Here is a 57,671-nt window from a genome sequence, read left to right as displayed (position 1 = left end):
ACGACCGGGTCATCCCTCGAGTGCGGACCGGCGACGGTCCTCGGGGAAGATCGCTTCCTGGACGTACGCCGAAACCACCCAGTTGGGTGCGTTGACTACCTCGTTTATCTTCAGATCGACGGCCGCCGAACACAGCATGTAGGCCTGTTCGCGCGTCAACCCGCGTTCGTCGTGGAGGTGCTCGATCATCGCTCGGACAGCGGTTTTCGCTGCTTCCTGCAGGTCGTCGGCGACGCCCGACGTACAGAACGCGGGGCCCTCGCGGCCGGTCGGCGTGAACGGCCCGGTGGTCTCGAACTGAGGATACTCGATATCCAGGTCTGTCCGGACGTCGAACCGGCAGGTGACGGTCATCGGTGCTTCGATCGCCGAGCCACAGACCTCTCCGTCGCCCTGTGCGGCGTGACAGTCACCGATGCTAAACAGTGCGTCTTCGACTGCAACCGGGAGAGACACCGTCGACCCTGCCGTGAGGTGCCTGATATCCAGATTGCCGCCGACGGCTCGTGGCGGAAACGTTTCGTGGTCGCCCGGCTCGTCGGGGGCGACGCCGACGATGCCGGGAAATGGGTTCAGTGGGACCTCGATGCCGTTTACGAAGTGGCCGACGTCGTCCTCGAGTTCCCAGACGTGGAGTGCTGGATCCGAAAACTCCGCCGAGAGGAGACCGAGCTCCGCCGCGCCCGGAAGGACCAGCGTCCATCCCCAGCCGTGGTGCTCGACCTCGAGCAGTTCGACCTCGAGGACGTCACCCGGCTGTGCGCCGTCGATCGCGATCGGGCCCGTCAGCGGGTGAACGGGGCCGACGTCCAGGTCGACGACGTCGGTGACGCTCGAGTCGGGACCGATCTGTCCGTCGGTGGCGTCCCGGCACGTGAACTCGACGACGTCGCCGGACTCGACGGTCTCGACTGGCTCGAGGTCCCTGTTCCAGGTGCTGTGGACAGTCGCGTCGTCGGCTTCGACTCGACGTCTTCCCGGATTCGACTCGCTCGACATTCGATTACTGTAGAGGATCCAACGATAGATAAACACACACCTGCTCGGCACACCGGCCCCTCTCAGGCCCCGTCGGAACTCGCATCGACCGGGTCCAGACCGTCGGCCTCGTTTTCGCTCGCCTGGGCTGCGTCACTCACCCGCGTCCGCCACTGCTTGGCCGTCTGCAGTTCGGTTTCGATCACGGTGAAGTTCCGCTGGAGTGTCCCACGTGTCTGTTCGAGCACGTCTTCGAGTTCGGCCAACCGATCGCCGTCCGTCTCCCGATCGTCGACGACGCGTTCGAGGCGCTGCGCTACGCTCTCGAGTCGGTCGTTTAGCGTCTCGAGTTCGCCCTCGAGTGACTCGATCGCCGACCGGTGGTCCTCGAGTTCGTCGAGCGGTGTCTGGTTTCGGTCGAAAAAGTCCTCCATCGCCTCGATGTACGCTTCGAGATCGAGAAACCGGGACTTGAGGTGATTGAGCTGTACCTCGGTCCGTTTCTGGGACTCGAGTCCCAACGCTTCGCGGAGGGCTGCTCGCTGGGCCTGACTCACCTCGTCGCTCTCTAAGGCGTCGACGATCGCGTCGACGGCCTTCGATCGCGGCGTCGCTGTCGACTCTGCCGCTTCGTCATCCGCCCCGTCCGGTACGACCGCATCGTTCGGTAGCAGTTCGACGAGTTCGTCCAGCGTGACGTCGTCATCGGGCATCGTCAACTGCCCGATGCTCTCGAGGAAATCGATGTACGCCGGGTCCTCGAGCAGTTCCTCGAACTCGACTTCGTCGACTTCCGTCTGCACGTCGGCGAACTCGTGTGTCTCCACCGCTGTCGCTCCTCCGGCCGCTTCGGTTCCGCCGTCCGTTGCACGATCTACCGATTCGTCCGTGTCCCCATCGTTTTCCGTTGTCATCCAATCCAGAAGCTCGCGCTTCAACTGGCTGAAAATGAGATACGTACGGTATAAGCGTGCACCATCGTGTGGCGATAGCTATCGGTGCTGTCGACCGGTCAACCGGCCGTGACCAGTGAGTGGGCTGATTTAATACGTAATTATCTACGTTTTCAGCGCTGAGAACGCTCGAGACGGGGACGACTCACTCACTGATCTCGAGCCGGGCGTATCTGAATCGGATCGCCGAGGCGTCCCCTGGCTGTCCGCTCCGGGGAAACACGTTTGTCCGCCGAGCAGAAGTATCGACCATGTCCGATACGACTGCAGAGATCGTACTCTTCGACGGCTTCGATGAACTCGACGCGATTGGCCCCTTCGAGGTCCTCGAGAACGCTGCCGAGGCCGGTGGCGACCTCGAGACCCGGCTCGTCACGCTCGAGGGCGACACCGACGAGGACGGCCTCGTGACGGCGAGTCACGGACTTCGTGTCGAACCGGAGGGAACGCTCGGTCGACCGGACCTGTTGATCGTTCCCGGTGGTGGCTGGACGACTCCCGGCGGCGTCCGCGCCGTCGTCGAAGACGGGGCGCTCCCGGACGCTGTCGGGGAGTGTTACGAAAACGGTGCGACCGTCGCTTCGGTCTGTACCGGCGCGATGATCCTCTCACACGCTGGCTTGCTCGAGGGCCGTCCCGCGGCGACCCACCACGTCGCCGTCGACGACCTCGAGGCCGCAGCCGCGACCGTGGTCGACGAGCGGGTGGTCGACGACGGCGACGTGCTCTCGGCCGGTGGCGTCACGTCGGGAATCGACCTCGCCCTGTGGCTCGTCGAACGCGAGTTCGGCGAGGAGATCGCCAGCGATGTCTCCGAGCTGATGGTTCACGAGCGTCGAGGAGCGGTCTTTACCTCCAGTTCCGATTGAGCCGGTTTCGGGCCGATCCGGGGCGCCTTTAGGCCTTGAATCCGGGGGCCCGACCGTTCGAAAGCCGTGTGCTCACTCGACGTCGACGGTACGCCGGGAGTCAAACGGCACTAACGGCGTCTCCGGGAAGGCGACGCTGACGGTGAACTCGAGTTCGTCGGCATCAGCGCCGAAGACGGCGACGGGGACGGTGTCGGTATCGCGCAGATAGGTGCTCGTACTCGTCATTTCGACGCCGTTTACGGTCACGCGGATGCCGGCGCGGGCGGGCTCGCCGACGTTTTCGATCGTCACCTCACAGACGTCGTTTTCGCCGGTGGCGATCGTCTCGGGGAACGACCCCCAATCGATCTCGACGGCGGGCAGCGACTGGGCACCCTCGTAGACGCGCTCGGCGACCCCCTCGGAGAGACCGGCGTCGGTCAGTCCCGCGACGCGAGCCTCGACGATGTCTGCGGGAGTCGACAGTCCGTCACGCGAGAGCTTGCTCGCCCGACCGGGACCGATGCCGTCGATTGCGGTCAGCCCGACGGCGTCTTCGCTGACGCCGTTCTCGATGCGGGCTTCGACCCGTCGGGCGAGGTTCGCAGCGTGGGGGCCCGCGAGCCGATCGAGAAACGCTCCCTGTGCGGAGAGCAGTCGCGAGGCGTTGCGCTGGATCACCCAGGCGTCGCTTCGCAACTCGGCGGGCGGGCTGCCGTCGGCTGCACTCCGTAAGATGGCGAGAACTTTCCGCTGACCGGCGTCTAACGCCTCGGTGTCGACGCCGACCAGGACCGCGCTAATGGCGTCGCGTTCGTCCTGTCGGGCCGAGACGGAGTCGAACTCCTCGGCGGTCGCGACCGCCTCGAGGACGTCACCGGGCTCGAGCGTCGCTCCGTCGGCGACGGCGTCAGCCAGGTCGGCGAACGTCGCAGCCGTCTCGAGACGGAGGTAGTATTTCGAGGCGAGTACGCCTCGCGGAGTGGCTTCGATCGAGAGGTCGGCGTCGGTTTCGACGAAGCCCCGCTCGACTAAGTCCTCGAGACAGTTACGAACGCGTTCACGGAGGTTGGGAAAGTCATACTCCGCTGGCTTCGACTGGCCGCGAACGTAGAAGAACGTCGTCTCGAGCCAGTCCATCACGTCCTCTAGGTCGGTGATCGTCCCCATGGCGATCTCGGCGTTGAGGTGGGTCTCTAAGCTCTCGGCGAGCCGGGACTCGATCTCTTTGCCGTCGGTCAACAGCCGGCGGTACTTGTCCGCTTCCGCGGTGTCACAGACGACCCAGCCGTAGCCGACGTCGTCGTAGCCCGGCCGACCTGCACGCCCGAGCATCTGGAGAACGTCGAGCGGGCTCATGTCGACTTCGCCCTCGAGCGGGTCGTGGATTTTCGTATCGCGGATGACGACACAGCGAGCGGGGAGGTTCACACCCCAGGCGAGCGTCGAGGTCGAAAAGAGCAGTTCGACGTGGCCCGCCTTGAACCACTCTTCGACTAGATCGCGGTCGGTCTTCGAGAGGCCGGCGTGGTGGAAGGCCACGCCGTCGAGCATGGAGTGATACAGTGTCTCGTTCTCGATGGCGTCTTTCAACTCGGTGTGTGAGTCGTAGTCGCCGCGAACCCCGATCGGCACGTCGCGTTCGGCGATTTCGTCTCTGGCTTTCTTCGCCGCGCGGACGGTGTCCTGTCGGGAGGAGACGAACACGAGCGCCTGGCCGTCGTCTCTGAGGTGTGGCTCCGCGATATCGAGTGCCCGATAGAGACGGCGGTACTTGTCCGCAAACGAGTTTTCGCCGTGCGTGTACGTCTTTACGCCCGCGTGTAAGTCGACGGGACGGTACGCCTCGTCGAACTCGAACGTCGTCTCCTCGGATGCGTCGAGCCAGGCAGCCACGTCGTCGACGTTGGGCATCGTCGCCGAGAGCGCGACGACCCGCGGCGCACAGAGCCGTCGCAGCCGCGAGATGGCTACCTCGAGGACCGATCCTCGACGGTCCGCATCGAGGAGATGAACCTCGTCGATGACGCAGACGTCGACGTCGGTGACGAAGTCGTACCGCCGGGAGTCGTGTTTTCGGGTCGCCGAGTCGAGTTTCTCGGGCGTCATCACGAGGATGTCCGCCCGTCGGGCGCGACGGGGATTCAGGTCGCGTTCGCCCGTGACGACGTAGACCGAGTAGCCAAGCTCCTCGAAGCGGTCCCAGTCGTCTTCTTTCTCGTTGGTCAGCGCACGCAGTGGCGCGATAAACAGGGCCGTCCCATCGTCTGCCAGCGTCTTACAGATCGCGAGTTCCGCGAGTGCGGTCTTTCCCGACGCGGTCGGGGCGCTCGCGACGACGTTCTCCTCACGCTCGAGGAGCGCGGGCACGGCCTCGCGTTGCATTCGGTTGAACTCCTCGAACGCGAACGCATCGGCAAAGTCGGGGAGAACCTCGGCGACCTCCATCACTCGGACACGGGTAGCGGGTGATGAAAGGCGTTTCCTTCGAGGACCGACGACGGTGTGTCGTGTCGGTCACCGAGACTGCACGACGGCGGCGAGGATCGCGCCAGTCGTAGCGAAGACGAGTGGGAACAAGAGTCCACCCAGCAAGATCGCGGGAAGCACTTCGGGAGCCATCGATCCCGATGCCTCGATGCCGAGGAACTCGCTTTCGGTGCTCGTCTCGCTGACGACCGCCCCGACGGCTAGCACGACGAGATAGCCGAGCGTGATCGGCGCGCCGACGATGACTCCCTCACCGATATCGCGAGCACCGAAGTGCGAGGCGAGTAAGAGACCAGCTCCTAGCAGCACCACTGGCGGAACGGCGTACAGTAGCGTCACCCGCGTGGTGTCTGACTGTGCGATTAAGTCGACAGTCGTCGTGCCACCGAGACCCGCGATGTCACCGGTGGCTTCGATCTCGACCAGGTGAGCGTTGTAGAAGTACCACGCGACGCCTTTCCAGCTCTCGACGTCGTCTCCGAACGCCGACCGCACCTCACTCACTGCAAAGAGGTACGTGACGAGATAGCCGATGAGTGCCGCCACGACGCCGACTCCTGCACTCGCTGCGACGCTCGAGGCACGTGATACCGACTCCCCGGTGGACGTGGGTCGCTGCTGTGACATAGTAGCCACACCGGCGGCCGCTGGGGTCATGTGTTTTGTGTTTCGGCCGTCGGCTATCACCGAACCTGACCGCTCAGACGGACGACCCCTCCGTCGTCGTTGCCTCGAGCTGGTCGCTCAGGATGCTCGAGGCATGTTCGGGTCGGGGGACACGTTCGAAAGTGAGTTCGGGGTCGCCGGAGCCGGCGGTGTAGACGGTCAGATCGCCGTAGCCGAGCGCCCGGCCGAGCATGGTCTGGCTGAGGCTGGTGTTCTGGACGCGCTCGAGTCGAAACTGGGTGACGTCTCTCGAGATGACGCCGCGTTTTTTGTACAGTTCGCTCGAGGTGATCACGTAGCGGGTGTTCGTCCAGAAGAGATAGCGGACGCCGGCGAACGCGACACAGCTGACCAGGACGAGCGCTCCCAGGACCGACAGTATCGCCTCGCCGTCGGACAGCCCCCAGGCGAGGACGCCGAGGGCAACGACCGCGAACCCTATTGCGATGGGGACGCCGACGCCGAGTTCGATCGGGTGGGGCCGACTCTCCCAGACGAGTTCCTCGTCGTCGCTGATGTGGAACCAGTCCGGAGTCGTGCTGAACGCCATCGGCCGCCGCTATTCCGGTCGTCGTGGTAAAGCTACCGGGGGTACGGACGGGTTACCGGTTCCCCCGATCACGTAATCGCGACGATGGGTCGCTCGAGCCCGTGTGTTCGTACAACAGATACAGCAACAACGCGGCGATGAGCAAGTCGAACCCGTGTTCGATAATGTGGTGTGCGACCATCGGAACGAGTCCGAAGACGGTCCCGAGACCGACGAGCGACCGAGCCACGAGCAGTCCTAACGCGATAGCGATGATCCCGTGTCTGATCGTTCGCCGGCGGTGGTAGCCGACGATTCCGGCGAAAAAGAGAATCGCCGTTCCGAACGCGGCGAGCAGGATAATTCCGATTAGCACTGGTGCCATCGTCGGCGAGAGCCAGCCGTCAACGGCGAGCGAGCCCGGAACTGCTGTCGACTCCTCGAGGTGGTCAGCGTGCGAACAGGCGTCGAACGCTCGAGTCTCCATCGATGCCGTCATCCGTCGTTGCTATCCGACGCTCCAGCCGGTCGTTCTCGTGGCTCCGTAACTGAGTCGACCACGGAGACGTCGGTGCTGGTGGACTCTCATACAATACTGGTTCGTGCGAGCCTGTATACGCGGTTTGGTAGTGTTCTCGAAATCGATCACGACGGTGGCGGGCGACGACGCTCGAGCCCGCCTCCCCTCCGGGTGTGTGATGGCGACGCTTTTTCACCTTGCGCGCCTATAACTCCACGTATGAGCAGCGTGCGCAAGCCCGACTGGTTAAAATCCCGACCACCGTCGGGCCGTGAGTTCGCCGGCATCCGCGAGACGCTGCGCGAACACGACTTACACACCGTCTGTGAGGAAGCAAACTGCCCGAACTTAGGTGAGTGCTGGTCGGGCGGGGCCGGAACGGGACAGGGCGAAGGCGGCACGGCGACGTTCATGCTGATGGGCCATCGGTGCTCTCGAGGCTGTAACTTCTGTGACGTCGAAACCGGGGGAATGGAGCCACTCGATCCCGACGAACCCGCGAACGTCGCCGAGGCGGTCGCCGAGATCGGACTCGATTACGTCGTCCTCACGAGCGTCGACCGCGACGATCTGCCCGACCAGGGTGCGGGCCACTTCGCTGAGACCATTCGCGAGATCAAAGCGCGCCACCCCGGAATCGTCGTCGAGGTCCTTATTCCCGACTTCCAGGGCGAAGAGCGTCTCGTGCGAAAGATCATCGACGCCGAGCCGGACGTCATTGCACACAACGTCGAGACGGTTTCCCGCCTCCAGTTCCCCGTCCGCGACCGCCGCGCGGGATACGAACAGTCGCTCTCGGTCTTAGAGCAGGTCGATCGCGAATCGGACATCTACACCAAGACCTCGATCATGCTCGGCCATGGCGAGTACGACCACGAGGTCTATCAGACGCTGGCAGACTGTCGCGAACGCGGCGTCGATATCGTCACCCTCGGCCAGTACCTCCAGCCCTCGCGCAGTCACCTCGAGGTGAAACGATACGACCACCCCGACAAGTACGAGACCTGGCGTCGCGTCGCCGAAGCGGAGTTAGGCTTTCTCTACTGTGCCAGTGGGCCGATGGTGCGCTCATCGTACAAAGCCGGTGAACTGTTCGTCGACGCCGTGTTGCGAGAGGGCAAAAGCGTCGAGGAGGCTCGAACACAGGCGCGGGCCGAGCGCTCCGGCGTTTCGACGGCCGAGTGAGGAGTCGCGCTCGTTCTCACACTTCGTCCGGGTCTCGAGTGTCTAGTGCGTTACGTAGCAATATCACGAACGCGAGCGCGATACGACTCCGAAAAGCGAGGTCGTGGTATAGTAACAACTGCACCGAGTTGCACACTGATCGCCGATCCGTCTGGCGAGCAGGTGTGCACTGACGTGCAGTGGCTACTATAGGTCTCCAGTCCGACCCCCGCGAATCGGCATCGCTCACCGGCCCGTCGCGTCTCGGACGTCGTCTCCGGATTCGGATGGGACTGCGACGCGATCGCGCCCTTGTCTATCGTCATCGTCTGTGAATCGATGGGATACGTCTTCGAAACGAACGGTGGAACGAACGTCGGCCTTGGTTCCAGTACTGCCTCTATCTCGCCAAAGACGAGCAACGCTTTCGGGTCTTGCTCTTCGACGACCAACAGCGACGAATACCGGGCCACAATTACAGTCACCAGGACGATACCGCCGACGACGATGGATGCAACTGCCACGTGGTATCGTACGGAAGAATATCAATAAAATGACTCTCTGCTGTCGACTGTGTCGCTCGGGTCGACCCGAATGGGTGTCGGAAGTCATCTCATGTGGCTTGTCGGCGGTTATACGACCAGTTTCCGTGGTTTGGATTCGCTATCGCTTCGAAGTGTCGAGGATATGTGAACCAGCCCTGTGCATCGGCGACCAATGGTGTATTATTGGGTACTTTTGGTGCCCGCACTCACACACTCTGACGATTGACTGGCAAGAACCTCATCATTAGTAAACTATATGGGGAAAATCCTTTATCCTGAGCGATATATCATACTGGTATGTGCAGGTGGTTCTACCCGTGAGTACGATACAGCGCGACCCACGTGACCGAGTACAGGTACTCGACGAGGCTGGTCGGGTCGTAGAGGGTGCCGAGGTTCCTGACCTTACCGAAGACCAACTCATCGATATCTACGCACAGATGCGCCTGGTCCGGCACTTCGACGAGCGAGCCGTGAGCCTCCAGCGCCAGGGGCGAATGGGGACCTATCCGCCGCTGTCCGGCCAGGAAGCATCGCAGGTCGGGAGTGCCCACGCGATGGATGACGGAGACTGGGTGTTCCCGAGCTACCGCGAACACGCCGTCGGCCTGGTCCGAGGGGTAAGCCTAGAGCGAACGCTGTTGTACTGGATGGGCCACGAACAGGGCAATGCCATCCCAGACGACGTCAACATGTTCTCGGTCGCGGTACCGATCGCGACTCAGATCCCCCACGCGACGGGTGCCGCCTGGGCCTCGAAGCTCAAAGGTGAGCAGAAGGCGTTCGTCTGTTACTTCGGTGACGGTGCGACCTCGGAGGGTGACTTCCACGAGGGACTCAACTTCGCGGGCGTCTTCGACACCCCGACGGTCTTCTTCTGTAACAACAACCAGTGGGCGATCTCGGTCCCCCGCGAGCGACAGACGGCGAGTGCGACGCTCGCTCAGAAGGCGACCGCCTACGGCTTCGAAGGCGTTCAGGTCGACGGAATGGATCCCCTGGCGGTGTACAAGGTCACCCGTGAGGCGATCGAGAAGGCGAAAAATCCGGACGCAGTCGAGGACGATTCGCCCGGCCGAGCGACCCGCCCCACGCTCATCGAGGCGGTCCAGTACCGTTTTGGAGCTCATACGACTGCGGACGATCCATCGGTCTACCGAGACGACGACGAGGTCGAACGCTGGAAGCAAAAAGACCCCATTCCGCGACTCGAGGCGTATCTGCGCTCACAGGGGATGCTCGACGACGAGCGCGTCGACGCGATCGAAGACCAGGTTCAGGAGGCGGTCGCCGACGCGATCGATGCCGCCGAATCCTACGAGCGCCCCGATCCCGAGGAGATCTTCGCCCACGTCTACGAGGGGATGCCCAAACGGTTAGGACAGCAACTCGAGTACTTCGAATCGATTCGCGAGCGACACGGCGACGACGAACTCTTAGAGGGCTAAGCTATGGCTGTAGACTCCCCAACACAGACGGACGGCGAGACGGAGAACCTCACGCTGGTACAGGCGGTTCGAGACGGCCTGTACGCCGAGATGCAACGCGACGAGGACGTGATCGTCCTCGGCGAGGACGTCGGGAAAAACGGCGGCGTCTTCCGTGCAACCGAGGGGCTGTACGACGAGTTCGGCGAGAATCGAGTGATCGACACCCCACTCGCCGAGTCCGGCATCGTCGGCACGGCGGTCGGGATGGCCGCCTACGGGATGCGTCCCGTCCCAGAGATCCAGTTTTTGGGTTTCATCTATCCCGCGTTCGACCAGATCGTCTCACACGCCGCGCGCTTGCGAACGCGCTCGCGCGGGCGATTTACGTGTCCAATGGTCATCCGCGCCCCCTACGGCGGCGGCATTCGCGCGCCCGAACACCACTCCGAGTCGACCGAGGCGATGTTCGCCCACCAGCCCGGACTCAAAGTCGTCATCCCGTCGACGCCGTATGACACAAAGGGGCTGCTCACCAGTGCGATCCGGAGCCCCGACCCGGTGGTCTTCCTCGAGCCCAAACTCATCTACCGGGCGTTCCGCGAAGACGTCCCGACCGAGCCCTACGAGATACCGATCGGCGAGGCTGCTGTCCGCCGCGAGGGTGCCGATATCTCCGTGTTCACCTGGGGAGCGATGACCCGGCCGACGCTCGAGGCCGCCGACACCCTCGAGGGCGAAATCGACGTCGAGGTGGTCGACCTGCGAACGCTCTCGCCGCTCGATGAGGACGCCATCGTCGACTCGTTCACAAAGACCGGCCGCGCGGCTGTCGTCCACGAGGCGCCGAAGACGGGCGGACTCGCCGGTGAGATCATCGCGACGATTCAGGAACACGCGTTGCTCTATCAGGAGGCACCGGTCCAGCGCATCACCGGCTTCGACACGCCGTTCCCGCTGTACGCGCTCGAGGATTACTACCTACCCGAGGCTGCCCGAATCGAGGACGGCATTCGGGACGCAATGGAGTTCTGACATGGTTCATGAATTCACACTGCCGGATGTCGGCGAAGGGGTCGCCGAGGGCGAACTGGTCTCGTGGCTAGTCGAGGAGGGCGACGAGGTGACCGAAGACCAGCCCGTCGCGGAGGTCGAAACCGATAAAGCCCTCGTCGAAGTCCCATCGCCGGTCAACGCCACCGTCCAGGAACTTCACTGGGAAGAAGGCGACGTAGTCCCCGTCGGCGACCTGTTCGTCACCTACGCGGTCGACGGCGACGACGAAAGCGAGGGGGCAGCCGAACTCGAGGGCGAACCGGACGAGGCCGTCGACGCCGATGCGGCTGACGACGGCGCCGTGGGCAACTCCGGCGCCGAAACCACCGAGATAGAGACGCCGCAGGACCGCGTCTTCGCGCCTCCCCGCATCCGTCGACTGGCCCGCGAGGAGGATGTCGATCTCGCCGCCCTCGAGGGGAGTGGTCCCGGCGGCCGACTCACCGCGGCGGACGTTCGAGCGGCCGCCACCGGCGAACAACCGGTCGAGCCAGCACAGGCCGAAGCGCCTGCATCGGCCCAGCCGATTGATGGGACTGCCGAGGCGTCAGAGGACGTCTCGAGCGCCAGCGACTCCGAGCCGTCCAACACAGCGCCGGCAGACCTCGAGTCGGCAGACCTCGAGTCGGCGGATCGAGAGCGAACGCTCGCCGCACCCGCGACGCGTCGACTCGCCGAGGAGATGGGCGTCGACATCGATGCCGTCCCAGCCGTCGAGGAACGCGATGGCGAGGCGTTCGTCACGGCCGAAGCGGTCGAGCAGTACGCCGAGGCACAACGACACGCACAACAGGCAGATCGTGAGGCGGTCGCGTCGAGCGAATCGACGGCAACGAAAGGGACCGATTTCGCGCCGGGCGAACGCGAGCGCCGAGAGCCGTTCCGAGGCGTTCGCAAGACGATCGCCGACGCGATGGTCGAGTCGAAGTACACCGCCCCCCACGTCACCCACCACGACGAAGTGGACGTGACCGCGCTGGCTGAGACTCGAGAACGGCTCAAATCGCGAGCCGACGAGCAGGGCATTCGCCTGACGTACATGCCGTTTATCACGAAGGCCGTCGTCGCGGCGCTCAAGGAGTTCCCGGAGATGAACGCGGTCATCGACGACGAGAACGAGGAGATCGTTTACCGCGATTACTACAACGTCGGCGTCGCGACTGCGACCGACGTCGGGCTGATGGTTCCGGTGCTCGAGGACGCAGATCAGAAGGGTCTGTTACAGCTCTCTTCGGAAATGAACGAACTCGTCCAGAAAGCTCGCGAACGGACGATCAGCCCCGACGAACTGCGGGGATCGACGTTCACGATCACCAACGTCGGCGGTATCGGCGGCGAGTACGCGACGCCGATCCTGAACTACCCCGAAGCCGGTATTCTGGCGATCGGTGAGATGACGCGCAAACCACGCGTCGTCACCGACGAAGACGGCGAAGAATCGATCGAACCACGGTCCGTACTGCCGCTATCCCTGTCGTTCGATCACCGGCTGATCGACGGTGCCGTCGGCGCACAGTTTACGAACACCGTCATGGAGTATCTCGAGCACCCCGAACTGCTATTGCTCGAGTGACTGTATCCGGAGATACGACCGATGATATCTACGCTACCAAACGCGATCGAATCGAACGGAGGACCCGACTGATGGTCGTCGGAGACGTCACGACCGGAACCGACGTCGTCGTCATCGGCGCTGGACCGGGCGGCTACGTGGCCGCGATCCGTGCCGGCCAACTCGACCTCGACGTCACGCTGGTCGAGAAAGCTGCCTACGGCGGGACCTGCCTGAACCACGGCTGCATCCCCTCGAAAGCCCTCATTACGGCGACGGACGTCGCCCACGAGGCCCGCCACGCCGAGGAGCTGGGCATCCACGCTGACCCCGCCATCGACATGGCAGGGATGGTCGGCTGGAAAGACGGTGTCGTCGACCAGCTTACAAGCGGTGTCGAGAAACTCTGTAAAGCGAATCAGGTCAACTTACTCGAGGGAACGGCCACCTTCGCCGGCGAGAACACCGTCCGCATCTCACACAGCGGCGAGGGCCAGGGCTCTGAGACCCTCGAGTTCGAACACGCCATCATCGCGACCGGCTCGCGACCGATCGAGATCCCGAACTTCTCGTTCGACGACGAGCCCGTATTGAACTCACGACAGGCGCTCGCGCTCGAGTCGATCCCCGACTCGCTCGTCATCGTCGGCGCCGGCTACATCGGCATGGAGCTAGCGACCGTCTTCGCTAAACTCGGCACCGACGTCACCGTCGTCGAGATGCTCGAGTCGATCCTCCCCGGCTACGACGACGACCTCAAACGACCGGTGAAACAGCGAGCGAACGATCTCGGTATCGACTTCGAGTTCGGCTACACGGCCGCCAAGTGGCACGAACACGGTGACGGCATCCGCGTCGTCGCGGAACCCGCAGACCGGACCGAAGCTGACGAGTCGCTCGACCTCGACGCCGAAACGGTCCTCGTTGCCGTCGGTCGTGAACCCGTCTCCGACACGCTCGATCTCGAGGCGGTCGGCGTCGAGACCGACGAGCGCGGTTTCATCAAAACCGACTCACGCGCGCGAACGAACGTCGATCACGTCTTCGCGGTCGGCGACGTCGCCGGTGAGCCAATGTTGGCACACAAAGGCAGCGCGGAGGGGCAGGTCGCCGCCGAGGTGATCGCCGGCGAACCCGCAGCACTCGACCACCAGGCGATCCCCGCGGTCGTCTTCACCGACCCCGAGATTGCAACCGTCGGGATGACCGAACGCGAGGCCGAAGACGCCGGCTTCGAAACCGCTGTGGGCCAGTTCCCCTTCCGGGCCAGTGGCCGCGCACTGACTACCGGCGATACCGACGGCTTCGTCAAGATCGTCGCCGACGAGGACGAGGGCTACGTTCTCGGTGCCAGCATCGTCGGCCCCGAAGCCTCCGAACTCATCGCCGAACTCGGCCTCGCGGTCGAACTCGGCGCCACGCTCGAGGACGTCGCCTCGACGATCCACGCCCACCCAACGCTCGCCGAATCGGTGATGGAAGCTGCCGAGAACGCCCTCGGCCACGCGATCCACACCCTGAACCGCTGAGTCGGCCCACCGGTCCTCTCGCTACGTCACGAATACGGTTTCCCCCGAATGGAACACCAGTCGTTATCGGCGACGATCCGATAGCACTCGAGAACTCCGATACCATCTCAGAGAACACGAACTCAACTGCGCTATTGAGTGTACAACGAGTATGCGATCACGATGAACCCCGTGAGGACTAGTAGACTCTCGAGTAAGATCCCCATCTCGAGTGAGACCCCGAGAATTTCATAGAGCATTCCCGCGAGGACGAACCCGAGCGTGACCAGCCCGAACCCGACCGCGAGCATCCCGAGTGCCCGCTGTCTCGTTCGCCGGTAGGCTTTGAACGCGAAGTACGTGATGACGCTTCCGACGACCAGCATCAGCGTCTTCACGACGGCGAGCGCCATCGTCACCTCGACACCCCCTGTGTGCGGACTCATGTTTCCTTGCGCACCTCCGACCACAGCTCCGCGAGTCGCTCGTCGGCCGTCCGAGCCGGCCGATCGATCTGGACCGCTAGCGACCGGCTCTCGTCTAAGGTCAGCGTAATCTCGTCGAATGCGACCGCGTACTTGCTCGCGTGGTGCCCGTCGCGTCTGATCTCAGTCGACTCCTCGAGCAGCGTCGCCTCCGTCAGCAACTCGAGCTTTCGGTACAGCGTCGACTGTGGAATGTCACACTGGTCAGTCAACTCAGAGGCCGTCATTGGGTTCTCGAGATTCCGGATAATCTCTCGGCAATCGGGGTCGTCGAGCGCAGAGCAAATATCCTCCGCCGACGGCGTCGACTCCGAGGAGAGCGGGTCCCGGACCATTCGTGCGTCTATTACGACCCATCCCGTTTATCGCCATCGATACATTTCGTCCGGATTTTCCCTCTGTTGAACTTGTTCATCGTCTCCCGGTGACTGCCTGAAACGCGAAGCCTTCTTGCGCGTGCGCCCTCGAGTACGTGTACGCGGGTCTTACCCGGTCCGACCGCGCCTGCGAGGGTGGAATGACCGACCGACCTCCGCCCGCGTGACATTCTACACAGACCACGGCCTCGAGCCGCAGGCCCGTCCTCGCTAGCGCTCGTCCAGTGTAACCTCGCCTCATGCTATCGGCTTTCTATGCGGCCTCGAGGCGACGGCCTTATGTAATGACCCGGCACTCGGTTAGAATGCAAACGACGTGGCCCACGCGGCCACGTTCCCTCCGGCCGTGTTCCGGCACGGAGGCAGGAACCTATCCCCGCCTCGTTGGAACGTCGATCGAAGTCGGCGCTCACGGTGGGTAATGAATCGTGCTGCGTTCCGGTCGCTTCTGGCGACCACAGGACGACGCCCTTATATACATGGGCCAACTCCGATATGATACGCAGAATGCGTCGCCGGATGTGGTTTCCGGAGCGCGACCGATCCGTTGCCCTTAAGTGTACGAGGCTGTTCGGATACGGTTGCAAAGAACGCGTGATGGACGGGCCGTTGGATTCGGTCCGTCGTCTTGGGCCTGCTCGAAGTCGAAGGGGTTATGTACTCCTGGTGGCTTACGATTAGGTCCGAAGGAAATGAGGATTTCACCCCTGCGGTCCGCCGTACAGATGGGATCTGATGTTAGCCTTGGTAGTTCGGTGACGCCAGATCGGTCGTCGATCGCGGTCACCGAACGTGGACCCATTTAGTGTGAGTGCATTAGCATTCACCGCCAAACCCTCCCTTCACAGGGAGTTATAGCATTCCGGTTGATCCTGCCGGAGGTCATTGCTATTGGAGTCCGATTTAGCCATGCTAGTTGCACGAGTTCAGACTCGTAGCAGATAGCTCAGTAACACGTGGCCAAACTACCCTATGGATCCGGATACCCTCGGGAAACTGAGACTAATCCGGGATACGAGTCCCAGGCTGGAACTGCCGGGACTCCGAAATGCTCCGGCGCCATAGGATGTGGCTGCGGCCGATTAGGTAGACGGTGGGGTAACGGCCCACCGTGCCGATAATCGGTACGGGTTGTGAGAGCAAGAGCCCGGAGACGGTATCTGAGACAAGATACCGGGCCCTACGGGGCGCAGCAGGCGCGAAACCTTTACACTGCACGCGAGTGCGATAAGGGGACTCCAAGTGCGAGGGCATATCGTCCTCGCTTTTTGCGACCGTAAGGTGGTCGCGGAATAAGGGCTGGGCAAGACCGGTGCCAGCCGCCGCGGTAATACCGGCAGCCCAAGTGATGACCGCTATTATTGGGCCTAAAGCGTCCGTAGCTGGCCAGGCAAGTCCGTCGGGAAATCCGCGCGCTCAACGCGCGGGCGTCCGGTGGAAACTGCGTGGCTTGGGACCGGAAGACCTGAGGGGTACGTCTGGGGTAGGAGTGAAATCCCGTAATCCTGGACGGACCACCGGTGGCGAAAGCGCCTCAGGAAGACGGATCCGACGGTGAGGGACGAAAGCTCGGGTCACGAACCGGATTAGATACCCGGGTAGTCCGAGCTGTAAACGATGTCTGCTAGGTGTGCCACAGGCTACGAGCCTGTGGTGTGCCGTAGGGAAGCCGTGAAGCAGACCGCCTGGGAAGTACGTCCGCAAGGATGAAACTTAAAGGAATTGGCGGGGGAGCACTACAACCGGAGGAGCCTGCGGTTTAATTGGACTCAACGCCGGACATCTCACCAGCACCGACAGTATGCTGTGAAGGTCAGTATGATGAGCTTACTGGAGCTACTGAGAGGAGGTGCATGGCCGCCGTCAGCTCGTACCGTGAGGCGTCCTGTTAAGTCAGGCAACGAGCGAGACCCACGTCCCTAATTGCCAGCAATACCCTTGCGGTAGTTGGGTACATTAGGGAGACTGCCAGTGCCAAACTGGAGGAAGGAATGGGCAACGGTAGGTCAGTATGCCCCGAATGTGCTGGGCGACACGCGGGCTACAATGGTCGAGACAGTGGGATGCAACTCCGAGAGGAGACGCTAATCTCCGAAACTCGATCGTAGTTCGGATTGCGGGTTGAAACTCACCCGCATGAAGCTGGATTCGGTAGTAATCGCGCCTCAGAAGGGCGCGGTGAATACGTCCCTGCTCCTTGCACACACCGCCCGTCAAAGCACCCGAGTGAGGTCCGGATGAGGCCCCGTCAGGGGTCGAATCTGGGCTTCGCAAGGGGGCTTAAGTCGTAACAAGGTAGCCGTAGGGGAATCTGCGGCTGGATCACCTCCACAGATCGGGATCAGGCCGATGGCCTGACCCACCTTATGTAGCGTTTTACGCTACGGCGAACCGTGGCGCTTTGCGCCACACGGTCTACGTTCGATCGACCCATCGTCGGCCGATCGGGCACCTTTGAACTACCAAGGCTAACATAACACCCTGTCTCGCTGTCGTGAGACGTGAGACAGGGGTGGGCCCATAGCTCAGTGGGAGAGTGCCTCCTTTGCAAGGAGGATGCCCTGGGTTCGAATCCCAGTGGGTCCATACCTCGGATGGGATCGAGATCCGTGCCCTTAAGTGTGGCAAGGAACTTTGATCTGATCCGAACGAAACCGATGCACCACTCCGCGCAAGCGTGAGTGGGAAGGGTTGATGCAGGCCCGTTAGTCAGCGGGCGTGCAGATGAGACCGTGTGTACGTGTAGTCCAGGCGTCCACTGGACCCGTTCCCGGGTCACAATCGTCACACTTCGGTGTGACGACATTCCGTTGCGATTCTATCGCAACGTCGATCCGATGAACGTGGCTACTGTGCCAGCTGGTGGATCGCTCGGCTTGAGAGCTGAAGAAGGACGTGCCAAGCTGCGATAAGCCTGAGGGACCCGCACGGAGGGGAAGAACTCAGGATTTCCGAATGGGAATCCCCACCGCAATTGCTTCGCGCAATGGGGAACGCCGAGAACTGAAACATCTCAGTATCGGCAGGAAAAGAAAGCAAACGCGATGTCGTTAGTAACGGCGAGTGAACGCGACGCAGTCCAAACCGAAGCCTTCGGGCAATGTGGTGTTCGGACTGACGATCACTTCGCGAAAGGCGACAGGAAGTCTCTTGGAACAGAGCACGAGACAGGGTGACAGTCCCGTATTGTCGTCGAGTATCGAACGAGTCAGCTCCAGAGTATCGGGGGTTGGATATCCCTCGTGAAGATCGCGGGCATCGACCGCGAAGACTAAACACTCCTCAAGACCGATAGCGAACAAGTAGCGTGAGCGAACGCTGAAAAGCACCCCAAGAAGGGAGGTGCAATAGGGCGTGAAATCAGTTGGCGATAGAGCGACGGGGCTTAGAAGGCCCTGAGAGAAACGACCGCAACGCGAGTTGCCAGTAGAAATCTCGGGGAGCCGAAGTTCCGTCGTACGTTTTGAAAAACGGACCAGGGAGTGTGCCTGATTGGCGAGTCTAACCTGAGTATCAGGGAAGGCAGAGGGAAACCGACATGGCCGCAGCACTTTGTGTGAGGGCCGCCGTCTTCAAGGGCGGGGAGTCAATCGGGCACAACCCGAAACCGGATGATCTAGGCATGGGCAGGGTGAAGCGTGGCGAAAGCCACGTGGAGGCCCGTTAGCGTTGGTGTCCTACAATACCCTCGCGTGATCTATGTCTAGGGGTGAAAGGCCCATCGAATCCGGAAACAGCTGGTTCCAACCGAAACATGTCGAAGCATGACCTCCGCCGAGGTAGTTCGTGGGGTAGAGCGACGGATTGGGAGATCGCACTCCGAGAGGAGTGTGCCTCCCTGTCCAACTCCGAACCTACGAACGCTGTCGACGCGGGGAGTCCGGTGCGCGGGGTAAGCCTGTGTACCGTGAGGGAGACAACCCAGAGCTGGGTTAAGGTCCCCAAGTGTGGACTAAGTGCGATCGAAGGTGGTCGCAAGCCCTAGACAGCCGGGAGGTGAGCTTAGAAGCAGCTACCCTCTAAGAAAAGCGTAACAGCTTACCGGCCGAGGTTTGCGGCGCCGAAAATGATCGGGGCTCAAGTCCACCACCGAGACCTAGCGGCGCACTCAGTGAGTGCGATCCCGTAGGTTGGCGTTCCGTTCGGGTGGAAGCATGGGAGAGATCTCATGTGGACCGTGCGGTAACGAAAATCCTGGTCATAGTAGCAGCGTGAGTCGGGTGAGAACCCCGACGGCCGAACGAGTAAGGGTTCCTCAGCAATGCTGATCAGCTGAGGGTTAGCCGGTCCTAAGTCCTGCCGTAGATCGAGCAGGTCAAAAGGGAAATAGGTTAATATTCCTATGCCAGTGTGCACTCAAAGCCGACGCTTTGGGGCCGCCTCTACCGGGCTTTCGCCCGGTCGAACAGTCGAAATTCGTGGAAGCCGTAATGGCAGGAAGCGAACGAATGGCTGGATAGCGCAAGAGAGGTCAACCTAGAGCCCGTGAAAAGGCAAGCACACTGTCCGTACCGAGATCCGACACAGGTACTCGTGGCGGCGAAAGCCAAGGTCTGTCGGGAATAACCGACGTTAGGGAATTCGGCAAGTTAGTCCCGTACCTTCGGAAGAAGGGATGCCTGCCTCGGAAAGAGGCAGGTCGCAGTGACTCGGACGCTCCAACTGTCTAGTAACAACATAGGTGACCGCAAATCCGTAAGGACTCGTACGGTCACTGAATCCTGCCCAGTGCGGGTATCTGAACACCCAGTACAATGGGACGAAGGACCCGTTAACGGCGGGGGTAACTATGACCCTCTTAAGGTAGCGTAGTACCTTGCCGCTTCAGTAGCGGCTTGCATGAATGGATGAATGAGAGCGTCACTGTCCCAACGTTGGGCCCGGTGAACTGTACGTTCCAGTGCGGAGTCTGGAGACCCCCAAGGGGAAGCGAAGACCCTATAGAGCTTTACTGCAGGCTGTCGCTGAGACGTGGTCGCTACTGTGCAGCATAGGTAGGAGCCGTTACACAGGTACCCGCGCTAGCGGGCCACCGAGGCATCATTGAAATACTACCCGGTAGTGACTGCGACTCTCACTCCTGGCGGAGGACACCGGTAGCCGGGCAGTTTGACTGGGGCGGTACGCGCTTGAAAAGATATCGAGCGCGCCCCAAGGTTTCCTCACCCGAGTCGGAGACTCGGGAAAGAGCGCAAGAGCATACGGAAGCCTGACAGTGTCCGGCACAACAACGGACGCTGACGCGAAAGCGTGGTCTAGCGAACCAATTCGGCTGCTTGATGCGGCCAATTGCTGACAGAAAAGCTACCTTAGGGATAACAGAGTCGTCACCCGCAAGAGCACATATCGACCGGGTGGCTTGCTACCTCGATGTCGGTTCCCTCCATCCTGCCCGTGCAGAAGCGGGCAAGGGTGAGGTTGTTCGCCTATTAAAGGAGGTCGTGAGCTGGGTTTAGACCGTCGTGAGACAGGTCGGCTGCTATCTATTGGGGGTGTTATTGGTTCCTGACGGGAACGTTCGTATAGTACGAGAGGAACTACGAATGGGTGCCACTGGTGTACCGGTTGTTCGAGAGAGCACGTGCCGGGCAGCCACGCACCACGGGGTAACGGCTGAACGCATCTAAGCCGGAAACCCACCTGGAAAAGAGGAACCGCGGAGGCCACTCGTAGAAGACGAGTTCGATAGACTCGGGGTGTACGCGTCGAGGCAACGAGACGTTGAGCCCGCGAGCACTAATCGGCCAAGCCACACACTCATAACTACAACGCATTTGGATCGGACCCGAGAACGGGTCCAGACGCAAACTGGACTACACATACACACGGTATTAGACGTAATATACGACCGATGATGGTCTTGTGACGGTTCGACTCCGTCGATCGGCGTTACGGCGGCCAGAGCGGCGAGGGACCTCCCGTACCCATCCCGAACACGGAAGATAAGCTCGCCCGCGTATCGGCAAGTACTGGAGTGGGAGACCCTCTGGGAACGTGGATTCGCCGCCGACTACTCATACGGTATTCACTCGATAGCCACCGATGCTGGTGTTCTGGACGAAAGTTCAGCCGGGGAGTCGATTCTCGGTATCACAGCGGTTCGATTCCGCTGGTCGGCGTTAGAGCGGCCAGAGCGGCGAGGGACCTCCCGTACCCATCCCGAACACGGAAGATAAGCTCGCCCGCGTATCGGCAAGTACTGGAGTGGGAGACCCTCTGGGAACGTGGATTCGCCGCTTTCACTCATACAATAGTCTCGTAGTGACCACTCCGTCTTTTAATCAGGCAGTAGCCCAACGGCTAACGATACTAGTGTCCGACCGTTCTCGAGCATCGATTGCCTCAGTGTCGCCTCGAGAGAGGCCGAACGCTCTCGTACTCGAGCGAGAAGGCCTGTGGACCGATCAGCCGACTCTTGGTTCGTACGGCGACGTGAGCGATATCGTGCTAGACATTACGTTCAGGATGCACAACTCGGGTGGTCTCCTGGGAAGCGTCGGTACAGTCGCAGGTCTCACGTGACGGAAAACCCACCTACCAGTATAGAAACGACCGTGTTATCGAACCCGGTCTGTCACGGGTCAGTTGTTTCCGTCACTCACACGTTGTCGTCGGGCTCGAGTTCGAACTGTTCGTTTTCAGTGACGGTGTTGAGAACGATGCTCGTATTCGACTGGTTGATGTCGGGATCGGTGATCAGGCTTTTGATCTGATCGTTCATGTCGTCGGTATCTTTGAATTTGCCGATCGCGATCACGTCGTAGTCACCGGTGACCTCGTAGACGGAGATCATCTGTCGGTGATCTTTTAGCGTCTCCGTGATCTCTGGGAGGGCGCTGCCTTCAGCTTTGAGCTGCATTACGGCCGTTACGTCGAAACCAAGGGCGTCGTAGTTAACTCGGGGCGTGTACGCCTCGATCACTCCCTCTTCTTCGAGATCAGAGAGGTGGTTCGAGACCGTAGTGACAGAGACGTCGAGCTTTTCCGCGAGGCTTCGCAGACTTGCGCGGCCATCGCCAAGTAATTCATTCACTAAATCTTCGTCCAAGTTCTCGTAAGCCATTGCAACAGGCGATACTCTGCACGTAGAAAATATTTATGATGTCCAATTAGGTCTCCCGTGATGACCGTCCTTTTCGAGATTCGACTCAAGGCGACAGCCACTCCATGCACGAAGCGTTAGCGATCACGTCGTCGCTCATTGGCTCGTTCGTCGGTGGTCAGCTGCGCTGGCAAGCGGCGGTTCGCTGGTACGACACGTTGTAATACTCACGTTGGTCACGGTGGCCGCCACCGGCGGCCTGTACTGGTTGTTGTGTTGGTTCGTGGCTGCGGTGACCGACGGAACCGGCCGGTACGAGATCCCAAACCCTACGCGACACTCCCCACAGAGAGCCGCGGCGAGTGGGGAACTCGAGAGACAGCATGCACGTGACCAATCTCCACTGGTGAACGATCGATGATGCTCTCAAAAGCCGCTGACGTCGTGGTCGTCGGTGCGGGGGCTGCGGGCATCGGTACCGGTGTGGTGTTCTCGCTGTTCGATCTCGAGACCGTCGTCCTCGAGCGTGACGAGATCGGCGCCTCGTTTCGCGGGTGGCCGATGAGATGCGATTCATCACGCTGTCGTTCCCGAGTAACAGCTTTGGACTGACCGAAGTGAACGCGATCACACCGAACACCTCGCCCACGATCACACTCGAATGGGGGCATCCGAGCGGTGACGAGTACGCCGACTATCTCGAGGGAGTTGCGGACTTCTATGACCTCTCTGTCAAAACCGGCATCGAGGTGTCGGGAGCTCACCCACGAAGTACGATCGAAACGGAGCCGGCCACCGACCGACGGCACGATCAAGTGCCGTCCCGGCTGTCGACGGAGGAGCGGTGTCCGAGTTCGGCTCCGCGTGTTCTTACCAGTTCCCAGCGACGCTCGCGGTCTTTGCGGCTGTAGGGATGTGGTGGCTCGTCGGGCCGTACCTGCTGGTACTGGCAGTCACGACGCTCCTGTACGTCGCCGTGATCGCCCCACCGGCGGCCAGAGAGTCCCATACCGTGATCGATCGACGAACGGTTCTGAACTGCCCCGATCCGCGTGCCATCGCTCGTGCGGCCTGGAGTGCGCTTCGGGAGTTCGTCGTGACGGCGTTGCCCGTGTTCGTCGTCATCACATTCGTAGCTGCGTGCTGGCCTCGGTTCGGAAAGACGGGATCGTCCTGCTAACCGACGGTAGAACTGCGACGGCACTCTCTCCGCTCGAGGTGCTCGTGGCAGTGTCTCTCGCCGGCGTCCTGTTGCCTTGTCTCGTGACCGCACTTACCGTTGCTCGAGAGGTGTCGACACGCTGGGCGCTGAAAATGATGGCCCGTCAGGCAATCGCAGCCATCGGGTTTTCGGTCGTGATCGCCTGGCTCGGCTGGGGGCTGCTACGACTCGTCTAATCTCCGCCTTGTGCCAGCCGAGAGGACCGAAATAGCGAACCTGAGTGCCGTCACGTCGCCGTGGTCTCCTCGTTGGGACTGGCACTCGTATCTAGTGGCTTCGATCCGTCGATCGATCAGTCGTACTTTCGAAAGCCCATGTCGCGGGCCATCTCTCGGAACGACTGCCGACACAGCCAGATATCGTATTTGCCGATCAAGCCCTGTTCGCGACCGGTGTCTCTGCAGACGCGCTGGTTTCCGGTCCGGTCGCCGTTCGCGTTCGTGCCGTCGGTCGATTCGTCTGTCGATTCGGTCGACGCTTCAGTCGTCATGCCAGCTCCGCCGCTCTCTGTCTCAACGACGGTTCGATCGTCGTGTCTTCGGCGAGTTCGTCGAGAACCGTCCTGGCGTTGCAGTCGGCGAGTCCGTTGAGTGCGTGCCGACGGAACTCCCCGCGGAGGCCGCCCATTTGGACGAGAATTCCGAGGTTCGTCGTCTCGTCCGCTCGAGCGAGCGCATCGATCGCATCGTAGCGTTGCGTTTTTGATACGTTCTTCTTGACTGCCGTTTGGAATGTCGTAGACATTGGTTGAAGGGGTCCGTGGGTGATCGTGTCCTCGAGTGCACAGTACGAGCCGTTACGGTCCGAAACCCACGCCCTCACTGGCGAATCTTCAACTGAGGCCGGCGAGATTGGGCTCGCGGCTCTCGCGAAGTACGTGACCGAACGTGGTGTTCTTGGGAGATCATGGGTTTTAGAACGCACCGTCAGGGGATCGTCTGTCCACTCACCACTAACAACACGCACACTTGTGGTAATATAAGTTGTTATCTAATTTGTGTATTTTATTAACAACCAGAGGGTGTTTACGACCATCGACGCGACGTATCCCGCATGACGACACGCAACTCAACCAATAAATACGGCTGTACCATCGTTGGGGGTGGAATTCACGGCACGTACCTCGCCCAGCGACTCCTCGAGGACGGTCCGTTCGACAGATCCGACATATTATCCTCGACCCGCACGACCGACTGCTGGCATCGTTTCGCGAGAAGGCGGGTACCTGTGGAATGGAGTCGCTCAGATCGACGTTCGTCCACCACGTCGGCACCGAACCGTTCGGTTTCGAGAGTTTCGCCGAAGCGAACGATCGGGAAGATGAACTCGTCCGGACGGTCGATTATGAACGAACTGACGTGCGTTGGTTTCGGATGGGTTCGGTCGTGACACATTGCGTTGCTACGGCCGTGTCGGTTCGATGGCGACTTCGATGTCGAACAATGAGGCTAGCGTCAGGATGTCCTGTGAGTTCTGGGCTGATAGATCCACGTGAACGTGTGTCACTGCATCGATAGACTCCAATTTACTCAACAGCAGATGCAAGAACCGGAACGCTCCAAATCGGTCTTTGTACTGTAAGAGAATATTAAGCGAGTCGAGACAGACAGCAGTGCCGACGTCTACCGGTTGTGAACTCTCCCACTCGTCGACCAGTTTTGTCGTGAGGATTCCCACTCGTGTGACATCGTTCGGGTTCGATACCTCGAGGTACTCAACGCTATCGCGAATCTCTTCGGAAAACGGCTGGCGGTACCCGACGGCGATGAGTCCAACTCGGTTGGCGGATGCGACGAGCGTTTCGAGGTCACTCCGACGGATCGGAGTGTATCTGATTAGGAGGATATCGGTTGCCGGCTCGCAACAGTGACCGAGCAAATCCCTACAGCACGTCCCTCGTTGATTACTGTGGGTGTCTGACTCGAGGAGAACGCTCGTTCCGCCCTCGAGGTCGTGGTAGGTCGGGAGGGAAGGGGGCTCTACGTCCTGTGTGTCGGTTGCGCTTGAGCCAAGCGGACGCTTCGTATTACACGTTGCTGGAGTCGACGTGTCGCCGTTCGCGGTTTCTGAGTGTGGTGTGCCGTCCGCGTTCGAGGATGACTGGTCAGTAACGCTTTCCGACTCGGCTGTGAGTGACTGATCGTCTGTTTCGTCTCTTTGGTGGCGCTTCGAACCGATCGCCTTCGATAGACTAGCGAGTCGTTGTCGGATGGACCTACTCTCTTCGGTTTCCACAGCAGGACCGGGCCGAAGTTCGGAGTCCGTACCGGACCGTTTAGCCGCTTCTCGATCGCCACCCGGCCGTTCTACGTTGCCACTTTCGGGTGGTGTCCGCGTGCTCACGTCGTGACCGGTGGAAGAGGGTGTTGTGGCACCATCACTACTATCTCTTGCCACAACTGACGGCGGTTTTGCATCGCCGACCGCGTCAATAATCGCGGGTCCGTCCGTCGGTGACTCACCGGACCGACCGACGAGCTGGTCGATGCGGCCGCGGAGCAACGGACGTGTGTCTTCGAGCGATGACGTGATTACACAGTACTGGACGCCAGCGTCAAGAGCTGCGGCGACGGATTGGTCAGCTTCCGGTGGTGCAATGATGACTACTGGTGTCGTCTCATCAACCTCATGAAGGCGACGAACGGTATCGAACGCCTCCGACTCGAGCGTCTCGAGCGTGGCGATGAGACAGTCGACTGATGGTGCTGTTTCTTTCCAATCAACTGGACGGGACAATTGTACGACCTCGAGTTCGTCACCTGCAGCCAGTAGCTCTCTCCACCGCTCAAGAGATCTATCTCCGGCGAGGATTGCCACCGTCGTTGACGCCGTCGTCTCGGTTGTCATCTGTGTGTAACTTTCACCAAACTTTATACCGTACAGACCCAATCGGGCGGTAATAACTCTTCTTGCGCAGAGTTATACGTTCTCCGTTACTGTCTATACAAATGATCTGTGGTGTACAGGCACCTATTCGAACGCCGAGATGGATGTCCAAACCACTCGGGAGTGGCTGTGTCGTATTCCGTGGTGGTGAGCCGGCTCAGTCGGGCTGTATCAGTGCCGCGCGTACACAGCGTGGAGAGCGCTCTTTTGTTCGGTGTGTCCAACGAATAGCATCGAACCCGATCAAGCAATGACCGAACTGGATCGACCGGTCCGAACCAAAGCCCTCGTCAGGGACTGGTATGTCGTTTTTCTCGTCGTGGGGCTGCTTGCGGCAGTCGCCTGTGGCTGGTGGGCCTATCAGGTCAACGTCGTCCATGATGTCGAGACCGACGAGCACCCGGTCGACCAGTGGACGGAGACCACTGACTACGAACACAGCGTCGTTGTCGACCAAGAGACAATTCCTTTCGAAGCTGGTGAAACCCTTTCGAATCGTCCCATCTACTATACGAATCTCTCGGACGATCTATCGGGAACATACACATACGAGTACGACGCCAACCATGGGAATCTCTCGGTGACGACGGATACCTACTTGATCCTTAGGGCTGGCGAACTCGAGAACGGGGAGGTCGTCGAGACCTACTGGGAGGTCGTCGAACCGCTCGAGGCAGCGAGTACGTCGTCGCTTTCGCCGGCAGACGCCCACACCGTCGAATTCGACGTCCACATTCCGTTCGTTCTCGAGACGATCTCGACCGTCGAACAGCAGGTCGGCTCCGCGGAGGGCGTCGTCGATGCACGGGTAGTTTCGGCGAGTACAGTCGAGGGAACGGTCGACGGTGAGCCGGTCTCGAACAGCTACGACAGCGAGCTGTTGTTGCTCGTCGATCCGGCGACGTTCCGTGTTTCCGACACTATGACCGTCGAAGAGCGCCACCAAGAGTTCGAAACCGTCGAGGTTCTCTCAGAACCATCGCTGTTTGAATCTCTCGGCTCGATTATATTGTTTGGCCTCGCGTTCGTCGGGCTCGTCTCGCTGATCGTCGCCCGTGTCGGTGGGTACATCGAACTCACTGACGAGGAACGAGACCTGCTAAAACACGAGCAGCACCGCTCGCAGTACGACGATTGGATCACGGCTGGCACGTTCCCGTCTGAACGCGAGTACGAACAGACGGTCCTCGTCGACGATCTCGAGGGCCTAGTCGACGTTGCGATCGATACGAACAAGCGAGTAATCGAAGACCGTGAACTGGGGGTCAGCACGGTGCTCGACGACGAGTATATTTACCTGCACGTACGGGCCGACTCACCGGCACACGACTGGTTGGTCAGCTATGCGGACACCACTCTGGGGGAGTTCGATGAGCATACGTTTTGAGACTGACGGATTGAGCTGTGGAGACGGCCTCGCCTGGGTGCCCTGTCAGGAAGAACAGTTACAGATAGACTGCCTTGCTGGCGACTCTCGATCGGCATGAACCCGCGAGACCTCACGCAGTACGCTGTCGCCGCCGTTCTCGCCACGCTGATCGTCGTCTTACTCTTTGGGCAGTTGCTTGGCCAGCCGTTTCTCGTCTTCGTGGAGACTGGGAGCATGTCTCCGACGCTCGAGCCAAACGACGGCTTCGTGGCCATCCCGGCGCTGTTTGCTGGCGAGGTCGAACCGGGCGATGTCATCGTCTTCGACTCACGGGAACTCGGTGGCGGCGAGGTCACTACTCACCGAGTCGAGGCCGTCACGGGTGAGGGGTACTTGACAAAAGGGGATGCGAATCCGTTCCTCGACCAGGACGGCGACGAACCGCCGGTTGCGCACGGACAGGTTCGCTCGGTTGCACTCCAACTCGACGGTGATCTGGTGGTTATTCCGGGCCTCGGTGCGACGGTTACTGCGGTCAGCGGAACGGTCGAATCGGTCCAAGAGCGGGTGCTCACACCGTTTGGAATCGATCCGCCTGACATCAGAACGGTCTCGACGACTATCCTGGTCCTTGGGCTTGCCCTCTACATTATGAGTGCGATCCGATGGACTGCCGACCGGCGAGCACGCCGACGCTCAGATGATAGCCCGTTGCAAAACGCGCTCGTCTTGATCGCGATCCTTACGCTCGTCGTCATCGTTCCGGTGAACGCTTCGATGTTACTCCCCTCGGGCACCTACCAGTACGAACTTGTCAGTTCGACATCACCCACCGACGACGAGTGGGTTGCCGGTGTTGGTGACTCGACCGACGTCACCTACGTAATGCGAAACAGCGGTCATCTCCCCGTCATCACGGTACTCGAGCCCGCAAGTGATGGCGTCGACCCTCCAGATGGCTATACGTACATTCCAAGGGGGACAACAGTCGAGACGTCGGTAACGATGCACGCACCCGACGAGACTGGGGTTCACCTCCGCTTTGTCAGTGAATACCGATACCTCGTCGTGCTGCCGCCGTCGCTGATCGCTGCTTTACACGCTATCCATCCTGTGGTTGCACTCGCCGCAATCAACGCCACTGTAGCCGGAGCTGTAATCGCTGTTTCATTTACAACTCTCGGTACCGACCGGATCAAGGTCCGTTCGAAACGTCGGGAACTAACTCTTGTTGAACGGCTCAAGCGACGACTCCCGCCACCACCACGGTGGTGATGTGACAAAATAACATTTCAAAAACACAAACGGCCGACGAGGAAACTGTTAAGTCCGGACGAACTCTCTATCCGATGAGAAATACTGTTTAATCGATCAATATGAGCTTACGACCAGTTGCCACGTTAGATGCTCGAAAAGAAAAAGACGCGCTCTTTACTGCTCTCGGAAACCACCGACGCCGGTATGTGTTGTACGCTTGCAATCAGGCTGGCGGAGCAACGACACTTTCCGATGTCGCTGAACAGGTTGCTGCCTGGGAGTACGACAAACCCATCGAGGAGCTCACTTCTACCGAGCGCAAACGTGTCTACACATCGATCCAGCAACACCATCTCTCGAAACTCGAAGACGCTGATCTCCTTGACCGGGTCGGCAACGAGCTAGTCGCGACCGAGCGGGCGAAAAATTTGGATATTTATCTGGAGGTGGTGCCGTCGAAGACGATTCCCTGGCCGCTGTACTATCTCGGGTTAGCGATGGTCGGTGCGGCGTCGATCACGTTCGCCCACATCGGATGGTTCCCGGAGGCGCTCTCGGTAACTGTCGTTGGTATACTGTTTGCTATCGCGATCTCTCTATCGGCTGTCGTCCACCGATACGATTCACAGCGGCTGCACTTTGGGTCAACCGAGATACCGCCGGAGATTGGTGACTGAACCGTTTCCAGACCAGTGTGTCCTTCTTACTGATGGACTGCGCCGCTTCTGGCACCGCCTGCATCACGGACCAGTGAGCTTGAACGCCGGATCGCGTTGCCCGGTTCGTTGGCTGGCGTTGCCTGTTTTACTGGCTGGCGGATCAATACAAAGACCGGTGGGAACCAGGAGTCAGTATGGGAATTACACGACGAAACACGATCATTGGATTGGGCGTTTTGGCCGGCAGTGCGGGTCTCATCGGCGGTTCCGGTGCGTTCGACAGCGTCGAAGCACAGCGGAGTTTCGACGTGAGCGTCTCCGGCGACGCTGGCGGCCAGCTCGGAATCACCGTCACGAACGATGCTATCGCACGAACGGAAGAAAGTGGGGCCGGTGACAACGAGGTCATCGTCTTCAGTTTGGAAGCTGATGATAGTCTCAACGAGGACGCAGTCACGACGTTCTTCGAAGTCTTCGACCTGACGAACAACGGCTCACAAGACGTCGAAGCCCGGCTTGACCTCGAAGACGTCGAGGGACTGACGTTTACTGTCGCCGACGATGGGGATAACCTCACAGATGGTGTCGGAATCGATGTCGGTGAGACGATCAGTGTCGGCCTGGAAGTGAACACCCGCGAAGGTGGCTACACCGAACCCGAAGGGGGAGAGCCACACCAGATCACCATCATCGCAGAGTCCGACGCTGCAGCGGAGTAGAGACGCTTTTGGGGGATAGCAGAAGCGAACTCGACACCACTAGTACCCCGTTCGATTACCCCGCTAACCGACACAACTGGCCGCTCCTGAAAAACAGTTCGGTCACCAGACATGACGATGACATCACTTCGCCGACGTAACACACTGATAGGAATAGGCACTCTGGTCTTCGGAGCCAGCGGCTTTCTCGTCAGTGGAGCGTTTAGAGTCAGTTCCGAAGGAAGCAGTGGTGATGGGTGGGTCCGTGTTGCCGGCGTCGATAGTCCAGTGCTATCGACCGACCAGGATTCGAACGCTGGTGACGACCAGCCGACTGACAGCGATGAACCCGACTCTGATTCGAACTCCGATGACCTCGACAACGTGGGCGAGGGAGCCGGGTCCGATGACGACCCAGCCGACGGACCGACCGACGATCCAGCGGGAGACGAGTCGGGAAATGACGGCTCGGCCTCGAGTGACGACTCATCTGAGCCGACCGAAAGTCGCATCCAGGTCGTTGCTGACCCGACGAACGACGGGACTCTGCTCGCGCAGCTCGGCTGGGACGGCCGGATGACGGCCTCTGATCTGGTCGCTGCCGACGGTGACGGTTTCTTGGCGGGTTTCACCCTCGAGAACGTGAATCCGAACGCCGTCTCGAGGATCGGAACCGTCGGTGGAAACGGCGATAGAGACCGACCGGCGTTTCTCGTCGCGAACATCGACGACCCTAGCACACCGGGAACTAGCGGTCACACAGTCGAGGTATCAGTCACAGCAACCAATGCCGACGGTGAGACCGTCGATGTCGCCAGCCAGCTCCGGCTTCCGTTTCGCATTACGGTCGGTACCGACCAGTTCGACCGCGGCATCGACCTGTACTCGAGGACCATCGAACTACCGGTCGGCGCGGTCACAGAGGTCGGTATCGAGGTTGACACCCGCGGTGAGACGACGGCGCTTGAACAACTCGCTAACATCGAGTTCGTAACAGAAATACTGACCTAGGATGAGTCGAGAAAAACGACGCACTCGAGGTGGGTCTGGCGGTGTGAGCCGACGCACTGCGTTGGCTATGCTCGCCGGTGGTGGGTTGTTGAGCGTCGGTGTGTCGGGAGCATTCGATACGGTACGGATGACTCGTCCCTTCGATCTAGCCGTGCGACGAGACGACGAAGCGCTGCTCAGAATCCAGCTGTTCGACTCGACGGTCGAAAGCGGAACGACGATCTCGATGATCGAGCTAACGAACGGGTTTTCATCAGCGTTCGAAACGGTCACCGTCGACGTTGTCTCGTCAGGTGGTCTCGACGTCGATGTTGAGACGCCGCTACCTACTGGTACGTTTAGTCCTAGACAGCGGTTACCTGTTATCGCGACCGTAAGCTGCAACGGTGACCGAACGGAAACAGTCGTTCTAGATATCGTTGCGGAGGGAGAAACCGAACGGGTCGAAGCTCGTCGATCGGTTGAGATCACGTGCCTGGGCACGCCTGGGCAAACTATCTCTGCCTGCAGTCTCGAGCCGACGGGTGACGAAACGACGGCAAGCGTCTTCGGCAGTCAGTCCACTGATACGATAGCCGGTACGTACAACGTCTCGCTATCGGGCGCTGGCCGTGTCCTCGGCGATGTTGACGTGAGTGGATCGGTCGACGCTACTGGCGGCTCCCGGATTGACGGCGACGTTACCGCTGGTGGCGTAGTTACACTCAGTGGCGGCGCGAACGTCGGTGGTTCGATTACGACCGGGAACTCACTGGAGATAGCTAACGGCGGTACTCTCGGTGGCTCGCCTGCCTCCCTCGAGGTCTGTGCCGACCTGCTACTCGGCGGTGGATCGAATCTTGAAACAACGAGTGTTATCGTCGGTGGAACGCTCTCAAACACTGCCCTTTCCGGACAGGGTCGCGGGCTTTCCACGACTGAATCGGGAATCACTGTGGGCGGAGACCTCGAGTTCGGTGGCGGTGCAGTCGTCGAAAGCGTAGCAGACGTCCGTGTCGGCGGGTCTGTCGTCTGGAACGCAGATGTGCTTCGAACGAGCGGCGATCTTCTCGTCACCGGTGACCTCGTAGTTGGACAGGGTGCTCGACTGGACATCAACGGCGATATCATCGTCGACGGTTCAGTTACGATCAACGGCAACCAGTTCGTGGCCACTGGCGACCTCACTGTCGGTGGGGATCTCACGGTTGGTCCAGGGTCGGCTGTCGATGTCGACGGAACTGTCACCGTAGACGGATCTTCAAGTAGCTACTGACGACAATGCTGCCAATTCCCATCCGATCTTGAAGATCCATTTACTCTCGTATGAACAGACCATCCGTTAACCGTAGGTATTGGCAGCTAGGAGTACTGTCTAGTTTAGCACCTCCGTTGGCTTCTATCCGTTGAGTGATTGGTGCGGTCGTTGGCCGCCGTCCAGCTCGAACCGTCAGAGATCATTCCGCGACCCTCGCGAACTGTCCGGCTCGCTCTATGGGCCCTGACGGATTCGTAACTACGCCGACGGCTCGCTTCGCTCGCCGTCGTCTAGTTCGAACCGTCAGAGATCATTCCGCGACCCTCGCGAACTGTCCGGCTCGCTCTATGGGCCCTGACGGGGAACGTCCAAAATCTTCCGGGGTCTCAGCCAGCTGTTAGTGCACGCAAGGAGCGCTCAAGCGGCCGTTTAGAACTCGCTGTCTTCGGCCTTCAGTGAGAGACCATGACAGACACCCTCGAACCACTCGCACCAGGAGAGGCCATGCAGATGTACCTCGACGAACGGAGTCACGAACTCGCGGAGGCGACGATCCAGTCTCACCGGTATCGTCTCAAGCAGTTCGTCCAGTGGTGTGAACAGGACGGTATCGACAATCTCAACGACTTTAGCGGGCGAGACATCCACCGGTTCCGCGTCAAACGACGAAACGAGGACGAACTCGCAACAGCCAGCATGAAGGGACAGCTGGCGACCCTGCGAATGTTCCTCCGCTTCTGTGCGACGATTGATGCGGTAGAACCAGGACTCGATGAGAAGATCATCCTCCCGACTACGACCGAAGCTGATGCTCGCACCGAATTACTGAATCCAGATCGTGCTCGACAAATCTTAGACTTTCTCAATCAATATCGATACGCGCGCTTAGAACACGCGCTGATGGAGGTCCTCTGGCACACGGGGCTCCGAATCGGCGCAGCGATCGGGCTCGATAGGGAGGACTACAGCTCCGAGGAGCAGTATCTCACTCTTGTACATCGGCCTGAGGAGGGGACCTCACTCAAAAATGGGCGGAAGAGTGAGCGGCTCGTTGCACTGAGTGAGACGGTCTGTGAGATTCTTGATGACTGGCTCTCGGTTAACCACCCCGGAGTCCGTGATCAGTACGAACGCGAGCCACTGTTTGCGACGAAAATCGATCGGTTGAGCCGAACCCGCGGCCGGACGATCGTCTACCAGTACACGCGTCCGTGCGTGTATGCCGATTGCTGCCCCCACGACAGAGAACTTGATGAGTGTGATGCGGTACCTACTGAGCGTTCACATGCGTGCCCTTCCTCGTTGAGCCCACACCCCGTCCGACGTGGTGCGATCACTTATTTTCTGAAATCTGACGTTCCCGAAAACGTCGTGAGCGATCGGATGGACGCCAGCGAGGCGGTTCTTGATAGGCACTATGACCAGCGATCAGAGCGAGAGAAGCTTCGGCAACGACGACAATATCTTCCAAGTAATTAAGTCTGTCAACCGAGCCGATTCAATGCCTGCTCTCAAATTTCACCAATTTGCAACCTTACCAATCGGGATGGCGACATTTGAAGTTGGTGTGTTTGGCCTTACTAGCAGCGTCTCGACACAGACGGAGTTGATGCTCCTAATCCTCACTGCCGTATCGCTGGCACCGTTTTATACAGGTCAAATTTCCGCACCCCAATGCCGGAAGTAATCAGAACCATTCATTACGTGCAGACTGAGGCGTTACCGTTGAACCGCGAGCAAACGAAGTGGGCGAGCGGGCCAAGGAGCCCCTCGAAGCCGCAGCTGAGGGGGACGAGGCCGTGCTTTTCATCGATGTTTTGCCGAGGGCCAGCAAAGCTGGCCCGCAGCGCAAAAGCTCGTTCCTCTTGTTGATCGCACGGAAGCAAGGGTGGCCGCGTTAGAGCTGGTAAGACAGTTTCTGGTGTTCAATTGGCCCCACTCTCGTCTTCTTGGTCGCCTATAACCGAGACGTCGTATTCGGTAGATTGGGCGGTTTTGAATGGGTTGACACTGACTTTTCTCGTGGTGGCTTCGTTACATCCGAGTGGGTCCTTCAGAACCACCACTTTGTACGAGTCGCGGTCCGCGGTACTCTCGTAGGCCCTGTACAGGAAGTATCGGTTTCGGTGCTCTTCCGCAGCTCGCAGAGCATTCCCCGAGAGAGTAATACTTCCTTTTTTGCTGCTTCTGGCTTTCACCTCTATGTATCTGTCAATTAGTGTCGGATCACTTTCGTCACAGAATTGGGCTCGCTTGGCTTCTGTCTTGAACGAGATAATGTCACAGCGATAGGAGTCGTACCCCTGTATGTGTCCCACGGGTATTGGGAACCGGCCCTGCTCCTCCTCAAACTTCGTGCAGAGTGTCTCCGCCCGAGGACCGTCAGCTTGCCTGTACGATTGTTCACGTGTGGGAGGACCTGTCGGAGTTGGAGTTTGTCGAACTGAAATGGTTCGCGATTCTATTAGTTCGACACTCCCTCGTTCGGTGCGGACACTACCGACATCAGTGGGCGTCAGGTCCTCGGCACTCTGCGGCTCTTTCTCATCACGGTTTTCCCTGTCCGGAGAAGGGTTATCTCCGCTCAGTTCGCCTGACAGCGTACTATTTTCTCGCCGGTTGATCTCGGGTGGAGTGATGTCTCCGAGGTCAGAGGGGCCAGAACTCATTCGACGTCTCGCATCGTCCAAGACAGTACTGTCTCTTCCGGTGAGGATTCCAAATACCCGCTCGCGGTCGCCCGCCGTTGCTAACATGTAGACCTCGTTCCTGATGTTGACGTCCAAAGCGGAGGAGAATACATCCCCGACTAAGGCAGCGAAGTCCTCGTTGGTGAGGAGGGGGCCCGCGAAGTTCAACTCCATCGGAAGCACATAGGCTACCGAGTTCCAGAGTACGAAGTCCCCCCGTTTGAGTTCGATGGGTATCGTGGTATCGTCTACGATTGCCTTAGCCTGAAACGCTTCACAGATTCGGATATCCAACTGCTTGATCGTAGCCCGATCTCGGGACTCGTTCTGCTGATCAAGACGAAGGCCATACACGTACTGCTTGAGCTGCTTGAACTCTTGTTTGTCGCGCCCGTTCAGGGGGTATTCAGTCGGTTCGATCTCTGTTAGTTCAACTGAATCCATTGAGAGAGTTTTTACCCCGAGAACGTCGGCAACTTTGGAACTCCCGAAGCTGGTGTTTACTACTAACTCCGGGTACGAATCACGGATAGCTTCTGGAAGCGACTCTGTTCTCGAGTATCGAACGTTTTTTATGCGATGGTACGACGTCTCGCCATCGTGTTCAGCGAGAACCTTCCCGTCCCGTGTGAAGGAGTCTACGTGCTCGTTAGGAGGAGAACCATCCTTGGACAGTATCAGGCTGTAGAGCTTTTTGACGCGACTGTCACTCGGATTAATTTCCGGAAGAGCCGACAGTAGAGAGTACAGCGAGTCCCACGATAGTTCGGCCAGGTCTATTACGACACCGACATCTTGCAGCACCGATCGGAAGGTGTGTCTGTCTACATCAAACTCGTCGAACAGTTCGTGTTCGAGATCCGCGGATGGAAAGCCGATTGCAGGGGAGTATCTCTTTGCTTCGGAATCGATTGAGCACTGTGTTGGAGCCATCACCTCACCTCCCTCCACAGGAACCCACTCGGTATTCTGGATGAGCCAGTACGGGTACGACGGGATTGACTGCGTCTTCAGGTACCGCCAGTTTCGTTTTCTGTGGGGCTTGAAAGCGAACGTCGCCGATGTATCGCCCTCTCTTCGCCAGGATTCAAGATCCGATCGGACCCATGAGAGTAAAGTTAGTATTGCATGGGGATCTGCTTGCTCCAGAATTCTGTCCAACCGATCGATAGTCTCGAAGTCCTTTAGCTTGTACCTTCCAGACCTCGAGTTGGCATCCTTGACAGAGTCGAAATACACGTCTCTGCCAAACCGTGCTGGATAGTCCAGTTGGTTCAAAACGTAGTTACGAAACTCGCGGTTCGGTTGAGTTTTGATTCGCTTCGGCTTGTCGTTCACACCCATCCAGCAGAGGAATGATTCAAGTTGGGAAGGTATCGCATCGATTCTCAGACTGTCCCCAGAGACGACGAACGAATCGTCGTCAAGCGGTGCGTATAGGGCTTCGAGGAGTGATCCGTTTGGATACTCTTCGCCAAGATACAGTTCAGTAGCTCGTTTCGAATTCCCGCCTCTGGTCGGCAGACGAATAGAGGCACCCTCAGGAATCCTGGGTTTATCGTCCGGGAGTCGATACAACTCCCAGAGTGCCCGGACCATCTTGTTCGACCACTCGATTTCGTCGTTCGGCGAGTCCTTTGCTCGACGGTTTGTCTCAGCGACGATCGCTTGGACCAGACTCCCTAAATTATACTCTGAGATCGAAAACGGGGCCAGTTCGTCTATCAGCTTACGGTTGGTCGTGACACTGAGCTCGTTTTTAAGCGCAACTGTGAGTTCTTGACTGAGAATCTTTTGAGGAACCCAGTCTGGTAGTGAGATCGTGTCATCCTCTGGGGGTAGAAATACTCTCGCCTCCTTGGGAATTACGTGTTCGTTCGTATCGATGAGCAGTTCGGGCGGGTCCTCTGGCTGGAGCAGGTCGTATCTCAGCAGTTCCCGTACGATGCTTGCCCTCTCTTCCACCGAAAGCTTCTCTGAGATCTCCTCCAGTCGGTCTCTGAACACTTCGTACTCTAATTCAGGGATCCCGAACAACTTCAACTGCTTTTCGATTACATCAGATGGTGGACTCAGGGCAACGTCGATGAACTGTTTGTAACTCAACAGTCCGTCGAAATCCCCTCGGATTCGAGTGGCTTGATTGGGTGCGATGTAACCGTTGCCGTGAACAGGAAGAATGGCCTTGTCAGCAGCCTCTGTTCGAAGGATGTCCTCGAACCCAGTTTCCTTGTCTTTCGACCCTAGCTTCTTGAATTGGGAATCGAGATCGCGAATTGACGACACCGCTGCGAACGCGCTCCAGGAATTCCCATTGCGCTCACTTAGTTCGATAGCGGTGTCAGCCATCACCTCTGCAAGTTTCTGCGCGACGTAATGATTAGTGTCACTAGTGACTAGATGGTTGCGACTGTCGTCTAGTTCGAACGTCGCGTGTGCTAGTAACGGATATGGGAAATTGACCTCTGTCGGAAAAAACACAAACAGATCGGCGTCGACGATGGCGTCGGGGACATCTGTGGATGGGAATGCTACTTTGATTTCGTACTCGTCTTGAGTCTGGCCTTCCGATTTGTACTCTTCAGGAATGGTTCCCTCATCTTCGAGGACAGTCCATCTCTCGGGTTTCCCATTACCGATTTGAATCGAGACGGAATCTTCACCACGGTCTATAGACCACTTTTCGACCTCTCCGTGTCGGTCGATTCTCAGAGTGGAGAGGTTTCGCAGGAAGAGTGTCGTTTCCGGAACGAGGTTATCCAACTGAGCGGACACCTCGTCATTTTCCCCTCGAGGAATTCCGACGACAGTTTCGTAGCCTTCTCCCTGAATTTCGGTCGCCTCTTGGTAAACCTGTTTGAGGGCTTCTGGTTCGATGTCACCTTCGTTGAGCCACTTTGGAACACTCAACTTGGCGATGGGAGGGTACGTTCCCGCGGCTTCGAATTCACTGACGCGCCGTTCGATGTCCCGACTCTCAGTTTGAAGCTCCTCCAAAAACTCAACTGCAAACTCGTCGGAGAACCCTAGGGACAACTCGCCACTCAGAATGAGAACGTCGGAGCCCCAGTTGAGGATAGATCGGAATCCCAGGCCTTTGTAGCCGATACTGTCGTTTCGGAACTCCTTGGGGCTGTTGTCACTAATGAGGAGAGATTCGACTCCCCCTTTGGTGAACGGATCGCCAGTGTTCGCGACATAGATGCCTGCATCAGTGACCCGGATCAACCCCCTGACCGGCTCCGAGGCATCTATACCTGCGTCGTCGGCGTTCTGTAGCAACTCTAAAAGGACACGGTCCGAGTAGCCTTTCAGCTGAGACACTTCTCGTTTGTAGTCGGAGACGAGCCGGGGTGGTCGTCGTTTGTACTCCTGTTTCAGATCGGTTCGCTGGTCGCGTATCCATTCCTTCCACTCTTGAGGACTAGGAACGTCTCCACTCATCTACTGTCACTCCCATTCATCGTTCGATATGCTTGGAAAGTAGAGTAGTCTTAAAGTCGTTTTCGAGGGAGTCAAAGAGTAACATGCTATCTAGCATTTATACAAATAATGTCTGTATTCAGTCAACTGCGACTGGCAGGCGTCTGAACACGCATTCTCTTGGATATACCTTTTCAAGGTATACAGAGTACGCAATATACGCCCTGTATCAGGTACGCTTTGTTCAACCTTTCCAGTAGTTGGTAGAAAGCGCGTGTTAACTATAGAGGTGGATGAAGCACGATTATTCCACGCTGAATCTGGCGAATCATCCGCACACCACACACGGCTTCTGAACGACTGGTGCACTGCATTTCTCGTGAAATAAACGATGATGTCGTGCTGTACTAATGCTCTGTAACGGCCACGCTATTCCTGACAAGGTTTGAGTAATTCGGACTCTTCGTATTGAACTCACAGCGCATATCTGTCAAACAGGCTCACGCTGAAACCGCCAGCAATGGGGGTGAAGAAGCTGACAAATAATCCGTGTCCTCTATTCGGAACCCAGTGGTCATTAACGACAGTATTGCTTTCTCTTAATTGGCTATCTCTACTACCCAGGCATCACGCTTAGATCCCTCTCCGTTACTCACGTAATGTACAAATCATTACGCGAAAAACGCATTAGGTATGGGCGACACATTCATCAGGGAAGATGAAGGCACACCATCACAACCCCGATCTGTACCCGTTCTTTGGGGATTAGCCGTCGGATTTTTTCTTATCGCTTTGGTGGGTGCTATCCTAATCGGATATCTCCTCACCACCCCAACTTCATCAACTGCAGCATCCCTTATCGAACTGTTTCAAACCGCCGAGGAAGTGCCTCCAGACCAAACCGCGGTGGGGGGTGTGATAGATCTCCTCGTCAACGGGGTTGGTGTTGCAGGAAGTCTCGCGGTCTCACTCGCCTTGGCAGCAATCTATCTAAGTCAAAATCGCATTCTTGATCAGCAGACTACTATCCAAGATCAACAGGCATGGATTATGAAACGGCAGCATGTTCCCTTTCTGGCTTCCCATCCAGACGGAGTTCAACTTCATGCTGGACGACCCAGTCTCGAAGCCAACTCAACCGCAAAGACATTAGAGATAACCGAAGGCGAATCCGGAACCTGGGTCAGTGTTGGTGTTGAAAACCACGGTGATGAAGCAGCAGAGCAAATCCAGCTCGCCTGTCTAATTGACTTTCCAGATCTTGAGGAGGATCCACCCCTATATCCGCATGTTTGTGAGTTAGAGGCGGATGGTATGATTACGAAACCTCCTCAAAGCGAGGGGGCATTACTACCACCGAGTCAAGGAATTACTCTTCTTAGAGGTCACCCCCGATTTTCACTCGGCCCTGACCAAGACGCTGACTTTGCGATGTTCTGTGGAGATCTTCAAAAACAGCTGCTCAGGGAGAAGAACCGCGTCAGATTTGGATTCGTTCTGATCTACGCAAATGCTATGGGACAACTGTTCAGAGTCCCACTTGACGACGCTTACACGGCATCACCGGACAGTTTCGCCGACTTGGAGGAGTTAGAGGTAAAGCACCTCACTGAGCGAACTGGCTCGTATGAAATTGAACAGTTGATGGATGACCTCAACTGGGAAATCCCAGCTCACGCGTTCAAATCGTGGAACGATGCTTAAATCACAGAAATAGAGTATGCCACATTTAATCAATTGATTTATCAGTTATACCCTCAGGATCAAGATCACGGACAGGGGTCTGGGGACCGTTTTCGACGGTGCCTGCGGTCATTTGATTCATATCGACACCAAGATTGAACGTGTACCGAAGGAACAAAATTGCTTGATGTGCAGCCATTCGGACCTGTTCGATAACATCGTTCAATTCACGTGGGCCAAACTGGTCGTCATAGGGAAATATCTTATACATAACCGTAAATCCATGTGGTGCACCAGTTTCGCTAGGTGAATCAATGACGTGTTTGACTTTTGCGTTAGTGAAGATCTCCGATAAACGGTATACAATCTCTTTCCGGACTTCTGTGTCGGCTTCAATGAGAATTTCGAAGGCTGCGAGGATCAGTATCCGCCTTTCATCATCCTCTTCTAAAACTTCGGGAGGAACACTCGCATGAATCGGATGATCTTCTGGAATTCCTTTGTCAAACTCCTCTGAAACAAGTTTTTCTGCTCGTTCGACAGACAGTGCCTCCGCAATTTCTTGCCACAACGGATAACTCGTTTGAACTTGGAAGAATGCTTCACCTTCTTCGGCACTAATTACAAAATCGGGCCCTGAATCTGCCTTGACTAGGATTATCCTCCGCTCCGGAGGCAGCTCTTGCGTGTTTGTCTGCTCTTGCTCGGTTGCCGTTTCTGAATGGGGTGGAGGAAGCTCTATAATATCGGTCTCAGTGTAACCAGTCTTCTGAACCGTCTGTTCAATGTCAGCAACCATATCATCAAATATTTCGTCGCTCATTACTAGGCTGCACAGCTGTTTGTTGCTGCCATCTCCTGTGTTGCGGAGTGCAATTGATGCTTGAGATCTTTATCATCTGGAAGATTCTCAGAATCGATCGCTCTGATAGCCCGCAAATCTGTTGGCTCTGAGTCCGTCTCAGAGTCGCCAGTTACCCCCTCAAGTCTCTCAGCCTGACGTTGAACGGAATACCTCTCAATCCAGTTTTCATCTGGACGGCTCTCATCAGGGCGATCCCCGGAAAGCGTTGGGATCAGTTCTTCGAATTGGTCTTTGATCTCGCCAATCGTCTCACTGTTGTTGTCTGGGAACTGCTTACTCTCCTTGTCAGCCGGCGCTGACGGAGTGTCTTCTACCTCTCGTTGGAGCCCATCAATAGCCCCGAGGAAGCCTTCTGCCGCTGGATGTTCTCTATTCAGTGAGTATCGGGGGTCAGTTGCCCACTGCGGCATCTCAGCTGTTATGAGCCCAATCCGACATAGCACGTTGATATTATCCGAGACTGTTGATTTGTCCACCTCTGCTGCTCGTGCAACGTCAGCTGCTCGCATCCCTACGTCCGGATTGGCTAGCATCGCTGCTAACAACTTTACATTCGTCGGATAGCGGAATAGCTCCACAAACGGCGATCCAGTGTGGAACAACTCACTCTTGGGATCAAACTCATCACTTGCAGCCTGAATCTCCTCAACATGTTCATGCAGGTGGTGATGAGCTTCCAACAATCCCTCGGCTGCAGGGTGATCCATATTCAGACGGTAGAGGTAAGGCGAGCCCTCCTCGGATCGCTCAATGATCCCGTAGTCGCGCAGCTCTCTGACCCCGCGTGAGACCGTACTCTGGCTGAGTCCAGAGAAGTCCTCCAGGTCACTTGCGGTCACGGGGATTGTTTCGTTACTCAGGAAGACATCCATGAGTTGCACAAGCCCCTTCTTTCCCAGCAGACGCTCAAGATCCGTGATTGCAGCATCAGTACTGACACGATCTGCTGGCATCATAGTTGGTCTATTGATGCGGGAGATCATAAGCCTGTTGGAATTGTGCATATGCTGTTGATCTTGTGGATAGCTATTTAGTCCAAATACTATAAAAGGTCAAACAACGAGAGTTAAACTAGGTGTCGTTCACAGGTCGTCCTCTCGAAGAGGATAATCCAAAAGACGTGAGAAAGCTCGCTCAGAAACTTCTCAAAAAGCTCCAAACCGTTTCCGGCCAAGAAGCTACGATAGACGACTTATATGGGCGGTTTTGCGGATCTCAAGAACCAAAGGCCCTCGTCAGAAAAACGTGTATGGCACTCGTAGCTCATGAAAGCTCTCCTGTTTCTCGCAGAGATGGCGAGACTCTCTACTTGAAGCATCCAAACACGGTGGTTGAGTACTGCGATCTTATTGAGGCTGAACAAACCGACTTACTTGCTAAACTCAAAGAGAGTGACAACAGCTCGTAGGACTACTTAATCGGCGTTAATCTCGAAAATGGTTGAATGTTTTACTGAGCTGCCTGTAATAGAATCCGCTAACGTGTCAGATTGAGTCAGTTGCGCCAATGGCGTCAGTCACGGACATCTTGCGACACAAGGGAGGTCAAATCTGGCGTATATCCTAATTCGGCCGTTAGAAGTTAATTCCTACCGGGAATCGATATCGAGTTCTCCCTTCCTGCTGAACCCCTCATTGATATTTCCCACACCTTGCTTAACAAGGAATGAGCATTCATGTTCTGCCACATTACATTATTCGGCTCTGGTGAATCGCCAGGCTGCGCCGACTTGATCCGTTACAACTAGGGAGTTGAAGCGGGAAACGGTGGATGGTTCATGTCCAAAATTTCCCGCTTCACTGGGAAGGTCGTGACGTTGGCTAAAAGTGCCGTTGGTGGCCGAGGCGAATCCGCCGCCCCGCAGGGTAGCGGCGGATTCGCTGACTATGCCGTTGTTTCGCTGCATTGTCTCCGGATTTACCTGGAGAAATCCTACCGCGAAGTGCTCGATCTCTTGAGCGAGATGCCGCAAATACTGGCGGAGATCGGCCTTGAGAAGACCGATCTCCCAGACCACTCGACGCTACTGCAAGCGTTTGACAGGATCAAGATGGCGGTCTGGCGGTGACAAGCTCAGGGAAGAGTTCATAAGACCGCTGATCAAGCATCGAGAGTTCCGTCCCATCGATCACGCGTATAACGCGCGAATCGATGGGACTCTCTACGGGCAGAGAGCGTTGTCTGAGACCGTCTTCTCGGTGGTCAAGCACACGCTCGGCAACGCCGTGCGTGCGCGTAGCTGGTATCGTGAGTTCCGTGAAATCGTCCTGCTGTGTGTCGTCTACAACATCAAGCGTGCCGTCAACTAACGAAATCAAGCGCCGTATGGCGATTCACCACGGCCCATTATTCTACTCTACTGACTGATCACAGCGCGTTTAATCGGCTCTGTTTAATCGCTAGACTGCGTCAAGTTGAGTCGTTAGAATCACGGTGTTGAAGCGGAAGACGGGAAGTTGTGCCAACCCAAATCTTCCGCTTCACCGAACGCTGTGTCTGGACTGCTAAAAGAGTTGCTGACGACACGGACGAACCCGCCGCCCCGGAAGGCGGCGGCGGGTTCGCCGATTATGCGATGATTCCGCTTCACTGCTTGCGAATTTACCTCGGGACGTCCTATCGGATGACCATCGACATCCTCACGGAGATGCCACGAATAATCCGGAAGATCGGCCTTGAACCGGCCGATCTCCCTCATCCATCCACACTATGTCTAGCGTTCGATAGACTTGAGATGAGTGTGTGCCGAGTGCTGCTGCGCTATTCAGCGCAGCTGCACGAGACTGGTGAGATCGGCACGATCGACGCGACGTACTTCGACCGCTCTCGTGCAAGTCGCCACTACTGCCGACGAACAAACTACCACGTTCAGACGATGAAAGTGACGAAACTCGTCGATACAGAGACGCAAGCGATTCTCGATCTTCACTGTACTACGACGTGGGAAGGAAGTGATGCAGAAATCTGTGAGCAACTCGCCCGCAAGCACGCGGGCGAGTTGCGCGTCCTCACAGCGGACAAGGGCTACGACTGTAACTGGCTTCGAGAAGACCTCCGAGAACTCGACATTCGGCCGTTGATCAAGCACTGCGTCCATGCACCGTACGATCACGCGCATAACGCGCGGATTGATGACGAACTCTACGGTCAACGAGCCATGTCGGAAACCGTCTTCTCGTCTGTCAAGCGCTCGCTGGGCGTCGCCCTGCGAGCGCGGACATGGTACCGAGAATTTCGTGAGATTGCGCTGATGTGTGCGGTTTACAACATCAAGAAGGCCGCAAAACAGGAAATTCCGCTCCCGTCATGCGATTAAACACGGCCGTTTAATCTGATTGGCGCTCAGTTCAAGATACACGCCTAATCTTTCATGAAGTTGCGAGCATCTTCTATATGGTAGAAGTCTCCAATCAGCTCTCAATTCCACGACTGCTTGACTGCTTCCCGCCGATCGTTGAGACGATCCTGCTCCGTGCGTGGGTCGTAGTGCTTCTTGATCACCTTCACAGAGACATCAAATCGCTCACTTGCTCGCTCTCTCCGAAGGCCACCGCTGAGATGGTTGACAATCGATCCTCGACGGATCGCATGTGGGTAATAAGACTCCGGACATACGTTCGAATCAGGATTACAGCTACCATCGCACGAGCAATCATCCGCATCTCTTGGACTCCAGCGGCAGCTCGTAGCTTCGTACACCCATCGGCGAAGTGTCGACCGAGATGCCCGTCCGTATTCTGTCGCAAATAGCGGCTCTCGGCCGTACTCGTCAGTAACGTCAGGCCGTTCTGTCTCGATATACAATTGTATTGCGCTTATGACCTCGTCTTTTAACACGATGTTCCGCTCACCATCACCAGCCGTGTTCGAGTTTTCGTTTCCATTCTTTAGCCTCGTTCCTGTTGCCGGTCTGTGACGGAAGCGGAGTTCTTCCATTTCGGGATCAAAATCAGGGACATCGAGAGAGTGTACGCCACCAATACGTGGTCCACCGTTCCAGAGAAGCTCTGTGAGAGCATGCATACCTGAACCTCGTCGGCGTCGCCGGAGTCGATGAAGGAGACCTGTGGCTTCAGATTTCGGAATGGCCTCGTCACGTGCTCTCGGAGTCAGACCCAGTTCCTCCTTATTGAGGATCCTGTAAATTGATTCGTCGCATAGTTCCCGTTGGCTGAGCCACCGAAGCCATGTGCGTGCGTTCTTCGTATACGTAAGGATCGTTGCGTCGGAGTCATATTCTGACTGTAAGTGGTCGACGTACGCATCAACCAACGGTGAAGAAATCTCTACTGGGTTCGTAATGTCGTTGTCTTCTGCGAATTCAACGAATCGAGGAATAGTTCGCTTGTACTGGGCCCGCGTTGACGGGCTCCGATTCTGCCTGCGCGAAAGAAATCGTTTGTAGAGATCAGAGAGGGTGGCTCTAGCAAATCTATTCCGAGAAGAATTCCCTTGGGACGTGTCGTTCACGTCCATTTGCTTCAGCACTTTTTCGATGGTCTCAGGATCATCGATCTCCGACAGCAGACAGACAATATTCTCGTTCATTGTCTTTCCAGGAACTGCAAAATGGAACACTGCCAGATTTCACTGGGGACGATACAACTAGTTTGGTGTCGTGTGAGGGGTGACGCTACAACAGGATATTCCTCTGCGCTCTCACTGGCTTGTTTCACTTCCCGTCGAAGCGTCGATTCACTCGCCCTCCCATGGGAAGTCGTCAATAGTGGGTTATCAGAGATTTCTGTAGGCTCTTTCCGTTCATAGGCTATGAACTCTTCAAGAGCTTCAGAAGTTTCTGGAGAAATATTTGCAACTCTCTGTGTTACGAGACCAGCCTTGCTTACAAGGTGCGTTTCTGGGATCGAGATTACGACCGTATCGTTATCCAAATTGATGTCTTCAAGCTCAAGATCGCGTACATACCCTGGTTGGCTACATGTGTCAAGTATGAGTTCTACATATACGTGAACTCGAGTACCAAATTGGTACTGACGGAGGTATGCTACTAATGTTAAAACCCGTTCAGAATACCCTTGGATATCGCTTCCAAGTGTATCCTTAAAGAGATATTCAGTAATCACCCTACCATCCAATATTTCTGACTCTTCTAACTCTGATAGCAGGCGTTTCTTGAGAATAGTAGGATCTTGGTGATGAATATATGCTTGAAGACTAATCAAATCATTAACCCACCCACAGATTGTGCTGACCTCAGCGGTAGTGTTCTCTAATACCTGATTGATAAAAGTACAAATTTGATGACTTTCTAAGCAGTCCTCTGAAGAATGAAGAGTACTAACCTCTTCTCTAAATCTCGTGATTGTAGTTTGCTGGGACCAAAAGGTAGAATCGGGAACACTACCAGATAATTCATCTAGATAGGACTCAATTGCATCGTCAAGAGAATCGAAAGAGTTCTTGTCCCTCTCAACCACAGAATTGAATCTCTCTTTTTGTTGAACAGCAGATCCGTGAGTCCGAGGTGGCATCTCTATGAGAGCAAAGGGTGATAACCCATGCGTAGCTGCCTCAGAAAGGGGGTTTCAGAAGGAGCATATAAGTGGTTAGAATAGGAATCAGACAAATACATCACAGATAAGCCAGACAATACTGTTGAATCGCGAAACGAGATTGCAATTCATTGGCACTGGTGAATCGCCAGACTGCGGCGACTTGAATCGTCAGAACTAGGAAGATGAAGCGGGAAACCGCCGATGTCCATGTCGAAGATTTCCCGCTTCACGAAGAAAGCAGTGCGATTAGCTAAAAATGCTGTTGGTGGTCGAGGCGAATCTGCCGCCCCGCAGGGTGGCGGCGGATTCGCCGACTACGCCGTTGTTTCGCTACATTGTCTGCGGGTTTACTTGGAGAAGTCCTACCGCGAAGCGCTCGATCTCTTGAGCGAGATGCCACAAATACTGGCGGAGATCGGCCTTGAGAAGGCCGATCTCCCTGACCACTCGACGTTAGTAAAAGCGTTTGATAGGATCAAGATGGCGGTCTGGCGAGTGCTGCTGCGCCTGTCGGCGCAGTTGCACGAGCCATCTGGTCATGCAGCGATGGACGCGACGTTTTTCGACCGCGAAAACGCCAGCAAACACTACTGCCGCCGGACGAATTACCGGGTTCAGAGGCTCAAAACAACCGCTCTCGTCGATGCAGCATCACGGGCTGTCCTCGACGTTCATTGCACAACCGAGAAACGTCACGACACGAAGATCGGCTGGCAACTCGCCCGCCGACAAAGGCTACGACTGGCAACGATTACGTGATAAACTCCAGGAAGAGGACGTACGACCGCTGATCAAGCATCGAGAGTTCCGTCCCATTGATCACGCACACAACGCGCGGATCGATGGGACTCTCTACGGCCAGAGAGCGTTGTCTGAGACCGTCTTCTCGGTGATCAAGCGCACGCTCGGCCACGTCGTGCGTGCGCGAAGCTGGTGTCGTGAGTTCCGTGAGATCGTTCTGATATGTGTCGTCTACAACATCAAGCGTGCTGTGAGCTAGGCAAATCAATCGCCGTATGGTGATTCACCACGGCCGATTCATTCGATAGTAGATTTCTTCATACCCCGTTCTAAGATCACATATGGATCTGATGGGTCTCGATCGGGCGGATCTCCCTGAAGATCAATTTGAGATATAGACTGTTGGATCCACTCCGAATCCATACTTCTCTCAAAAACAAAGAAACAAAGCAGGTCACCCCAACTAGTCAGCCTCCAACTGTTATTTCTCCAACAGATCAGTTCATCGTGTTCATACGTGGTTTGGAGGCTTTCTGCTGGATTTTTCCCATCTTCGGATAACCTGTTCAGTGAATTGGTAACTTGTTTTTTGTATCCCCATTCATTTCCTAGACTGCTGGCTATATCAGCAGAGCTAAGAGATATTTCTCTGTTTTCCCAAACAATATTAAGGATATCTTTCACATCTACTCCAGGAACTGATGCCTGATCAATTGTATTCCACTCATCAACCAGATTGGATCTTACTTTTGCAGATTTTACAAGCAGCGGATTGACCCCCTGTTCAACTACTTTTTCAGCTGCTTCTTGGATATTTATCTCGTTTTTATAAGTCTGGTTTCTGACTAGATTGCTATAACTTCGGAGAAGGTGTGGTGTAGGTTCCACACCATATCTCTCTAGATTTTCAATTATTTCATCTTCTGCGTATACTTTTGATGCGATTTCGAAATCCGATACTGAATTTGGATCCGTGTCTGGTTCAGGATGAGAGCAAGAGCTTTCAACTGTATTTTCAAGTCTTAGTTCTAATTCATCTAATATTTCGTAGATCTTTTTCACTTCTACTTCCTTATCACCCGTTGCTGTAGCAGATTGTGATAAGATTATACCCCAAAGGAATTCAATACCACGCTGACCGTCTTTTTCACTACATATCAATTCGTTAATCCCCAATCCCAAATCATACCCAAGTCTCGTCGCCGGATGAGCCGCTGTTGAGACCGTTTTCTGTGCCGAAAGTTCAGCAGCGTACCCTTTTATATTGAGAATTTCGTCCCACTGACGGCTGGTATCGCCTAAGTATCAACCGAACGAAAGAATAGCTAGATCATTTATTAGACGTTGAATCCGAATCGGAATATCTGATACTCTATTACTGATCCGATTTTCTAAGTCTCCCTCTTCGTATGATCCAGATTTACCAGTCAGAATGTATTCAGTTGACGCCTTGGATAGGTATTTTGAATCGCTGCTGGGCCTATTCTTTGCAAGCCCGATTAATTCTGGGCCCAGATGTGCTGCTCGTTTCTCTTCTAACCTTTTTGCTATCTTATCGTTCATAATCACTAACTCAAACAACCCCTTATAAACGTAGGGGGAAAAGGGGTGTCCAGCGCGGCATTCGGCTGGGTTTCACCAGTAGAGTTGGTGCGGATGCCCTCAGGAAACACAACTTCGGCAGATCTGTATAGAGTCTATATAAGAAAGATGGACAGCACAGGTATAGGTGAGCTGTCCATCCTAAAGTCATCAAGTGCATATGCGCGAAAATATGCACAGTCCATCCCTACTAATAGTGATGCAGATGTATTTTTACCGTTCATCAGGGACACAGATAATTCCAGATGTTTGGTTCGTTGATCTGTGAGATTCCTCTCGCTAGATGTTGTTTCAGCCTCGGGAGATCTGGGATCAACCGATGTTTGAACCACTCGTTTAGCTGATCCCAGCAACCTTCGACAGGGTTCAGCTCGGGGAGTTTCGACGGAAAGTACCACACTTCGAGGCCGTCTCCACGCACGCAGGCGACCGAACTGTCTCCGACAGTTTCGGTCGCCCGCTCACCACTAACGTGTTCCCACAGATCCCGTGCATAGAAGTACCCTGCCCGGTCAAGAAATACCACTAACTCCTCCCCAAACTTCTCTTTCAACGCTTCTAACAGCCGAATCCCGTGAAATCTGTTCAGGTTTTCTTCCGTCCAGAAGTAGAAGCTGTCACCGTCGTCGGTGACAGCGCCGAGCACTGTCACCTTCTTCCAAGAGTTCGAGGTCTCTATTGTTGGATTCGAGCCAATCGGATACCACCCACGTCGTTGAACCGTCCCGACTCGCTTGGTGAACTGATCAACGACAACGACAGTCTTCTCGCTCAGTTCGGGCCGTTTTTTTCGACTGTCTCTTTAAATTCGGCTTCTTCTTCGGGATCGGCTTCGTGATTGCGAGGCCGCGCTGTCCGCCAGGACAGCCCGGCCTCGTGCAAGAGATATCGCGCGTGGCTTTCGGTGTACTCAACGTCGAACTCTTCTTTGACGTAGTGAAGCAGAAGCTTTGGCGACCACGCTTGGTGCTCGTAGCCAAGTTCGGTCGGTGGCTGCTGGAGAGCTTCTTCCAACTGCTCGCGTTCGTCAGCGGTGAGTTTCGATGGTCCACCCGGTCGAGGGTCGTCGTAGGGTGCCTGCTCGATCGGTTCTTCCTCGAACCGATCGAGCCAGTTACGGATGGTTTTCTCGACAACCCCGTGACGTTCAGCCAGCGTCGCGATCTTGTCGCCCTGCTTGCGGCCGATCGCCGCAAGCACTCGCTCCCGTGGAATCTCTCCCTCTGTCTGCTCTCGAAGCTCGTGAAGCTCTTCTATAGAGATATCGTCCAGACGACCCATCACATCTCGTTGCATTCAGACCGGTAAATCACTTTGGACATCACTATAAGACGGGGATAATCATCCTTACAGCAGGAGCGACTATTCTGCTTCAATTCCTGCTCATGGAGAGTGCCATTTTCTTTCCTCTATTGCTAGGTCTCTTGCGACGTGATAAGGTGGATGGCGACCGGTGGGCGCTCCTTTCGCGCGTAAGCACTGGTCCCCAAATGGCCGGACAGAGCACCGAGAGGCAACTCAACAACCTTGAGAATGAAGTCAAAAGAGTTGACGGAGATGTTCGGAAAGAAGTGGAAGTCGCCGAGTCAGCAGCTACCGTAAAAAGGGAATCGTTAGAAGAAATTGCAGCTCTTGCAGAGAAAGGCGAGATTGATATTGTTGGCGTCTCGAAACTTGATCGTCTTACTCGGGCGGATCCATGGGAGAGTTTCGAATATCTGAAACGGTTGAAGGAAGCCGACGTCATCCTCTACGCAGGCACACACGGCTACTTCGACTGGGATGATCTTTACGACTTCCAGATGTTAGTTCGCCAGGTCGTTTTCTCACGGGAATGGTATCAGCGAATCCGTGACAATGCGCGTGACGGCCAGATTGGAAAACTTGAGCAAGGAAAGTGGCCTTTCGGACAGCCGCCTTTCGGTTACTACAAAGATGATAATGATTACGTTTTGTTAACCGAGCAGGGTGAAGAGATCATTCCTGAAATCTTCGAGTTGTATCGGCAAAAGCAAAACCGGGCGGAAGTAAAACGGATAATTAATGACCGATATGAACGTACAGTAAGTGACTCTCAACTGAAAACACTCCTTCAAAGCCGTCTGTGTCTGGGCCAACTAACACTCGAAGGCGAGGTTATCAAGGAGAACCCACAGCTTGCAGTCATTGGTCTAGATGTCTTCAATGCAGTCCAAGAAATCCTTGATAGACGGAGTTCAGTTTCAACAGGTACTCGAGCGGTTCCTAAACCTGTAGAGCGAGCTGCAAAGCAATATGGCGAAGAGTACGTCCTGACTCTGATCGACAGCATAGACACACAGTGCAGAAAATGCGGCGGTGATCTACAGCATAATGGAGATATTGAGCGCTGGGAAACGAAGTTGAAAAACTACGTCTGCCAAGACTGTGACCACCAAGGCCCCCTTCTCACGCAGGAAGAGTTCAATGAACTACACGACACGCTCCCATTGCGGTGTCCCTCTTGTCCCGAGACTGAACACTTTGAGATTGACCAGAACGAGGGCGGAGACTGGGATTACTCGTACACGTGCTTGAGGTGCGGTAACGTGTTTGGAACCGATTTGCTTCCCGACAAATATCGGCGTGGATTTGAACGGCCAGATCTCAAGTTCACGTGGACAGGAGATACACCCACCGATCAAGCCCGTGAAGATCAAATTAGCGATGAGGATGGATCAGGTCTGAATCAGGTAGCTCTCACAGACTTCTAATTTCCGGAGATCGTTGACTTTTCTCCAGACTGTTTCTTTAGCTACGCCAGCCGCTTTTCCGGCTTCAGCTAGTGTTATCTCGTGCCCATGAGCGCTGGCAGTGAGGTAAAGTGCTCCAACAGCGATAGCAGCTGGATTCCCGCTTATATCAGTCTCACAGTCTAGAAATTCTTCAACTTTCCGAACGAGGCCAACCTGAATTCCTAACTCTTCTCCTAAATACTGAGTGTAGGCCTCTGGTCCGGTAACGGGTACCTCAATTTCTAACGTCTTGATCAGTTCCCGATATGAATTATTGATCAGTCCCTCCTTCTCACCGACGACCTTTGCTATAATACTGACGGGTACAGGCCGTTCACTTTCTCGGGATGCCAAATAAACGGATGCACCTACGAGGGCATCCTTACTGCGGCCTTGTAGGAGACGGTTTTCCCATCCAGAGATCACCAGTTCGGCCGCACGAATTCGATTATCTCTGCAAAACCTCAGCTGGTGAGCGGCTCTGTCAAGCAATAAGAGTAGCTCTACTATATTTTCGTCAGACGAATCCCTGACGTTGACGTCGCTTACCCACGTCACGTTTAGCGATGAGGTTTCTGTTTGTACAGGGGTATTCGATCCATCTTCTTTATTATCCACCTCTGACTGCTCGGTTTCCGTTTCTGGATCGACTAATCCACAACTCTGGCAAACCGAGCTACCAACCTTCGGATCCATCTCTTTTATTTGCCCACCACATTGTGGGCAGGTTGTTTCGGCCACTATCCATCACCTCTCTTGACCATTGTCTTGAAGTGACTCAGTATCTCCTCGCTTTTCGATTTCTTTCGCTGTGGATCCATCTCGTCACTCGCATTTTGAAACCGATACCGAGTCTCGACGACTGCTTCGAACAAGTCTTCGCTTACAATTTGATATTCTTCTACATATTCATTAAAATCTGCCAGCTCGTAATTCCCGACGTACAACTCGTTACTAAGTACCGTTCTTACCGATTGTCGACACCATTTCTCACCTTTCTTCGTCGTGAGATCCTTCTCATTCAGTAGATAGGCCACCTGGGGCATGGAGCGCTCCTCAAGGTAGACTCGGAAAATCCTCCGAACGAGACCCGCTTCCTCGTCGTTAATCTCCAATCGTCCATCGCTGGTTTTCTCGTAACCGAGCGGTGGATGGTCGTTCGGCCACTTGTGATCTTTGGCCAGTCCATACATGCCGATTTGGACTCGTTGGCTCGTGAGATCGCTTTCCAGTTCTGCAGCCGATGCAAGATTCCGGAAGTTGAACCGGCCAACTGGAGATGTCGTGTCGATATATTCCGTTACACTCTGTAGCGCAACATCCCAGGAGCGCAACTTGTCTTCTATTCGAACCAGATCCGCAAGCGACCGACAAAACCGATCTAATTTCCAGAAGACGACGACATCGATCCGACCTGCTTCGGCTTGCTCCAGCATCTTCTGAAACTGTGGCCTATCGACGTCTCGACCCGATTCTGCTTTATCGAAGAACACATACTCAACCGACCAACCAGCTGCCTCGCACTGTTCCCAGCAACGGTTGATCTGTTCATCTATGGAGTATTTTGAATTTTGAGACGGAGAAGAAGTTCTCGCATAGATCCCAGCTTCGAGTTCTGACTCATCTTCAGAGCCGCTTTGAGCAATCGAACCCTCCCGTTTCGGAATGTGGGGCCCGTCCATTTCATTCACCCTCTTTCCCCTGTGAGAGGATGGAGTCTCCACGCAGTGTAGCTGGCACACCGCAATCGCAACAGGAGGGACAGAGAGGTGGCTCCGAAAGATCTCCGGTCCATTCAACTGAATCGTGTGGATAGGTCGCATCGCAACGTTCACATCGCCAATCGTGGACCTCGAATCTGCTCGCTAATTCTGGATACCGATTTGATAGGGTCGGTGTAAGTTTTGCATTCCCATGACTCTCCAGGTGACGTATAGCCTCTTCTCGGGGGTATTCATGGAGCGGGAGCAATCCTACAGGGCCTATGCTCTCGTAGCTTGCACTCCCTCGACCGCACCGGTCTCTAAAAGAACAAAAGTTACACTCCCAGCCGTACTCGGGATTTGCTGGTGGCAACTCCTCGTCAAGCCGATACGACGTATGTGTCTCCGCCCAAGCTAGGACCGTGTTGCGCCAGAACCACGGATCGAATTCGATGTGGAACGATTTGACATCAAGGGTTTTTCGACTTCCGTACAGGACGACTGCGTCCGTCACTTTCCGGTCGTGTTTCTCGCTCAGCCCCTTCATGTAGGCATGCGCCTGTGCCCGGTGATGTCTGTTCGGCGATTGAACGTTGTCTACGGCTTGCTTGGTCTTGATCTCTGTCAGAAGCAATGGATTGCCGTCTGAGTCTACGATTACGGGGTCCGTTTCACCTTTGATCTGGATCTCACCAGCGTCTGTCTGGACCGTGAAATCGACCCAGAGTGAGTTTGTAACGTATTCGTGATCATCGATCACAGCTTCTTTGAGAAAGGCCTGCACAAGCTCTTCTTCAAATCGGGACCCGAACCAGAAGATTCCCACTGGGTCCGATTTTTCTGCTGGTGCGTTGTGCTGTCGGTACGCGATTTTCCGGTGACACTGCAGTAGTTGGCTTGGACTGTGTTTTCTGGGGGAGGGGACCGACGAGGGACCGTTAAAATACGGGTTTCCGTCTTCGATGTTCTTTCTGAACTCCCTTTTCCGATACCAGTCTCGAAATCGCTCTCCAGAAATCTCGTCGACCAGGTTGGCCTCGGGCATCTGGGACTCCTCTTCGCTACTACCTACTTCGCTCATCGTGGTCCTCCTCGCTGATGGTTTGATCGTTAGCCATGCAGGTGAGAACCACACGAAGAGGTCACTTGATCAACAGGCGATTGTGTTCACGAGTCGGATTCATCGGGATTTACGTACTCGAGATTCTGTAATGTCCGGAGAGCGGCTTGATTAAGATTACTCAGAAGAAGGGCGATCGCTAGGTTCGGCCCTGCGGCTACGGTCTGGCGCTCGGAGTCATAGATGATGACGTCAGCATCCGATAGGGTCGATAGATGCGTCTGAGAAAGTGCATTGTACACGTTTCGATACGGTTCACCGGTCGCGCGTTCCAACGGGACATCTTGCTCTCGAGCAGCGATCTCTCGAGCGAGAGTTCGAACCGAGAGGTCCTCATCGCTATCAGCAACCAATTCGATCACGTAACGGCGTCGTGGCGCTCTGAGGGAGTGATATACCCTCGAGAGGTAGTCGCCACCGCAGTTGTTACGGCCCATAGTGGATTCGTTGGTCGTGCGCGAGCGAGTGGCTCGTCAGTGCTCGGAAGGAGATTCTCCAGGTGAGTTCCTGCATAGACGTTTGCAAACCCTTGGGTCAAATTAGTTCTTTTGAAAGAACTATTAAAGATTAATTCTCTCAAGAGAATAAATGGCTAACTACGGTCTGACCAGGGATTTTCATAATGGGCGATGGACCTGGTCGGAAACCGACGGTCACTAATGACGACATCCTCGACGTCTTTCGTTCGAGTTCTGATCCCGTTTTGACTACGTCAGAAGTTGCGTCTAATTTTGATATCACGCATCGTGGTGTTCGAGATCGACTGGAGAAACTCGAGCAAGAGGGAGTACTTGAATGTAAGAAAGTTGGTGCTCGAGGAATGGTGTGGTGGTATCCCGGTCACACATCGAATTCTGATCCGCTGTGAAATTCGCAATCCAGATTGTGTATAAAATAGTTCCCGACACCTATCCAGAATCAACTTTAACGGATAATCCAAAACAGCACCACATTTATTTACCAATATATTCTATCAATTTAGATTAAAGTCCGTAGCGCTGTACTGAATACTGGGCGCGATGTCCTACGAGATCTGGATTGTTCTACGACGGTGGAGACCACCTAACTGAGGTAAGCTACTGAGCATCTTCAACTGGTACTAAATCATGGTGACGAAATGATATTGGGAGTTCCTCGTCTGTTTCCACATCCCAGAGAGTGTACAAGCATGCATCTGTGGTTCGACCGGTTTCCGAATCCAAATCATCGGTAAGAACTTCAACTACCTCGCAGACTACACCGTGAAACCGAGAATCTGGATCATCAGAGCCGACGTAAATTATCACTCGGTCGCCGGCTGAGTATGAATCACGAGATGGTTGCGGGATGTTTTCCATTAATTCGTTTTGAGTTTACAAGCTGCATTAGTCCACCGCTACGTTTACATTTCTATTGCCGGTAATTCATCATAAATCGATTGAAAATCGTGTCCATTTACTGCGTTCATGCTCTGGATGTCGCACGCTGTTTTCACCAATTGATACATAAATGAGGCACCATAGTTTAATTGGCTTTGGTGAATCGCCATACTGCGTCGGGGTGAAGGGGCTTGAAGTCGTCCTGAGATCGGTTAATCGGTTCGTCGTCGCTAGAATTCTCAAAAGTACAGTCGCGATTGTACCATCGTGACGCCTTAAGCGGTAGGATGGTACACGGTAAGCCGCCGCCGTCTAGTGATTCACCAGAGCCGTTTAATTCGATAATCTGTGCTACGACCAGCCAGCCTCTCGGCGCATCACGTCGTCACGCAGGTCCTCTATTGTCTCCACAATGTCGTCTTCCTCCATCATCTCCACACGTCGAACCGTCAGTTCTTCCCGGAGTAGTGTCGTCGTTCGGCTCACAATGTTACTGTTTGACGGTGGATTGTTGTACGTACCCTCCTCCTTAATCTCGTTCAGCGTGTCGTGGCAGAGGAGATCACCGCAGGCGTGCGTAACGGGGATGTACCGTGCAAAGTCGTGGTCCAGAATATCATTGGCGAGTTCCTGGAAACCGAGGACTCGTTTTGTTCTACTGTAGTCCCGATCCTTGATATCTCCCGATTCAGCTTTCTCATAGGTGAGCTCTGCACCCCACCAGATTCGGTGCAATGCGTTGGAGTAGGCGTCCGTTCCGGCTTTTAAGAACTTCTCTTCCATATTACCTGGACTCTCCGGATCATAGACGTGATCCCACCGGTAATGAACGAACTCCGGGAATCGAACGACACAGAGGTAATGCCACAACCCGGCATCTGCCGCCTCATTGCGCGTCAGGTCGAGAGCACGGTGTAGTGTCGGCGCTAACTCAGCGTCAATTAGTGAGGACTGGGCACCTATCTCGCTATCAGCACGGATCTCCTCAATCCGCTCGTCTATCGGACTTAGGTCTATGGAACGACCTAGCGGTTGTAAGTACGGACGAAGATCCTCTTCCGTGAGCTCACGATCTCCCGCAAGGAATCGATTGTCAATCATCGGATGGGCCGCACTCTGGAGGTGGTAAAGCTCAGTCGTCACTTTGGATCGCCTCCTCAATCAGATTCGTCGTGTCGGATGGGATGTTGTACTGCTGATGTACCGCACGTTCGATTCGTTGTACAAGATCCGGGAGATCAGCGTGACTCCGAACGTCCTCAGCAAGTTGGATCGCTGCCTCGTCGTCGCCGAGATTAGGGTACAAATCGTCCAAAAAGATGTCCAATACGTCTTCCTGCCAGCCGTACTCCGGCTCACCGGTGTCGGGGCTTGTGTCGTGTGCCGTCTGTATCAGTAGCTGCGTCCAGACGGAGTGTTCAATGTAGTCGTAGAGTACGTCACGCAGCCGTGGTGGGCCACCTGTGGACCCCGTGTTGTTCAGAACCTCGACCACCTGTGGGTGTTCCCTGTTCAGGTAGAGCTGTGGGTTCCGAGGTGCCTCCAGGCTGAGATGGTGGATGTGGTTCTCGTCAGGGAAGCTGTCGTAGTCGCTGAAATCCTCTATGATCGGCATGAGAAGACTTCCCCCATCCTCCCTCTCGTCGAGTCGGATGACCCACGAGAGCCCGTCAGCGACTCGTGCACCAACCTTGGACGCGTGTTTCGACCCACCAGAGCCGCCTTTCTTCGTTCT

Annotated in this window: 44 protein-coding genes, 1 tRNA gene, 4 rRNA genes and 5 pseudogenes (1 of these 54 cut by a window edge); 27 read left to right on the top strand and 27 right to left on the bottom strand. The window is 56.3% G+C overall.

Annotation, left to right across the window (positions count from 1 at the left end; all coding sequences use genetic code 11):
• Nucleotides 1–9 precede the first annotated feature (9 nt).
• Together AArc1_RS17735 and AArc1_RS17730 are read right to left on the bottom strand one after the other, a co-directional pair.
• Nucleotides 10–999, bottom strand: a complete 990-nt coding sequence (locus AArc1_RS17735; RefSeq protein WP_117365591.1) for an acetamidase/formamidase family protein — start codon at nt 997–999, stop codon at nt 10–12.
• 62 nt (nt 1,000–1,061) lie between these two features.
• The gene (locus AArc1_RS17730) at nt 1,062–1,892 is read right to left on the bottom strand and encodes a hypothetical protein (RefSeq protein WP_117365590.1); all 831 of its coding nucleotides are present in this window, start codon (nt 1,890–1,892) and stop codon (nt 1,062–1,064) included.
• Between the two features lie 290 nt (nt 1,893–2,182).
• On the opposite strand from AArc1_RS17730, the gene AArc1_RS17725 reads away from it, so the two are divergent.
• Entirely contained in the window at nt 2,183–2,800 is a 618-nt protein-coding gene (locus AArc1_RS17725; protein WP_117365589.1) for a DJ-1/PfpI family protein, read from the top strand.
• Between the two features lie 72 nt (nt 2,801–2,872).
• Here the strand turns inward: AArc1_RS17725 and AArc1_RS17720 are convergent, their stop codons facing one another.
• From AArc1_RS17720 to AArc1_RS17705, 4 genes are all read right to left on the bottom strand, one after another.
• Entirely contained in the window at nt 2,873–5,230 is a 2,358-nt protein-coding gene (locus AArc1_RS17720) for a DEAD/DEAH box helicase (RefSeq protein ID WP_117365588.1), read from the bottom strand.
• Between the two features lie 69 nt (nt 5,231–5,299).
• A complete protein-coding gene (locus tag AArc1_RS17715) occupies nt 5,300–5,899 on the bottom strand; it encodes a hypothetical protein (protein ID WP_117365587.1) in 600 nt (199 codons plus the stop codon).
• A gap of 73 nt (nt 5,900–5,972) precedes the next feature.
• Nucleotides 5,973–6,488, bottom strand: coding sequence for a PH domain-containing protein (locus AArc1_RS17710; RefSeq protein ID WP_117365586.1), 516 nt, complete (start codon nt 6,486–6,488; stop codon nt 5,973–5,975).
• Nucleotides 6,489–6,540: 52 nt separating this feature from the next.
• On the bottom strand, nt 6,541–6,852 hold the full coding sequence (locus AArc1_RS17705) for a DUF7471 family protein (protein ID WP_117365967.1): 312 nt from the start codon (nt 6,850–6,852) through the stop codon (nt 6,541–6,543).
• Between the two features lie 354 nt (nt 6,853–7,206).
• Here AArc1_RS17705 and lipA point away from each other — a divergent pair, with 354 nt between their 5' ends.
• The 5 genes from lipA to lpdA all read left to right on the top strand — a co-directional run bounded on the left by lipA (nt 7,207) and on the right by lpdA (nt 14,260).
• Nucleotides 7,207–8,172: a lipoyl synthase gene (lipA, locus tag AArc1_RS17700; protein ID WP_117365585.1), complete on the top strand. Its 966-nt coding sequence runs from the start codon at nt 7,207–7,209 to the stop codon at nt 8,170–8,172.
• Between the two features lie 841 nt (nt 8,173–9,013).
• Complete coding sequence (gene pdhA / locus AArc1_RS17690) at nt 9,014–10,144, top strand: pyruvate dehydrogenase (acetyl-transferring) E1 component subunit alpha (RefSeq protein WP_117365583.1); 1,131 nt, start codon at nt 9,014–9,016, stop codon at nt 10,142–10,144.
• A gap of 3 nt (nt 10,145–10,147) precedes the next feature.
• Nucleotides 10,148–11,158 (top strand): alpha-ketoacid dehydrogenase subunit beta, encoded by a 1,011-nt coding sequence (locus tag AArc1_RS17685; RefSeq protein WP_117365582.1) that lies wholly within the window; start codon nt 10,148–10,150, stop codon nt 11,156–11,158.
• 1 nt (nt 11,159) lies between these two features.
• The gene (locus tag AArc1_RS17680; protein WP_117365581.1) at nt 11,160–12,752 is read left to right on the top strand and encodes a dihydrolipoamide acetyltransferase family protein; all 1,593 of its coding nucleotides are present in this window, start codon (nt 11,160–11,162) and stop codon (nt 12,750–12,752) included.
• Between the two features lie 71 nt (nt 12,753–12,823).
• The gene (gene lpdA / locus AArc1_RS17675; RefSeq protein ID WP_117365966.1) at nt 12,824–14,260 is read left to right on the top strand and encodes a dihydrolipoyl dehydrogenase; all 1,437 of its coding nucleotides are present in this window, start codon (nt 12,824–12,826) and stop codon (nt 14,258–14,260) included.
• A 131-nt stretch (nt 14,261–14,391) separates the two neighbouring features.
• Here the strand turns inward: lpdA and AArc1_RS17670 are convergent, their stop codons facing one another.
• Nucleotides 14,392–14,685 (bottom strand): DUF7521 family protein, encoded by a 294-nt coding sequence (locus AArc1_RS17670; RefSeq protein WP_117365580.1) that lies wholly within the window; start codon nt 14,683–14,685, stop codon nt 14,392–14,394.
• Nucleotides 14,682–15,059, bottom strand: coding sequence for a winged helix-turn-helix domain-containing protein (locus AArc1_RS17665; protein WP_117365579.1), 378 nt, complete (start codon nt 15,057–15,059; stop codon nt 14,682–14,684). Before AArc1_RS17665 ends, AArc1_RS17670 begins: the two co-directional genes overlap by 4 nt.
• 901 nt (nt 15,060–15,960) lie before the next feature.
• Between AArc1_RS17665 and AArc1_RS17660 the strand changes: the two genes are divergently transcribed.
• The 5 genes from AArc1_RS17660 (at nt 15,961) to rrf (AArc1_RS17640) (ending at nt 21,343) form a co-directional block, all read left to right on the top strand.
• Nucleotides 15,961–17,432, top strand: a 16S ribosomal RNA gene (locus tag AArc1_RS17660).
• Between the two features lie 183 nt (nt 17,433–17,615).
• Nucleotides 17,616–17,687 (top strand) — tRNA-Ala (locus tag AArc1_RS17655).
• A gap of 252 nt (nt 17,688–17,939) precedes the next feature.
• Nucleotides 17,940–20,859 (top strand): 23S ribosomal RNA (locus tag AArc1_RS17650).
• Between the two features lie 132 nt (nt 20,860–20,991).
• Nucleotides 20,992–21,113: ribosomal RNA gene (gene rrf / locus AArc1_RS17645) — 5S ribosomal RNA — on the top strand.
• A 108-nt stretch (nt 21,114–21,221) separates the two neighbouring features.
• Nucleotides 21,222–21,343: ribosomal RNA gene (rrf, locus tag AArc1_RS17640) — 5S ribosomal RNA — on the top strand.
• The 16S, 23S and 5S rRNA genes sit together here with 1 tRNA gene alongside, the layout of an rRNA operon.
• 356 nt (nt 21,344–21,699) lie before the next feature.
• Here rrf (AArc1_RS17640) and lrp read toward each other — a convergent pair.
• A complete protein-coding gene (gene lrp, locus AArc1_RS17635) occupies nt 21,700–22,164 on the bottom strand; it encodes an HTH-type transcriptional regulator Lrp (RefSeq protein WP_117365578.1) in 465 nt (154 codons plus the stop codon).
• Nucleotides 22,165–22,560: 396 nt separating this feature from the next.
• Here lrp and AArc1_RS17630 point away from each other — a divergent pair.
• Both AArc1_RS17630 and AArc1_RS19720 read left to right on the top strand, forming a co-directional pair.
• Nucleotides 22,561–23,054: pseudogene (locus tag AArc1_RS17630) on the top strand (NAD(P)-binding domain-containing protein).
• Nucleotides 22,997–23,541, top strand: a pseudogene (locus AArc1_RS19720) (nucleoside recognition domain-containing protein); the annotation flags it as partial. The pseudogenes AArc1_RS17630 and AArc1_RS19720, both read left to right, overlap by 58 nt.
• 116 nt (nt 23,542–23,657) lie before the next feature.
• Here AArc1_RS19720 and AArc1_RS17620 read toward each other — a convergent pair.
• Together AArc1_RS17620 and AArc1_RS17615 are read right to left on the bottom strand one after the other, a co-directional pair.
• Nucleotides 23,658–23,855, bottom strand: a complete 198-nt coding sequence (locus AArc1_RS17620) for a 30S ribosomal protein S14 (protein ID WP_117365577.1) — start codon at nt 23,853–23,855, stop codon at nt 23,658–23,660.
• Nucleotides 23,852–24,109: a hypothetical protein gene (locus AArc1_RS17615; protein ID WP_117365576.1), complete on the bottom strand. Its 258-nt coding sequence runs from the start codon at nt 24,107–24,109 to the stop codon at nt 23,852–23,854. Before AArc1_RS17615 ends, AArc1_RS17620 begins: the two co-directional genes overlap by 4 nt.
• A gap of 309 nt (nt 24,110–24,418) precedes the next feature.
• On the opposite strand from AArc1_RS17615, the pseudogene AArc1_RS19425 reads away from it, so the two are divergent.
• Nucleotides 24,419–24,711 (top strand): annotated as a pseudogene (locus tag AArc1_RS19425) (FAD/NAD(P)-binding protein); the annotation flags it as partial.
• Nucleotides 24,712–24,766: 55 nt separating this feature from the next.
• Here AArc1_RS19425 and AArc1_RS18595 read toward each other — a convergent pair.
• Nucleotides 24,767–26,254 (bottom strand): DUF7504 family protein, encoded by a 1,488-nt coding sequence (locus AArc1_RS18595; protein ID WP_133412378.1) that lies wholly within the window; start codon nt 26,252–26,254, stop codon nt 24,767–24,769.
• Between the two features lie 247 nt (nt 26,255–26,501).
• Here AArc1_RS18595 and AArc1_RS17605 point away from each other — a divergent pair, with 247 nt between their 5' ends.
• From AArc1_RS17605 to AArc1_RS17575, 7 genes are all read left to right on the top strand, one after another.
• On the top strand, nt 26,502–27,638 hold the full coding sequence (locus AArc1_RS17605) for a DUF5305 domain-containing protein (protein WP_117365575.1): 1,137 nt from the start codon (nt 26,502–26,504) through the stop codon (nt 27,636–27,638).
• Nucleotides 27,639–27,734: 96 nt separating this feature from the next.
• Nucleotides 27,735–28,895, top strand: a complete 1,161-nt coding sequence (locus tag AArc1_RS17600) for a S24/S26 family peptidase (RefSeq protein ID WP_117365574.1) — start codon at nt 27,735–27,737, stop codon at nt 28,893–28,895.
• Nucleotides 28,896–28,996: 101 nt separating this feature from the next.
• Nucleotides 28,997–29,554 (top strand): DUF7344 domain-containing protein, encoded by a 558-nt coding sequence (locus AArc1_RS17595; protein ID WP_117365573.1) that lies wholly within the window; start codon nt 28,997–28,999, stop codon nt 29,552–29,554.
• A 176-nt stretch (nt 29,555–29,730) separates the two neighbouring features.
• On the top strand, nt 29,731–30,255 hold the full coding sequence (locus AArc1_RS17590; protein WP_117369824.1) for a hypothetical protein: 525 nt from the start codon (nt 29,731–29,733) through the stop codon (nt 30,253–30,255).
• A 267-nt stretch (nt 30,256–30,522) separates the two neighbouring features.
• A complete protein-coding gene (locus tag AArc1_RS17585; protein ID WP_117365571.1) occupies nt 30,523–31,245 on the top strand; it encodes a hypothetical protein in 723 nt (240 codons plus the stop codon).
• Between the two features lie 631 nt (nt 31,246–31,876).
• Nucleotides 31,877–32,500 (top strand): bactofilin family protein, encoded by a 624-nt coding sequence (locus AArc1_RS18590; protein ID WP_133412377.1) that lies wholly within the window; start codon nt 31,877–31,879, stop codon nt 32,498–32,500.
• 447 nt (nt 32,501–32,947) lie between these two features.
• Nucleotides 32,948–33,961 (top strand): tyrosine-type recombinase/integrase, encoded by a 1,014-nt coding sequence (locus AArc1_RS17575; protein ID WP_117365569.1) that lies wholly within the window; start codon nt 32,948–32,950, stop codon nt 33,959–33,961.
• 446 nt (nt 33,962–34,407) lie between these two features.
• Here the strand turns inward: AArc1_RS17575 and AArc1_RS17565 are convergent, their stop codons facing one another.
• Nucleotides 34,408–38,616 carry a sacsin N-terminal ATP-binding-like domain-containing protein gene (locus tag AArc1_RS17565; protein ID WP_117365567.1) on the bottom strand — a complete coding sequence of 1,403 codons (4,209 nt, stop codon included), beginning with the start codon at nt 38,614–38,616 and terminating at the stop codon, nt 34,408–34,410.
• A gap of 672 nt (nt 38,617–39,288) precedes the next feature.
• Between AArc1_RS17565 and AArc1_RS18585 the strand changes: the two genes are divergently transcribed.
• Complete coding sequence (locus tag AArc1_RS18585) at nt 39,289–40,299, top strand: hypothetical protein (protein ID WP_133412376.1); 1,011 nt, start codon at nt 39,289–39,291, stop codon at nt 40,297–40,299.
• Nucleotides 40,300–40,324: 25 nt separating this feature from the next.
• On the opposite strand, the gene AArc1_RS17555 is transcribed toward AArc1_RS18585, so the two are convergent.
• A complete protein-coding gene (locus tag AArc1_RS17555) occupies nt 40,325–41,101 on the bottom strand; it encodes a hypothetical protein (protein WP_133412375.1) in 777 nt (258 codons plus the stop codon).
• 2 nt (nt 41,102–41,103) lie between these two features.
• Nucleotides 41,104–42,099: a hypothetical protein gene (locus AArc1_RS17550; protein WP_117365564.1), complete on the bottom strand. Its 996-nt coding sequence runs from the start codon at nt 42,097–42,099 to the stop codon at nt 41,104–41,106.
• A gap of 119 nt (nt 42,100–42,218) precedes the next feature.
• Here AArc1_RS17550 and AArc1_RS18580 point away from each other — a divergent pair, with 119 nt between their 5' ends.
• The 3 genes and pseudogenes from AArc1_RS18580 (at nt 42,219) to AArc1_RS17540 (ending at nt 44,459) form a co-directional block, all read left to right on the top strand.
• Entirely contained in the window at nt 42,219–42,551 is a 333-nt protein-coding gene (locus tag AArc1_RS18580; RefSeq protein WP_133412374.1) for a hypothetical protein, read from the top strand.
• Between the two features lie 369 nt (nt 42,552–42,920).
• Nucleotides 42,921–43,452: pseudogene (locus AArc1_RS17545) on the top strand (transposase).
• A gap of 149 nt (nt 43,453–43,601) precedes the next feature.
• Nucleotides 43,602–44,459, top strand: coding sequence for an IS5 family transposase (locus tag AArc1_RS17540; protein ID WP_117362423.1), 858 nt, complete (start codon nt 43,602–43,604; stop codon nt 44,457–44,459).
• Nucleotides 44,460–44,560: 101 nt separating this feature from the next.
• Here AArc1_RS17540 and AArc1_RS19715 read toward each other — a convergent pair whose 3' ends face one another.
• Both AArc1_RS19715 and AArc1_RS18575 read right to left on the bottom strand, forming a co-directional pair.
• Nucleotides 44,561–45,619 carry a tyrosine-type recombinase/integrase gene (locus tag AArc1_RS19715; protein ID WP_394341275.1) on the bottom strand — a complete coding sequence of 353 codons (1,059 nt, stop codon included), beginning with the start codon at nt 45,617–45,619 and terminating at the stop codon, nt 44,561–44,563.
• Nucleotides 45,620–45,687: 68 nt separating this feature from the next.
• Nucleotides 45,688–46,581 carry a site-specific integrase gene (locus tag AArc1_RS18575; RefSeq protein WP_133412373.1) on the bottom strand — a complete coding sequence of 298 codons (894 nt, stop codon included), beginning with the start codon at nt 46,579–46,581 and terminating at the stop codon, nt 45,688–45,690.
• Between the two features lie 285 nt (nt 46,582–46,866).
• Between AArc1_RS18575 and AArc1_RS17530 the strand changes: the two are divergent.
• A pseudogene (locus tag AArc1_RS17530) lies at nt 46,867–47,659 on the top strand (IS5 family transposase).
• Nucleotides 47,660–47,697: 38 nt separating this feature from the next.
• On the opposite strand, the gene AArc1_RS18570 reads toward AArc1_RS17530, so the two are convergent.
• The 4 genes from AArc1_RS18570 to AArc1_RS17520 form a co-directional block, all read right to left on the bottom strand.
• Entirely contained in the window at nt 47,698–48,462 is a 765-nt protein-coding gene (locus AArc1_RS18570; protein ID WP_133412372.1) for a hypothetical protein, read from the bottom strand.
• A 243-nt stretch (nt 48,463–48,705) separates the two neighbouring features.
• On the bottom strand, nt 48,706–48,963 hold the full coding sequence (locus AArc1_RS18565) for a hypothetical protein (protein WP_133412371.1): 258 nt from the start codon (nt 48,961–48,963) through the stop codon (nt 48,706–48,708).
• Between the two features lie 262 nt (nt 48,964–49,225).
• Nucleotides 49,226–49,777, bottom strand: coding sequence for a transposase (locus AArc1_RS17525; RefSeq protein WP_117362370.1), 552 nt, complete (start codon nt 49,775–49,777; stop codon nt 49,226–49,228).
• Nucleotides 49,774–50,283: an IS630 family transposase gene (locus AArc1_RS17520; RefSeq protein ID WP_117362371.1), complete on the bottom strand. Its 510-nt coding sequence runs from the start codon at nt 50,281–50,283 to the stop codon at nt 49,774–49,776. Before AArc1_RS17520 ends, AArc1_RS17525 begins: the two co-directional genes overlap by 4 nt.
• 104 nt (nt 50,284–50,387) lie before the next feature.
• Between AArc1_RS17520 and AArc1_RS17515 the strand changes: the two genes are divergently transcribed.
• Nucleotides 50,388–51,734 carry a recombinase family protein gene (locus AArc1_RS17515; protein ID WP_117365563.1) on the top strand — a complete coding sequence of 449 codons (1,347 nt, stop codon included), beginning with the start codon at nt 50,388–50,390 and terminating at the stop codon, nt 51,732–51,734.
• Here AArc1_RS17515 and AArc1_RS17510 read toward each other — a convergent pair.
• The 6 genes from AArc1_RS17510 to AArc1_RS17475 all read right to left on the bottom strand — a co-directional run.
• The gene (locus AArc1_RS17510) at nt 51,699–52,496 is read right to left on the bottom strand and encodes a transcription initiation factor IIB family protein (protein ID WP_133412370.1); all 798 of its coding nucleotides are present in this window, start codon (nt 52,494–52,496) and stop codon (nt 51,699–51,701) included. The two genes, AArc1_RS17515 and AArc1_RS17510, sit on opposite strands and share 36 nt — an antisense overlap.
• On the bottom strand, nt 52,496–53,437 hold the full coding sequence (locus tag AArc1_RS17505) for a recombinase family protein (protein WP_117365561.1): 942 nt from the start codon (nt 53,435–53,437) through the stop codon (nt 52,496–52,498). The genes AArc1_RS17510 and AArc1_RS17505 overlap by 1 nt, the downstream gene beginning before the upstream one ends.
• A 1-nt stretch (nt 53,438) precedes the next feature.
• Complete coding sequence (locus AArc1_RS17500) at nt 53,439–54,539, bottom strand: CRISPR-associated protein Cas4 (protein ID WP_117365560.1); 1,101 nt, start codon at nt 54,537–54,539, stop codon at nt 53,439–53,441.
• Between the two features lie 86 nt (nt 54,540–54,625).
• Nucleotides 54,626–55,015, bottom strand: coding sequence for a DUF7344 domain-containing protein (locus tag AArc1_RS19790; RefSeq protein WP_449289240.1), 390 nt, complete (start codon nt 55,013–55,015; stop codon nt 54,626–54,628).
• A gap of 1,272 nt (nt 55,016–56,287) precedes the next feature.
• Nucleotides 56,288–57,037 (bottom strand): DUF6339 family protein, encoded by a 750-nt coding sequence (locus AArc1_RS17480; protein WP_133412369.1) that lies wholly within the window; start codon nt 57,035–57,037, stop codon nt 56,288–56,290.
• A 31-nt stretch (nt 57,038–57,068) separates the two neighbouring features.
• Nucleotides 57,069–57,671 carry the 3' portion of a hypothetical protein gene (locus tag AArc1_RS17475; protein ID WP_117365555.1) on the bottom strand. Its footprint extends 465 nt past the window's final position, so only the last 603 of its 1,068 coding nucleotides appear in the window; its start codon lies off the right edge, out of view; the stop codon is at nt 57,069–57,071.

Origin of the sequence: Natrarchaeobaculum sulfurireducens (assembly GCF_003430825.1) — an archaeon.
Classification (GTDB): Archaea; Halobacteriota; Halobacteria; order Halobacteriales; family Natrialbaceae; genus Natrarchaeobaculum; species Natrarchaeobaculum sulfurireducens.
This window is presented reverse-complemented; position numbering and strand designations above follow the sequence as displayed.

What these genes read in the sequence shown, in the direction of transcription:
- AArc1_RS19790 (WP_449289240.1), bottom strand. Translation starts at nt 55,015, where the DNA reads ATGGGCCGTAACAACTGCGGTGGCGACTACCTCTCGAGGGTATATCAC.
- AArc1_RS18565 (WP_133412371.1), bottom strand. Translation starts at nt 48,963, where the DNA reads ATGAACGATAAGATAGCAAAAAGGTTAGAAGAGAAACGAGCAGCACAT.
- AArc1_RS17555 (WP_133412375.1), bottom strand. Translation starts at nt 41,101, where the DNA reads ATGAGCGACGAAATATTTGATGATATGGTTGCTGACATTGAACAGACG.
- AArc1_RS17735 (WP_117365591.1), bottom strand. Translation starts at nt 999, where the DNA reads ATGTCGAGCGAGTCGAATCCGGGAAGACGTCGAGTCGAAGCCGACGAC.
- lrp (WP_117365578.1), bottom strand. Translation starts at nt 22,164, where the DNA reads ATGGCTTACGAGAACTTGGACGAAGATTTAGTGAATGAATTACTTGGC.
- AArc1_RS17505 (WP_117365561.1), bottom strand. Translation starts at nt 53,437, where the DNA reads ATGGACGGGCCCCACATTCCGAAACGGGAGGGTTCGATTGCTCAAAGC.
- AArc1_RS17590 (WP_117369824.1), top strand. Translation starts at nt 29,731, where the DNA reads ATGGGAATTACACGACGAAACACGATCATTGGATTGGGCGTTTTGGCC.
- AArc1_RS18585 (WP_133412376.1), top strand. Translation starts at nt 39,289, where the DNA reads ATGGGCGACACATTCATCAGGGAAGATGAAGGCACACCATCACAACCC.
- AArc1_RS17520 (WP_117362371.1), bottom strand. Translation starts at nt 50,283, where the DNA reads ATGGGTCGTCTGGACGATATCTCTATAGAAGAGCTTCACGAGCTTCGA.
- AArc1_RS17665 (WP_117365579.1), bottom strand. Translation starts at nt 15,059, where the DNA reads ATGGTCCGGGACCCGCTCTCCTCGGAGTCGACGCCGTCGGCGGAGGAT.
- AArc1_RS19715 (WP_394341275.1), bottom strand. Translation starts at nt 45,619, where the DNA reads ATGGACGTGAACGACACGTCCCAAGGGAATTCTTCTCGGAATAGATTT.
- AArc1_RS17710 (WP_117365586.1), bottom strand. Translation starts at nt 6,488, where the DNA reads ATGGCGTTCAGCACGACTCCGGACTGGTTCCACATCAGCGACGACGAG.
- AArc1_RS17500 (WP_117365560.1), bottom strand. Translation starts at nt 54,539, where the DNA reads ATGAGCGAAGTAGGTAGTAGCGAAGAGGAGTCCCAGATGCCCGAGGCC.
- AArc1_RS17680 (WP_117365581.1), top strand. Translation starts at nt 11,160, where the DNA reads ATGGTTCATGAATTCACACTGCCGGATGTCGGCGAAGGGGTCGCCGAG.
- lpdA (WP_117365966.1), top strand. Translation starts at nt 12,824, where the DNA reads ATGGTCGTCGGAGACGTCACGACCGGAACCGACGTCGTCGTCATCGGC.
- AArc1_RS17685 (WP_117365582.1), top strand. Translation starts at nt 10,148, where the DNA reads ATGGCTGTAGACTCCCCAACACAGACGGACGGCGAGACGGAGAACCTC.
- AArc1_RS17615 (WP_117365576.1), bottom strand. Translation starts at nt 24,109, where the DNA reads ATGTCTACGACATTCCAAACGGCAGTCAAGAAGAACGTATCAAAAACG.
- AArc1_RS17480 (WP_133412369.1), bottom strand. Translation starts at nt 57,037, where the DNA reads ATGATTGACAATCGATTCCTTGCGGGAGATCGTGAGCTCACGGAAGAG.
- AArc1_RS17595 (WP_117365573.1), top strand. Translation starts at nt 28,997, where the DNA reads ATGAGCTTACGACCAGTTGCCACGTTAGATGCTCGAAAAGAAAAAGAC.
- AArc1_RS17575 (WP_117365569.1), top strand. Translation starts at nt 32,948, where the DNA reads ATGACAGACACCCTCGAACCACTCGCACCAGGAGAGGCCATGCAGATG.
- AArc1_RS17565 (WP_117365567.1), bottom strand. Translation starts at nt 38,616, where the DNA reads ATGAGTGGAGACGTTCCTAGTCCTCAAGAGTGGAAGGAATGGATACGC.
- AArc1_RS17730 (WP_117365590.1), bottom strand. Translation starts at nt 1,892, where the DNA reads ATGACAACGGAAAACGATGGGGACACGGACGAATCGGTAGATCGTGCA.
- AArc1_RS17725 (WP_117365589.1), top strand. Translation starts at nt 2,183, where the DNA reads ATGTCCGATACGACTGCAGAGATCGTACTCTTCGACGGCTTCGATGAA.
- AArc1_RS17715 (WP_117365587.1), bottom strand. Translation starts at nt 5,899, where the DNA reads ATGTCACAGCAGCGACCCACGTCCACCGGGGAGTCGGTATCACGTGCC.
- AArc1_RS17550 (WP_117365564.1), bottom strand. Translation starts at nt 42,099, where the DNA reads ATGATGCCAGCAGATCGTGTCAGTACTGATGCTGCAATCACGGATCTT.
- AArc1_RS17515 (WP_117365563.1), top strand. Translation starts at nt 50,388, where the DNA reads ATGGAGAGTGCCATTTTCTTTCCTCTATTGCTAGGTCTCTTGCGACGT.
- lipA (WP_117365585.1), top strand. Translation starts at nt 7,207, where the DNA reads ATGAGCAGCGTGCGCAAGCCCGACTGGTTAAAATCCCGACCACCGTCG.
- AArc1_RS17705 (WP_117365967.1), bottom strand. Translation starts at nt 6,852, where the DNA reads ATGGCACCAGTGCTAATCGGAATTATCCTGCTCGCCGCGTTCGGAACG.
- AArc1_RS17605 (WP_117365575.1), top strand. Translation starts at nt 26,502, where the DNA reads ATGACCGAACTGGATCGACCGGTCCGAACCAAAGCCCTCGTCAGGGAC.
- AArc1_RS17720 (WP_117365588.1), bottom strand. Translation starts at nt 5,230, where the DNA reads ATGGAGGTCGCCGAGGTTCTCCCCGACTTTGCCGATGCGTTCGCGTTC.
- AArc1_RS17600 (WP_117365574.1), top strand. Translation starts at nt 27,735, where the DNA reads ATGAACCCGCGAGACCTCACGCAGTACGCTGTCGCCGCCGTTCTCGCC.
- AArc1_RS17670 (WP_117365580.1), bottom strand. Translation starts at nt 14,685, where the DNA reads ATGAGTCCGCACACAGGGGGTGTCGAGGTGACGATGGCGCTCGCCGTC.
- AArc1_RS17620 (WP_117365577.1), bottom strand. Translation starts at nt 23,855, where the DNA reads ATGACGACTGAAGCGTCGACCGAATCGACAGACGAATCGACCGACGGC.